Source organism: Tumebacillus lipolyticus (genome assembly GCF_042682745.1).
GTDB lineage: Bacteria > Bacillota > Bacilli > Tumebacillales > Tumebacillaceae > Tumebacillus_A > Tumebacillus_A lipolyticus.
Map to the genome: position 1 here is coordinate 378,516 of NZ_JBHUIO010000005.1, position 55,954 is coordinate 434,469.

At 50.6% G+C, this 55,954-nt stretch carries 61 protein-coding genes and 1 tRNA gene (2 of these 62 only partly in view); 20 read left to right on the forward strand and 42 right to left on the reverse strand.

All coding sequences use genetic code 11. The features are described 5' to 3' along the window. Positions 1–106, forward strand: the final stretch of a protein-coding gene (locus tag ACFSOY_RS07115) for a BlaI/MecI/CopY family transcriptional regulator (RefSeq protein ID WP_386045166.1). It extends 284 nt beyond the left edge of the window; the window shows 106 of its 390 coding nt (coding positions 285–390); the start codon falls outside the window, past its left edge; it ends in the stop codon at positions 104–106. Beyond that, positions 103–1,827: a M56 family metallopeptidase gene (locus ACFSOY_RS07120; RefSeq protein WP_386045168.1), complete on the forward strand. Its 1,725-nt coding sequence runs from the start codon at positions 103–105 to the stop codon at positions 1,825–1,827. The genes ACFSOY_RS07115 and ACFSOY_RS07120 overlap by 4 nt, the downstream gene beginning before the upstream one ends. Before the next feature lie 192 nt (positions 1,828–2,019). On the opposite strand, the gene ACFSOY_RS07125 is transcribed toward ACFSOY_RS07120, so the two are convergent. The 3 genes from ACFSOY_RS07125 to ACFSOY_RS07135 form a co-directional block, all read right to left on the reverse strand. Beyond that, positions 2,020–2,889: an RNA polymerase sigma-70 factor gene (locus ACFSOY_RS07125; RefSeq protein WP_386045170.1), complete on the reverse strand. Its 870-nt coding sequence runs from the start codon at positions 2,887–2,889 to the stop codon at positions 2,020–2,022. A 42-nt stretch (positions 2,890–2,931) separates the two neighbouring features. Beyond that, the gene (locus ACFSOY_RS07130) at positions 2,932–4,116 is read right to left on the reverse strand and encodes an NAD(P)/FAD-dependent oxidoreductase (RefSeq protein ID WP_386045172.1); all 1,185 of its coding nucleotides are present in this window, start codon (positions 4,114–4,116) and stop codon (positions 2,932–2,934) included. A 143-nt stretch (positions 4,117–4,259) separates the two neighbouring features. Then, positions 4,260–4,832, reverse strand: coding sequence for an NAD(P)/FAD-dependent oxidoreductase (locus tag ACFSOY_RS07135; RefSeq protein WP_386045174.1), 573 nt, complete (start codon positions 4,830–4,832; stop codon positions 4,260–4,262). Between the two features lie 255 nt (positions 4,833–5,087). Here ACFSOY_RS07135 and wrbA point away from each other — a divergent pair, with 255 nt between their 5' ends. After that, entirely contained in the window at positions 5,088–5,702 is a 615-nt protein-coding gene (gene wrbA / locus ACFSOY_RS07140; protein WP_386045176.1) for an NAD(P)H:quinone oxidoreductase type IV, read from the forward strand. A gap of 274 nt (positions 5,703–5,976) precedes the next feature. Here wrbA and ACFSOY_RS07145 read toward each other — a convergent pair whose 3' ends face one another. Next, complete coding sequence (locus tag ACFSOY_RS07145; RefSeq protein ID WP_386045178.1) at positions 5,977–6,807, reverse strand: class I SAM-dependent methyltransferase; 831 nt, start codon at positions 6,805–6,807, stop codon at positions 5,977–5,979. A 151-nt stretch (positions 6,808–6,958) separates the two neighbouring features. Here ACFSOY_RS07145 and ACFSOY_RS07150 point away from each other — a divergent pair, with 151 nt between their 5' ends. After that, on the forward strand, positions 6,959–7,477 hold the full coding sequence (locus ACFSOY_RS07150; RefSeq protein WP_386045180.1) for an AAA family ATPase: 519 nt from the start codon (positions 6,959–6,961) through the stop codon (positions 7,475–7,477). Positions 7,478–7,577: 100 nt separating this feature from the next. Here the strand turns inward: ACFSOY_RS07150 and ACFSOY_RS07155 are convergent, their stop codons facing one another. From ACFSOY_RS07155 to ACFSOY_RS07240, 18 genes are all read right to left on the reverse strand, one after another. Beyond that, positions 7,578–7,982 carry a VOC family protein gene (locus tag ACFSOY_RS07155; RefSeq protein WP_386045181.1) on the reverse strand — a complete coding sequence of 135 codons (405 nt, stop codon included), beginning with the start codon at positions 7,980–7,982 and terminating at the stop codon, positions 7,578–7,580. 110 nt (positions 7,983–8,092) lie between these two features. After that, entirely contained in the window at positions 8,093–8,686 is a 594-nt protein-coding gene (locus ACFSOY_RS07160) for a GNAT family N-acetyltransferase (protein WP_386045182.1), read from the reverse strand. Beyond that, positions 8,683–11,463 carry an AAA domain-containing protein gene (locus tag ACFSOY_RS07165; RefSeq protein WP_386045184.1) on the reverse strand — a complete coding sequence of 927 codons (2,781 nt, stop codon included), beginning with the start codon at positions 11,461–11,463 and terminating at the stop codon, positions 8,683–8,685. Before ACFSOY_RS07165 ends, ACFSOY_RS07160 begins: the two co-directional genes overlap by 4 nt. Before the next feature lie 212 nt (positions 11,464–11,675). Beyond that, entirely contained in the window at positions 11,676–12,062 is a 387-nt protein-coding gene (locus ACFSOY_RS07170) for a VOC family protein (RefSeq protein WP_386045186.1), read from the reverse strand. Positions 12,063–12,420: 358 nt separating this feature from the next. After that, entirely contained in the window at positions 12,421–12,645 is a 225-nt protein-coding gene (locus tag ACFSOY_RS07175; RefSeq protein ID WP_386045188.1) for a helix-turn-helix transcriptional regulator, read from the reverse strand. After that, positions 12,645–13,937, reverse strand: a complete 1,293-nt coding sequence (locus ACFSOY_RS07180) for a helix-turn-helix domain-containing protein (protein WP_386045190.1) — start codon at positions 13,935–13,937, stop codon at positions 12,645–12,647. The genes ACFSOY_RS07175 and ACFSOY_RS07180 overlap by 1 nt, the downstream gene beginning before the upstream one ends. Before the next feature lie 315 nt (positions 13,938–14,252). Beyond that, the gene (locus tag ACFSOY_RS07185) at positions 14,253–14,483 is read right to left on the reverse strand and encodes a hypothetical protein (RefSeq protein WP_386045192.1); all 231 of its coding nucleotides are present in this window, start codon (positions 14,481–14,483) and stop codon (positions 14,253–14,255) included. After that, on the reverse strand, positions 14,483–15,811 hold the full coding sequence (locus ACFSOY_RS07190; protein WP_386045194.1) for a helix-turn-helix domain-containing protein: 1,329 nt from the start codon (positions 15,809–15,811) through the stop codon (positions 14,483–14,485). The genes ACFSOY_RS07185 and ACFSOY_RS07190 overlap by 1 nt, the downstream gene beginning before the upstream one ends. 228 nt (positions 15,812–16,039) lie before the next feature. Beyond that, entirely contained in the window at positions 16,040–16,657 is a 618-nt protein-coding gene (locus tag ACFSOY_RS07195; protein WP_386045196.1) for a hypothetical protein, read from the reverse strand. A gap of 554 nt (positions 16,658–17,211) precedes the next feature. Then, a complete protein-coding gene (locus ACFSOY_RS07200; protein ID WP_386045198.1) occupies positions 17,212–17,811 on the reverse strand; it encodes a response regulator in 600 nt (199 codons plus the stop codon). Further along, complete coding sequence (locus ACFSOY_RS07205) at positions 17,808–18,944, reverse strand: sensor histidine kinase (protein WP_386045200.1); 1,137 nt, start codon at positions 18,942–18,944, stop codon at positions 17,808–17,810. The genes ACFSOY_RS07200 and ACFSOY_RS07205 overlap by 4 nt, the downstream gene beginning before the upstream one ends. Before the next feature lie 54 nt (positions 18,945–18,998). Beyond that, positions 18,999–20,069 carry a Delta(5) desaturase DesA gene (gene desA / locus ACFSOY_RS07210; RefSeq protein WP_386045201.1) on the reverse strand — a complete coding sequence of 357 codons (1,071 nt, stop codon included), beginning with the start codon at positions 20,067–20,069 and terminating at the stop codon, positions 18,999–19,001. Positions 20,070–20,254: 185 nt separating this feature from the next. After that, positions 20,255–20,782 carry a GNAT family N-acetyltransferase gene (locus tag ACFSOY_RS07215; protein ID WP_386045203.1) on the reverse strand — a complete coding sequence of 176 codons (528 nt, stop codon included), beginning with the start codon at positions 20,780–20,782 and terminating at the stop codon, positions 20,255–20,257. A 36-nt stretch (positions 20,783–20,818) separates the two neighbouring features. After that, a complete protein-coding gene (locus tag ACFSOY_RS07220) occupies positions 20,819–21,172 on the reverse strand; it encodes a hypothetical protein (protein ID WP_386045205.1) in 354 nt (117 codons plus the stop codon). A gap of 305 nt (positions 21,173–21,477) precedes the next feature. Beyond that, positions 21,478–23,319, reverse strand: coding sequence for an alpha/beta fold hydrolase (locus tag ACFSOY_RS07225; protein ID WP_386045207.1), 1,842 nt, complete (start codon positions 23,317–23,319; stop codon positions 21,478–21,480). A 70-nt stretch (positions 23,320–23,389) separates the two neighbouring features. Continuing rightward, the gene (locus tag ACFSOY_RS07230) at positions 23,390–23,977 is read right to left on the reverse strand and encodes a TetR/AcrR family transcriptional regulator (protein WP_386045209.1); all 588 of its coding nucleotides are present in this window, start codon (positions 23,975–23,977) and stop codon (positions 23,390–23,392) included. Positions 23,978–24,321: 344 nt separating this feature from the next. Further along, positions 24,322–24,392 (reverse strand) — tRNA-Ala (locus ACFSOY_RS07235). A gap of 231 nt (positions 24,393–24,623) precedes the next feature. After that, positions 24,624–25,268, reverse strand: coding sequence for a formylglycine-generating enzyme family protein (locus tag ACFSOY_RS07240; protein WP_386046770.1), 645 nt, complete (start codon positions 25,266–25,268; stop codon positions 24,624–24,626). A 267-nt stretch (positions 25,269–25,535) separates the two neighbouring features. Here ACFSOY_RS07240 and ACFSOY_RS07245 point away from each other — a divergent pair, with 267 nt between their 5' ends. Further along, complete coding sequence (locus ACFSOY_RS07245) at positions 25,536–26,093, forward strand: GNAT family N-acetyltransferase (protein WP_386045211.1); 558 nt, start codon at positions 25,536–25,538, stop codon at positions 26,091–26,093. A 106-nt stretch (positions 26,094–26,199) separates the two neighbouring features. Here ACFSOY_RS07245 and ACFSOY_RS07250 read toward each other — a convergent pair whose 3' ends face one another. Beyond that, on the reverse strand, positions 26,200–26,409 hold the full coding sequence (locus ACFSOY_RS07250) for a hypothetical protein (protein WP_386045213.1): 210 nt from the start codon (positions 26,407–26,409) through the stop codon (positions 26,200–26,202). A gap of 155 nt (positions 26,410–26,564) precedes the next feature. Between ACFSOY_RS07250 and ACFSOY_RS07255 the strand changes: the two genes are divergently transcribed. The 3 genes from ACFSOY_RS07255 (at position 26,565) to ACFSOY_RS07265 (ending at position 28,388) form a co-directional block, all read left to right on the forward strand. Next, a complete protein-coding gene (locus ACFSOY_RS07255; RefSeq protein ID WP_386045215.1) occupies positions 26,565–27,080 on the forward strand; it encodes a CcdC protein domain-containing protein in 516 nt (171 codons plus the stop codon). Positions 27,081–27,337: 257 nt separating this feature from the next. Beyond that, positions 27,338–28,144, forward strand: a complete 807-nt coding sequence (locus ACFSOY_RS07260; protein WP_386045217.1) for an alpha/beta fold hydrolase — start codon at positions 27,338–27,340, stop codon at positions 28,142–28,144. Positions 28,145–28,259: 115 nt separating this feature from the next. Further along, the gene (locus ACFSOY_RS07265; RefSeq protein WP_386045219.1) at positions 28,260–28,388 is read left to right on the forward strand and encodes a hypothetical protein; all 129 of its coding nucleotides are present in this window, start codon (positions 28,260–28,262) and stop codon (positions 28,386–28,388) included. Between the two features lie 43 nt (positions 28,389–28,431). Here the strand turns inward: ACFSOY_RS07265 and ACFSOY_RS07270 are convergent, their stop codons facing one another. The 10 genes from ACFSOY_RS07270 to cobA form a co-directional block, all read right to left on the reverse strand. Continuing rightward, positions 28,432–29,463: a Cfr family 23S rRNA (adenine(2503)-C(8))-methyltransferase gene (locus tag ACFSOY_RS07270; protein ID WP_386045221.1), complete on the reverse strand. Its 1,032-nt coding sequence runs from the start codon at positions 29,461–29,463 to the stop codon at positions 28,432–28,434. Between the two features lie 243 nt (positions 29,464–29,706). After that, positions 29,707–31,191 (reverse strand): Lsa family ABC-F type ribosomal protection protein, encoded by a 1,485-nt coding sequence (locus ACFSOY_RS07275; RefSeq protein WP_386045223.1) that lies wholly within the window; start codon positions 31,189–31,191, stop codon positions 29,707–29,709. Positions 31,192–31,487: 296 nt separating this feature from the next. After that, positions 31,488–32,876 (reverse strand): 23S rRNA (uracil(1939)-C(5))-methyltransferase RlmD, encoded by a 1,389-nt coding sequence (gene rlmD, locus ACFSOY_RS07280; protein ID WP_386045225.1) that lies wholly within the window; start codon positions 32,874–32,876, stop codon positions 31,488–31,490. A gap of 14 nt (positions 32,877–32,890) precedes the next feature. Next, positions 32,891–33,478, reverse strand: coding sequence for a cyclodeaminase/cyclohydrolase family protein (locus tag ACFSOY_RS07285; RefSeq protein WP_386045227.1), 588 nt, complete (start codon positions 33,476–33,478; stop codon positions 32,891–32,893). Positions 33,479–33,510: 32 nt separating this feature from the next. Further along, a complete protein-coding gene (locus ACFSOY_RS07290) occupies positions 33,511–34,431 on the reverse strand; it encodes a diacylglycerol kinase (protein ID WP_386045229.1) in 921 nt (306 codons plus the stop codon). An 89-nt stretch (positions 34,432–34,520) separates the two neighbouring features. After that, positions 34,521–35,966, reverse strand: coding sequence for an Asp-tRNA(Asn)/Glu-tRNA(Gln) amidotransferase subunit GatB (gatB, locus tag ACFSOY_RS07295; protein WP_386045230.1), 1,446 nt, complete (start codon positions 35,964–35,966; stop codon positions 34,521–34,523). A 14-nt stretch (positions 35,967–35,980) separates the two neighbouring features. Further along, complete coding sequence (gene gatA, locus ACFSOY_RS07300; RefSeq protein WP_386045232.1) at positions 35,981–37,426, reverse strand: Asp-tRNA(Asn)/Glu-tRNA(Gln) amidotransferase subunit GatA; 1,446 nt, start codon at positions 37,424–37,426, stop codon at positions 35,981–35,983. Between the two features lie 6 nt (positions 37,427–37,432). Beyond that, positions 37,433–37,726: an Asp-tRNA(Asn)/Glu-tRNA(Gln) amidotransferase subunit GatC gene (gene gatC, locus ACFSOY_RS07305; protein WP_386045234.1), complete on the reverse strand. Its 294-nt coding sequence runs from the start codon at positions 37,724–37,726 to the stop codon at positions 37,433–37,435. A gap of 216 nt (positions 37,727–37,942) precedes the next feature. Continuing rightward, positions 37,943–39,019, reverse strand: a complete 1,077-nt coding sequence (locus ACFSOY_RS07310) for an FG-GAP repeat domain-containing protein (RefSeq protein WP_386045236.1) — start codon at positions 39,017–39,019, stop codon at positions 37,943–37,945. Between the two features lie 234 nt (positions 39,020–39,253). Next, complete coding sequence (gene cobA, locus ACFSOY_RS07315) at positions 39,254–40,012, reverse strand: uroporphyrinogen-III C-methyltransferase (RefSeq protein WP_386045238.1); 759 nt, start codon at positions 40,010–40,012, stop codon at positions 39,254–39,256. Between the two features lie 142 nt (positions 40,013–40,154). Here cobA and bluB point away from each other — a divergent pair, with 142 nt between their 5' ends. Further along, on the forward strand, positions 40,155–40,814 hold the full coding sequence (gene bluB, locus ACFSOY_RS07320; RefSeq protein WP_386045239.1) for a 5,6-dimethylbenzimidazole synthase: 660 nt from the start codon (positions 40,155–40,157) through the stop codon (positions 40,812–40,814). Between the two features lie 84 nt (positions 40,815–40,898). Then, entirely contained in the window at positions 40,899–41,396 is a 498-nt protein-coding gene (locus tag ACFSOY_RS07325) for a hypothetical protein (RefSeq protein ID WP_386045241.1), read from the forward strand. Positions 41,397–41,467: 71 nt separating this feature from the next. Here the strand turns inward: ACFSOY_RS07325 and ACFSOY_RS07330 are convergent, their stop codons facing one another. Further along, entirely contained in the window at positions 41,468–41,914 is a 447-nt protein-coding gene (locus ACFSOY_RS07330; protein WP_386045243.1) for a peptidase M56, read from the reverse strand. A 128-nt stretch (positions 41,915–42,042) separates the two neighbouring features. Here ACFSOY_RS07330 and ACFSOY_RS07335 point away from each other — a divergent pair, with 128 nt between their 5' ends. Further along, positions 42,043–42,357, forward strand: coding sequence for a YciI family protein (locus tag ACFSOY_RS07335; RefSeq protein ID WP_386045245.1), 315 nt, complete (start codon positions 42,043–42,045; stop codon positions 42,355–42,357). A gap of 97 nt (positions 42,358–42,454) precedes the next feature. After that, the gene (locus tag ACFSOY_RS07340) at positions 42,455–43,288 is read left to right on the forward strand and encodes an alpha/beta fold hydrolase (protein ID WP_386045247.1); all 834 of its coding nucleotides are present in this window, start codon (positions 42,455–42,457) and stop codon (positions 43,286–43,288) included. Positions 43,289–43,337: 49 nt separating this feature from the next. Here the strand turns inward: ACFSOY_RS07340 and ACFSOY_RS07345 are convergent, their stop codons facing one another. Then, complete coding sequence (locus ACFSOY_RS07345) at positions 43,338–43,898, reverse strand: GNAT family N-acetyltransferase (protein WP_386045248.1); 561 nt, start codon at positions 43,896–43,898, stop codon at positions 43,338–43,340. Positions 43,899–44,056: 158 nt separating this feature from the next. Here ACFSOY_RS07345 and ACFSOY_RS07350 point away from each other — a divergent pair, with 158 nt between their 5' ends. Next, a complete protein-coding gene (locus ACFSOY_RS07350; RefSeq protein WP_386045250.1) occupies positions 44,057–44,815 on the forward strand; it encodes a DUF3298 and DUF4163 domain-containing protein in 759 nt (252 codons plus the stop codon). 13 nt (positions 44,816–44,828) lie between these two features. Here the strand turns inward: ACFSOY_RS07350 and ACFSOY_RS07355 are convergent, their stop codons facing one another. Then, complete coding sequence (locus ACFSOY_RS07355; protein ID WP_386045252.1) at positions 44,829–45,329, reverse strand: GyrI-like domain-containing protein; 501 nt, start codon at positions 45,327–45,329, stop codon at positions 44,829–44,831. Between the two features lie 136 nt (positions 45,330–45,465). Here ACFSOY_RS07355 and ACFSOY_RS07360 point away from each other — a divergent pair, with 136 nt between their 5' ends. Then, positions 45,466–45,867, forward strand: a complete 402-nt coding sequence (locus ACFSOY_RS07360) for a DUF1761 domain-containing protein (protein WP_386045253.1) — start codon at positions 45,466–45,468, stop codon at positions 45,865–45,867. Between the two features lie 172 nt (positions 45,868–46,039). Beyond that, on the forward strand, positions 46,040–46,459 hold the full coding sequence (locus ACFSOY_RS07365) for an SRPBCC domain-containing protein (protein ID WP_386045255.1): 420 nt from the start codon (positions 46,040–46,042) through the stop codon (positions 46,457–46,459). Between the two features lie 363 nt (positions 46,460–46,822). On the opposite strand, the gene ACFSOY_RS07370 is transcribed toward ACFSOY_RS07365, so the two are convergent. The 5 genes from ACFSOY_RS07370 to ACFSOY_RS07390 form a co-directional block, all read right to left on the reverse strand. Beyond that, the gene (locus ACFSOY_RS07370; RefSeq protein ID WP_386045257.1) at positions 46,823–47,176 is read right to left on the reverse strand and encodes a YmaF family protein; all 354 of its coding nucleotides are present in this window, start codon (positions 47,174–47,176) and stop codon (positions 46,823–46,825) included. Between the two features lie 229 nt (positions 47,177–47,405). Beyond that, on the reverse strand, positions 47,406–47,768 hold the full coding sequence (locus tag ACFSOY_RS07375) for a VOC family protein (RefSeq protein WP_386045259.1): 363 nt from the start codon (positions 47,766–47,768) through the stop codon (positions 47,406–47,408). Positions 47,769–47,890: 122 nt separating this feature from the next. Next, the gene (locus ACFSOY_RS07380; RefSeq protein WP_386045260.1) at positions 47,891–48,316 is read right to left on the reverse strand and encodes a hypothetical protein; all 426 of its coding nucleotides are present in this window, start codon (positions 48,314–48,316) and stop codon (positions 47,891–47,893) included. Between the two features lie 961 nt (positions 48,317–49,277). Then, positions 49,278–49,472: a helix-turn-helix transcriptional regulator gene (locus ACFSOY_RS07385; protein WP_386045262.1), complete on the reverse strand. Its 195-nt coding sequence runs from the start codon at positions 49,470–49,472 to the stop codon at positions 49,278–49,280. A gap of 22 nt (positions 49,473–49,494) precedes the next feature. Further along, positions 49,495–49,995: a DUF6773 family protein gene (locus tag ACFSOY_RS07390; RefSeq protein ID WP_386045264.1), complete on the reverse strand. Its 501-nt coding sequence runs from the start codon at positions 49,993–49,995 to the stop codon at positions 49,495–49,497. 704 nt (positions 49,996–50,699) lie between these two features. On the opposite strand from ACFSOY_RS07390, the gene ACFSOY_RS07395 reads away from it, so the two are divergent. The 4 genes from ACFSOY_RS07395 to ACFSOY_RS07410 all read left to right on the forward strand — a co-directional run bounded on the left by ACFSOY_RS07395 (position 50,700) and on the right by ACFSOY_RS07410 (position 54,067). Next, positions 50,700–51,899 (forward strand): MFS transporter, encoded by a 1,200-nt coding sequence (locus tag ACFSOY_RS07395; protein WP_386045266.1) that lies wholly within the window; start codon positions 50,700–50,702, stop codon positions 51,897–51,899. A gap of 203 nt (positions 51,900–52,102) precedes the next feature. Next, on the forward strand, positions 52,103–52,654 hold the full coding sequence (locus ACFSOY_RS07400; RefSeq protein WP_386045268.1) for a DUF1697 domain-containing protein: 552 nt from the start codon (positions 52,103–52,105) through the stop codon (positions 52,652–52,654). 18 nt (positions 52,655–52,672) lie between these two features. After that, the gene (locus ACFSOY_RS07405) at positions 52,673–53,500 is read left to right on the forward strand and encodes an HNH endonuclease (protein WP_386045269.1); all 828 of its coding nucleotides are present in this window, start codon (positions 52,673–52,675) and stop codon (positions 53,498–53,500) included. 48 nt (positions 53,501–53,548) lie between these two features. Beyond that, the gene (locus ACFSOY_RS07410; RefSeq protein ID WP_386045270.1) at positions 53,549–54,067 is read left to right on the forward strand and encodes a GNAT family N-acetyltransferase; all 519 of its coding nucleotides are present in this window, start codon (positions 53,549–53,551) and stop codon (positions 54,065–54,067) included. A 393-nt stretch (positions 54,068–54,460) separates the two neighbouring features. On the opposite strand, the gene ACFSOY_RS07415 is transcribed toward ACFSOY_RS07410, so the two are convergent. Continuing rightward, on the reverse strand, positions 54,461–55,375 hold the full coding sequence (locus ACFSOY_RS07415) for a DMT family transporter (RefSeq protein WP_386045272.1): 915 nt from the start codon (positions 55,373–55,375) through the stop codon (positions 54,461–54,463). A 112-nt stretch (positions 55,376–55,487) separates the two neighbouring features. On the opposite strand from ACFSOY_RS07415, the gene ACFSOY_RS07420 reads away from it, so the two are divergent. After that, positions 55,488–55,954: the beginning of an aminotransferase-like domain-containing protein gene (locus tag ACFSOY_RS07420; protein WP_386045274.1), read on the forward strand. 976 nt of this gene lie beyond the right edge of the window; 467 of the gene's 1,443 nt are visible here — the first part of the coding sequence; its start codon is at positions 55,488–55,490; its stop codon lies beyond the right edge, outside the window.

Genomic DNA, 55,954 nt, shown 5'->3' on the forward strand with positions numbered 1-55,954 from the left:
ACCGCTGATGGTCAATTTTCTCCAGAGCGAGAGCCTGTCAGAAAAAGAGATCGACGAGTTGAAACAGCTGTTAGATGAGCAAAAGCGGAGCGGTGGTTCGCGATGAATCATTGGATCGATTGGGTCATTCGGAGCGCTGGCGATCTGTTTCATCTGGTGATCAACATCTCGATTCTCACCACCGTCCTCGTCCTGATCATCCTGTTTGTCCAGAGAATCTTGCGCCAAAAGCTCACACCCGAGTGGCGCTATGCGCTATGGCTGTTGCTGTTGGTCAAGCTGCTCGTGCCGTGGGGGCCAGAAAGTGACTGGAGCGTCTACAACCTGCTTACGACAGGCAATTCCGGTTGGGTCGATCAGACACCGCTCTGGCAGAGCAGCGCAACAGTTCCTGACCTCCACCTTGAACAAAGCGGAAGCGCAGAAATGCCCGACAGCACTGCTGCTGTCACCCTAGCGACTGTGGCCGATCAGCATGCTTGGTCGCTGTACGATCTGCTGATCGGTGGCTGGCTCTTGGTCACCTGCTGCCTGCTGTTGCGAACCGTCTGGGGCAATCTCACCTTCTCCCGCCGGCTGGTCAAACATTCGATGCACCCAGAGGATCATGAGACTGCGCTGTTGCAAGCGGCCGCCGCCACCCTGTCGATCAAACGGTTGCCCGCCCTGCGCATCTCGCCTTGCGTATCCAGCCCGGCGCTCTACGGTCTGTTCCGCCCGACGATCGTCCTGCCGATCGATCATACGGCGGCAGATTTATCCGATGCGCAGCTGACGCACGTGTTTCTGCACGAGCTAGCCCATCTGAGGCGAAAGGACCTCCTCGTCAATTGGCTGTTCGACCTGCTCCTCGCCTTTCATTGGTTCAACCCGCTGCTGTGGTACGCATCCTTTAAGATGCGCGAAGATCAGGAGGTCGCTTGTGACGCGATCGTCTTGCGGCACCTCGATCCGAAAAACTTGCTGAACTATGGGCAGACGATCCTGTCCTTGCTGGAGCGGCAGGTTGCCGCTCCCCCCGCCACTTCCGGTGTTGTCCATCTTGCGGCAACCAAAAAACTACTGGAAAGAAGGATTCGCATGATCAAATCGTTTAAACAAAGATCGATCGGCTGGACGGCGATCGGGTTGACCGCTTTGGTGCTCGTCAGCGGCTGTTCCTTGACCAGCGGAAAATCGGATGCCGAAACACCACCGCCAACAACACCTCAATCAGCTTCGAACGATAAGCAGGATCAAAGCGCACCTGACAAACCGCAAAACGAGGCAAGACCGCCGGAGAGCAACCCGAACGGAGAGATCGTTGTCTCCCCGATCACCGATCAGGATCGGTCTGCAGAGAAAGCGCCAGTCGCTGACCACACGGTGCTTCTCAAACAGATCAGCCAGCTGGCGGAGCAAGGAAAAGTCCCTGGCATCCAGTTTATCTCAGGAAAAAGCTTGATCGAAGATGTGCACCGCGCTTGGGGCGCTCCCGACAAAGGGGTCACCGCCAACGATGTATACGAAGTCTACTGGCGCGGTGTCGGCGATGGCATCTATGCGTTTGGCGTCGGGCGTGGAAACGTGATCTACGATGTTCGTTCCTTCGGCTCGACGATCAATCCGAAGATCGATTACAGCCAAGTGACGTTCACCGAGATCAAAAAAACGTTGGGCAATCCGAACGAAACTCGCAAATACCAAAACGGAAATGTGAACGACGACATTCTCGTCTATTACCGGGGAAATTATCAGCTGCTCTTCGTCGGCCCGCACGACAAACAGACGCTCGATCACATCTCCGTCTTTTCACCCAAAGCTGCAAAGCCGATGGGCGCCGCTTGAGGTCGCTGCCAGCGACAGCCAAGCACCGGCGATTTGCACCTGCTCTGCAACAAGAAGAGGCTGTCCGCAAGGTTTCACACCTTGCCGGACAGCCTCTCTGTGATTTTTGCGAACGGTGCCAGAAGATGAACGCATCCTGCCGAATCTTCTGCGCAAACGACTCTATCCCTCGCTCAAATTTGCGATCATAGCTTACGATAGAGCTTCCACATGATTGAGCTTCTCTGGATTGCGAATGAAGTAAAGGCGCTGAACGACCTCTTGCTCGAAGTGCAAGAACACCACCATCTCGACTTGCTCGCCTCGGCGAAACACGAACGCAGTCTGCCCGTTCAGCGACTGAAACTCCACCTGAAAGCTCCCTTCCTCCTTCGCTGCTTTGCGAACCAGCCCGAGCAAAAACTGAGCAACGCGGTCGCGCGAGACGATCGGATGAATGGCGGCCGACACTTTGCCCCCGCCGTCAGATACGAGCACCGCATCTTCGGCGAGCAAAGATAAGAGAACGTCCACATTGCCCTGTTCGAGTGCAGCAAAGAACCGACCGATCCACTCTCCGCCCATCTCTTTGGCGTAGATCGAATCATCAGCAGCAATCCCCATCTTGCCACGTGCTCGGCTGATCAGCTTGCGACAGTTCGCTTCGCTTTTTCCGACCAATTCGGCAATGTCAGCATATTCAAAGCAGAGCGCTTCTCGCAGTACGAACACAGCTCGCTCTGCCGGAGTCAGCCGCTCCAAAAGGACGAGCATCGCATACGAGAGCAGATCTTTGTGCACGACCGATTCGAACTGGTCATCATCTGGAGTGGGGATCGGCTCAGGCAGCCACGGCCCGGTGTAGCGCTCACGCTTTTTGCTCGCCGACTTCAGAAAATCTAAACAGCGGTTCGTCGTCATCTTGCACAGATAAGCTTTCGGCTCTGACAATCGATCGAAGCTTACATCATGCGCTTTCACGAACACGTCCTGCACGATATCCTCCGCATCGGTGGCCGAACTGGTCAACTGGTAGGCCAGCCTGAACAGCAGCCCCTTATACTTTTCGTACAGATCTTCCATCACCGATCCACTTCCTTTTTCGCCCCAGCATCTTCAACAACCTTATTTTAACAAACTTGCGACATCCCAGGTGAACTGCCTGAGCTTCCAACCGAGTTTGCCTGTCATGATGATATCCAGCCCCCATTGTCTGGTCCAGACCATTCCGCGCTCCGGGCCAAGCCCGACGCAATAAAAATCCATAAAGCTTTTATGGGCAGGGGCTGGCTTCCCTTCCAGATCGGCCAAGATGATTTTGCCCAGTCTGACCGCCTGACCTCCCGCCTCCTTGCAGGTCATTCGATCCGCTTGACCGCTGGTCGCATCGACGATGCGGGCGCAGTCCCCGATGCTGTATACGCCCGGTGCACCTGCAACCCGATACGAAGCATCGACCACGATCTGCCCCTCATCCGAGACGGGCAAACCGATCTGGCGCAAAATCGGATTGGGCAGCAGCCCGAGCGTCCAGACGCACAGTCCGACCGACAGCGTGCTACCGCTGGAGAGCGTAAGCTCTCCCCCTCGTTCTCGCAGCACCTTCTGGCCATGCAGGACGGTGACGCCGCCCTCTTGCAGCGCTCGCTCCAGCTTGCGTCCCATCTTGGCCGGCCCTTCAGCAAACAACCGCTGCTGCGCGTTTAGCAAGTAGACGTTCACCTCATTCGGATCGATGCCGAGCCCCTTCGCCTCTTTCCTCATCGCAGCGGCGAGCTCTGCAGATGTCTCGATGCCGCTGATGCCCGCTCCGGCGACAGACAGCGCAAGCAAGCGCTGTCGCTCTTCTGCCCGCTTTTCCTGCACAGCTTGGCGCAAGTTGGCGCGCCATGCCTCGCGGATCGACTGCGCCGCCTCCACGCCGGTCAAAGAAATTCCACCTTGCTCTGGATCTGCTCGCCGCACGACGCTGCCGAGCGCCAAGACGAGAACGTCATAGCGGATCACCTGCTCAGCGCCTGCTTCATCCAGATAGAGCAAACTGCGATCATTTCCGCGCACTTCCTGCACCGCGCCTTGGACAAATTGAACGCCTTCAGGAAACAAGTGGGTCAAGGGCACCGCGAGATTCGCCTCTTCCGCTGCCGGTTTGAACAGCAACACTTTGCGAAGATGATGCGACTGTTGATCGATCAAGATCAGCCGAACCTTTTTTCCGACCGCTCGATCACCTAACGTTTTGCGGATCGATTTGACAGCGTTGATCCCCGCATATCCCCCTCCGACGACGATACATGTTAGCTCTTTCATCCTCACTCATCTCCTCGTTGTGGTTTGCCCATAAAACGAGGAGCGGCTCGATTTTGTGACAACGCGCAAGTCCGCGTGAACAATTTTTGCAGAAAAAACAAAGGTGAGCTCCGAGGGAAGCTCACCTTTGTGCGAGGCCGGTCTTATTTCGGCGCTTGAAGAACATCATGATCCACATAGCGCTCGCCATTCAGTTCGCTGATCACGTTGATCGCAACTTTCGCACCGTCGCCCGCTGTGATCGTCGCATGCACGCTGACGCCTGCACACGTTCCGGCCGCCCAGACACGGTCGATCTTGGTCTTTCCATCTTGATCCACTTGCAGGACCGTTTTAATTCGCGGTTCTGTGCCAGGCTTTGTTTCCACGCCGATCTGCTCGGCAAGTTCGACGATCACGCCAGTCGCTAAAATCACATGCTTCGCTTCGAAAGAACCCTTCGCTTCCGTCTCAATCGTCAAGCTGTCCGTTCCTTTGACGATGTTCACCGCTTTATCCTCGACCAGTTCAGCGCCAAATTTTGCTGCCTGTTTTCTGCCGATCTCCAGCAAGTCTGGACCGCTGATCTCTAAGACTCCGTAAAAATTTTCGAACCAAGCCCGCTTGGTCATCCCTTTGTCATTGTCGATCAACAGCGTTTTCTTCCCCGCTTTGGCAGCAAAGAGCGCCGCGCTCAACCCTGCTGGTCCTGCTCCAACAATCGCGATATCATACATGTGCAACGAGCCTCCCACAGATTTAGTATGTATACCCATCCACGCACACAGCTCGATCATCATTCCGTATGATCTCCTCTAGTGTACGCCAAATCGCTCGATTTATACGGCTCTTCCCAAACGCCCGCCGCCGCTCCTGTGCTCATTCGCTCTGTGCAAGGCGCTTCAGCGGAGCGATGCGTATATTCGTCAGATCGAACGGCTATATTTACAGTGGTACGCCATTTGACCAATACGATTCATGGAGGGGCTTAGATGTCGAACGTAAAGCTGGCTGTGATCTACTACAGTTCAACAGGAACCAACTATAAACTCGCCCAAACTGCGGTCGAAGCTGGGAAAGAGGCCGGCGCAGAGGTGCAGCTGTTTAAAGTGCAAGAGTTGGCACCCGAGTCGGTGATCGCCACCAACCCAGCGTGGAAAGCGCATTATGATCAGACAAAAGATGTGCCGGTCGCAACGGCTGAGGCGATCGAATGGGCAGATGCGATCATCTTCTCCACACCTACGAGATTCGGCAACGTCGCTTCACAGATGAAGCAGTTCTTAGATACGACCGGAGGAATCTGGTTCCACGGAAAAACGGTGAACAAAGTGGTCAGCGCGATGACCAGCGCACAAAATCCACACGGCGGTCAAGAACAGACGGTGCTCGCCCTCTACACGTCGATGTACCATTGGGGAGCGATCGTCGCCACGCCTGGCTACACCGACCAGTCGATCTTCGCAGCTGGTGGAAATCCATACGGCACAAGCGTCACCGTCGATCAGGATGGGAACATCCAAGAGGACTACACAGCTGCGGTTAAGCATCAGACGAAACGAACGGTGACCGTTGCCCAGTGGGTGAAAAACGGGCAGCAGGGATAGCCGTCATCCGACCGCATTTTTAAAAATCCGCCGAAAAGGTAACTTGCTACCGTTCGGCGGATTTTTCTGTTCGAGCGTGTATCGCTATGAATGATTGCCACATGGTCAAAAGCGATCGTGTTTCCCACCCACCCGTTCCTCTCAAAAAGGAAAAGGCTCTCGGTAACTTCCCCTCATGAAAAAACCTTTCTTCAGAACAAAAGTAGACGACTAGCTTTGCTACAGAATAGCGCACGATTTGACGAAGTGAGCATTGCATTCTACTGCTTAGATGTCAGCCTGCACGATATACCGTCCAAACGCTGTGAGCAATTTTTTGCCTAGACCTCCGCACGCACGATGTACTGCTCAAACGCTGTGGGCAATCCGTCTTCCGTAGCATGCCTTTCAAAGATCTGGAGGATCTCCGGCAAGCATCGCTCTTTAACCGCCTCGAAAACAGATCGCTTTTGGCCGAAACAACGCATGTTGATGATGTCGATCGGCTCCTGCAAATATTGGATGCTGGACACCGGATCTCCGCGTGAACGAGACCTCCTTGAGCAAGCCTTTGTTTCAGAATATCCAGCACTGGAGTCCCTGCTGGACGCGGTTCGAACAGTGTGAGGAACCAATGGGACAGCTCTTCACCCAAGCGATCACCAGGATGAAGACCTAGCAAACGCCCGCCGCTTTTGATCACGCGCTTCACATCGAGATATGCGGACGTTGGCCCTCTGCGATTGTAGGCACAATCGAACGCTGCCGTCGCAAACGGAAGGCTGTTTTTGGTGTTCGCGACCACGAACGAAACATTTTGCCGGGCGTCTGTACGTCCCACCTGCACAAAGTCGTCCGTCCCATCCAACCCGACGATCTTTTTGACAACTCCGCTCCATCGCTTCGTGAACTCACCATGCCCACATCCGATATCCAACACCGTTTTGTTCGTCACCATCGCCATCACTTCTTGCTCAAACATCGTCTCCCCGTTCGGCTCGGTCGTCATCCTGTTCCACGGGTACGAATACTGTCTGGCCGCTTCTCCCAAGTGGGCGTACCACTCGATCGAATGTGGGGACAACCAGTCGCTGTGCGTTCTGGGGTCGTACAATCGATCGCTCATCTGACACCTCCGCATCGTTTGCTTGAAGATCGAATCTCACAAAGAAGCCTTAGTATAAAATTTCCCACTCGGCCGGTCAATGGAAGGGATTTCGGAAAGGGGTCACGAAACCAAAAGTTCACACTTGGTAGTAAGGGAAGTGGATGTGCAGATGGAGCGATCGGCACCGAACAAGATTCAGATCATCGGATCGGTTGGAAGTGGAAAATCAACTTTGGCGCGGCGGTTATCAACCTTATTGGGCATCCCCTATCATGAGCTGGACAATGTGGTCTGGAAGCGAAGCGATCAGGGAGATATCCGCAACAGCGACGAAGAACGAGATGCGATCTTGCAGGAGATCCTCGCTTCCGATCGCTGGATTATCGAAGGCGTGCATTACAAATGGGTGCTCGATGGCTTTGAACAAGCTGAGCTGATCATCTATCTGGATACAGGGATTCGGAAGCGGAACTATCGCATCTTAAAGCGGTTTCTCGTACAGAAACTGGGGTTGGAAAAGGGAAATTATAAGCAGACGTTCAGCATGCTCAGGCGGATGTACAGATGGAATTATGACCATCAGCATCGAGAAAAGGCGGAGATTTTTAAAATCCTAGAGAATTATCGGGACAAACTGCTCATCTTGAACGACAACACCGATGTGGAGAAGCACATCTTCCGAACATGAAAAAGAGGGGATCGCTCCCCTCTTTGCTAGATCTATCTGCCTGAATTGTCGGGTCGTACCGTCACGATTCAGGGAAGTCTGTACTTCTGTTCACTTTGCCTCAGGAATTTTCACCGTCTCGGTTAACCTGAAAGAGCTGGATCAGGTTGCCGCAGGTGTCATCAAATATTGCGATCATCGTCGGGCCAGCAGCTGTCGGCTCCGTGCGGAATTGGACGCCCAACCCCTTCATTCTTTCAAACTCTTGCTGAATATCATCGACCATAAAGGCTGTGGCAGGGATGCCCTGCTCAACAAGGCCCTGTTGGTACGTTTTTGCCACTGGGTTGCTGTTCGGTTCAAGCACCAATTCCACCTCGTCTGGCGCTTCCGGAGATACGACGGTCAGCCACTTCACTTCGCCCATCGGAACCTCGTGCTTCTTCACAAACCCCAAGACTTCTGTGTAAAACTTCAATGCCTTGTCCTGGTCGTCCACAAAAACGCTGGTCAGTTTTATCTTCATCTTGATCCTCCCGTTCTACGATCCTCTACTCCATCTATCCACCCTCATCGTTCGCATGACCCACCGCCCTGATGCACGATGTTGGTCAGCAAACACAGAAGCGATTGCTGCTACAGATCGCGATCAACTCCAGCTTCCATCAAAGGCAGCATTCTCCCTGCAAAAACGGTGGACTTGATCTCTCCGATCCGCTTCGCTCCCATCGACAGATAAAACGGTTCCGCATAGGGATCGCTATGAATTTGAACTGTACGAACCCCAAGCTCTTTCGCCACTTCCATCATTTTGCACCACAACGCTCTCCCATATCCTTGACCGATCGCCGCTGGCAAAACGAACAGGTAGTTGAGCAAGCATCTATCCTCTTCTCGTTCCAGACCGAAAAAACCTTTTATCTCGCCCTCATCCTCTGCAACAAATACATGCACTTCGGAAAGATAGGCGGGCGTGATCGTCAAATCCTGACGACAAGCCTCCATAAACTCCTCGCTATAACCCCAGTGTGCTTTCGAACGAAAGGAAAGGTCGCTAAGCTGGCTCGCTTCCTCAAGGCGCGCTTTTCGGATGTTCAATTGTAGTTCTCCTTTCTTACGATGAAACTCTTGCGATGCGTAGAGCGATTGGTGCAAATCGGTGATAAAATCGAACCCGCTGGCACCCCTTCGTTTCAACAGCGAAAGCAGCTTCCCTTTGCTTCCCCTCAAGTTCCCCGGTTTAGAATGATGTCTAGCTTTCCTCTGATTTTCTCATCTTCCCTACTTCCTGTCGTAGGAAGTCGAAGAATCGGGAGTCCATACACATCCAGGATGTGATCTTTCATTCGGTCGCGCTCCAACTGATGAGGATCGTTCTCGTGATAGGAAAATCCATCCACTTCGATCGCTAAGACTGGGAATTTATCGAGCCGATGGAAAATGACGAAATCGACAGACGCTCCATTGTTTACGTATTGCCGCTCACGTTCGTCGAGCTTTTTCAGCTCTTTATCCCTCAACAGATTTCGAATGTACACCTGCTCGCTACATTCAAGCTGCTCATACGCTTCGTCCTGTAAAATCTCACTGAGCAATGTCCAAACTATGTTCTCCGACTTATTCTTCGAGCGGTGTATGATCTTCTCCTTAAAAGATCTCAATTTATCCGAATACTCCTTATATAAGAGATCGAATACAGATACGATCTCACTCTCCACAACGTTGTCATCCAGCGTGCTGTACTCCATGTACCGAATCAGATCGCCGATCTCACTGCTATAGTCGCGGAAAAGCGATTTATCGGTCACGAGAATAAACCGCTGCTGAGCTCTGGAGACCGCCACGTTGATCATGCGCGGATCGTTCACAAACTTCAGCCCCGTAACGCCCGGTCGCGTGCGGTCAAGCACTGTGGACAGAATCATCGTTGGCTTTTCGCGACCTTGATACTTGTGGATTGTATCGCTTTCAATCTCCTCTACCAATTGATCAGATGCTTTTTCAACCTGTATTCGATAAGGTGTTGCAAACCCGATATCGGAGTGGCTTTTGATGGCTGCCTCTAAGTCAACCAGAACCTCATGTTGAATGACATCCAATTCTCTTTGGTTGAACCTCCCTTTCCTGCCATGTGTCACTTCTCGCATATGATTGCCATCCACCGTATGATAGATCAGCAGTGGCTGATCTTCCGCGCTCTCCGTTGTGAAAGCGACAAGTTCACCTCTGTAATATTTTTGATTGCAAAACTCGATGATACGCGGAGGACAGCGATAATGCTCTTTCAGCATCACTTTTGGAACGGTATCTCCGTACAGGGCAAGCATGGAGGATAAAAGGTTATGTTTAAAATAATCGTATGGCTCGTCCACATCAACACCAACATCACCCAATCGCTTTGCAATCTTCTGATCAACAATATGTGGCAACTGTTTCATATCCCCAACAATGATCGCGTTTTTACAACAGGAGAGCGCTAGTGCACCGGTCAACAGGTCGACTTGAGAGGATTCATCGAGAATGACGTAATCGAACATAAAATGTTCCGGTACGCAGTTGCGAAGGGAATGCGTTGTGCTGAGCATGATCGGAAAATGTGTCACGAATTTGGTAAAGTTCCTTTTGTAAGTGCTTGCAGTTGCCTTAACGGAGGCTCTCTGATCATACTTTTTGAATAGTTTATGTCGAAATAGTTGCTCTGAGATTTGCTGATAGTTCTGTTGCAACGACCTGAAGGAGCCTTGATCTAGCTCATGTTGCAATGAATCTATCTGTTCACCCAACTGCTCAACCTTCAAGTCGTAATACTCTCGCTGAAAGTTCAGAATCACTTCGATTTCGTTCTTGCGCAACCGAGTGAAATCAGTAAACCCATAGAGGAAAAGAGCTCTAGCTTTGTAGATCAGCTGACCGAGTCTCCCGCGTTCTGCCTTCAGCTGATGTTCCGCTATGAATGAGATGATTTTCTCAGGTGTCTGGCGATAGAATGACAGCCTTCGTATCTGATCTATTTCCTGTTGCTCGTAGTAGGCCGCAAAATGCTCTCGCTCCAACCGATAAGCTGATAACTTCTGCTGAAGCTTTGCCTTCATCTTCTCGACTTCCATCAGGCGATGAAGGTCACCGTTCATCTTGTTGATTTGAGCCATCAACTCTCCCTCCGCTATGTCGCTCTGCCATGCGGATACATCTTGTTGAGGAGGATTCTCGAAGAACTGCTTTTTATTTTTATCATTTCCAAGCGCAGCAACAAAAAAGTGATACCCTTGCGCTTCCAACTTATCTTTCACATTTTGCACGGCTGCATTGTTTCCAGAAACGACAGCCACCGTTTTATTTTGCATGATCGCAAGATTGGCCAGTATGTTTAAGATCGTTTGCGTCTTGCCAGTGCCAGGCGGACCCTCAATGATTGATATCTGGCTGCTTAATGCTCGATCGAGCGCTTCCTTCTGGCTCAGATTGAACCGAAAGGGAAAGATCGTATCCGATTCGACCGATCGATTCACTCGAATTGGATCCCCTTTGAGATAACAGCTTAAAACACTTCTCGGGCTTACAAACGTAAGCCCGTCAAACTGCTTCTTTAGGAAGGACTTCTCTTTGTTTCGCTCTTCATCCTTGCTGCTCGTATATCTCGATATCACTTTCCAATAGTCAAGAGTGCTTATGGCCTTTCCTTTGGATATGCCGGTACACTCCACTCGAATTGATATGCTGTCGTAAACATCGCTTTTTCCATCTTTTGAAACCACCCTCATCTTTGAGCCAAAGTTTTGGATGTGCGCGATATTATGAAGCGGTATATCATTCGCATAGACTGCCATCTCTTCAGTCAGCTCAGTCACCGATGGATTTTTAAAAATTTCAAAATTAGTCAGTCGATACCGATATGTCTTCGAGTTTGAAAAGGTGATCCATACATGCTCTCCTTCAACCTTGTAAGTTTGAACCATTTCCGTTTTGTCCTCACCCTTGAGCAGGATCATAATTCTGTTCACGTCCATTGAAATTTCCCTTTCACAACAGCAGCCAAATCTAGTTTTTCATTGTTATCAATTACGATTACTACACATTTGAGTGGAACTCCTTTCTTTATCATTGATTGAAAGGAGTCCAAGCGTTCGTCCGCTTAATGATGCTCGATTCTGAACCACTCAATTTGATCGCTCATCGTTCAAGCAATTTTGACAGCAAACGAGCATGCCTTAGCTGCCGATCAACAAGGCATCGAGCAGATCGTGAGATAGTAGCCGTCCAGATCGCGCAAGGTGAATTCGTGGTGTCCGGCGAACGGATTGAAATGCGGCTCTTCTTCAATTTTTGCCTGAAGCGCTTGCGCCCGTTCCCACGCCTTGTCAAACTGATCGACGCGAAAGAAGAGCAAGAGACCATTGCCCGCTTTTCCCCGATCGGGACTTAACAAGGACGGATGCTCATGATCGCCCCAACGATGCAAGCAGAGCAGGATCGTTCCATCCGCATCGATGAGTTGGTCGAACACCTCCGCATTTTCGTGCGTGTTTTCGCATTGCAAGAGCATTCGATACCACTTCGAACTAGCTTCTACATTTTCCACTGCGAGGATCGGTTCTGTACGGATCATGATAGGTAGCACATCCTTTCAACGAATCGTGGGTCAGGATTCTTTTTCTTGCGCGTACATCGATTCGGTGCTGAACACAAGCTGGTTCAAGCCCAGCCCCCTTGCTCAGTGATCAAATGTCTACTCATCTGAAAAGGGCGGATGAGGAGTTTGATCGACGACGCGGTAGGTGCACGACTAAGCTTTTCGCTATAATTTTCCAAATCCCTTCCTGCCTTCCTCTGACCTCGAAAGAGGTCTTTTTTGTGCTCAAATTTGTGCAAATACTGGCGGTAAAAGCAAAAGCCCCCAATTTTCATGATGGGGGCTCGTCGATCTGACTCGATTTGATCTTGTTTTTGACAAGTGTGCTGCTCCATTACGCTTTACTATTGCATCCGTGACTGTTCTGCGGGAAGAACAATATCTCTAATGAATAACCCAGATGAGTCGAGAGTTTGAAAGCAACTTCAAGCGAGGGATCGTTCTTGCCGTTTTCAATGTTTGTGAGATAAGCCCGAGTGATTCCAACTTCGTCGGCCAATTGTTGCTGTGTCAGCTTCTTTTCCTTTCTCGCCTTCTTTAGAGAGTCGCGGCGTTTCACTACAACATAATTCCACGCTGTTCTAGCGTTTGTCTCATGAAGGACTGCAACTTCTCCATCCGATCAAAAGCTGCATTGTGTTCTCCTTTGGCCATTAGATGCTGACAGTAATACCGAGTCACTTCTTCCAACTCTGACAATTTGCCGTGCTGTTTAAAAATCATGATGGCATTGCGGAGATGCTTTTCTCCTTTTTCGGCATCGCTTTGATTCAAATGAACCTTGGCTAGAACTTGATGAACATTTCCCATCGATGGATGTAGATCGGGAAGCGTCAACCGTGCTTTCTCAGCGTATGCCCAGGCTTCCTCAAATTCTCCATATTCCTCACAGATCAGAGCGATATCTGTGTAAACGGCACCAGCCTTTTCTTTTTTCGCAGCCGCCTCAAAGGTTTCGGCAAGTTGCAACAAATCTGAAACCGACTTCTTCCAGTCACCCTGTTTACTTTTCAGCAAGATGAGACGGTGCTTGCAGTCTTGTCGGTGCCCGATACTGTTTAATTCGTCCAAGATTACAGAAGCTCTCGTTGCGTACTCCTCTGCTTTCACAAAGCTCTTCGCTTTGTGAAACGTTTCAGCCATTCGGAGAAATGCCGTACCACATTCTTCGATACTTTCCTGATTGAGTGCCAATGCTTCTTCATAAAAGGTTGTCGCCTCTGCTACCTTACCGATCGCTTCATAGATGCTTGCCAGATGAGTGAGGACTTTTGCTCGAAGAGTTGGGCTCACCTCCGGTGCTTTACCTAACTCCTCTAATGCACGCTTTGTGTGAAACAATGCTAGAGTTGGTTCATTCTTTTTGTGATAGGCAATTCCTAAACGATGGAGTGTGGTAGCTTGCAATTCATGATCTTGCCGTAGGTTTGCCCACTCATGCACTTCGTTTAGATGCAAGATCGCTTCCGCTATGTCCCCTAATTCCAAATGACAGGAAGCTAATTCGAGATGAATCTCGCTGTTTCGAATCTGATGGTGAGAGCAGTTAAGAAGGTCTTGAAGAAGGGGGATTGCAGCTTTGTACTCTTTCGCGCGAACCAGCCCGATCGCTATCTTGTACTGGCTGATGTATTCCAGATCAAGGTTGATGTCAGACAGCAGTCTCTCAATCGGAATCTCCAAACGTTGAGCAACTCCCGTTAGAACTTTGAAGGAAGGCTTCGCTCGATTACTTTCGATCTGACTGATCATGGAGGGGGTGCAAAGTCCCATAGCAAGATCGACCTGTGTGACGCCCTTTTTCATGCGAATTTCACGAATACGTTGTCCGAGGGAAAGAGGATTATCCATTTCAATCATCACCTTTCGTAATTGAGATTTTGTAAGATAAATAGATTCCCAAGGTACAGCATCCAGTTCTATTACATAATTTATTTTATTGGAACAAAGAATGCTAAGAAACAAAAAAGAATATTAGAGATGAGGCACATTTATTAGCGCTTCTCAGAGAATAACAATCGTCGTGTAGAGTATTAATGTGATTCGGTAGGAATAAGAGATGAGGAGTAGCCCTGCTCTTTAGGGGTGAACAATTGCTGAAAATAAAAAAGCCCTCGGTTTCCCGAAGGTTTTTGTTTAGATTTATACTTTTCATGTAGGAATAATTTAGCACGAGAGTCGCTCTGCATCATTTCCTTGTTCTGCAACGATTGATGTAGGATGGCTCACTTTTTCAGATACAACAATCTTGACGGTCATTGGGCCAGGGCCAGCAATATAGGAAACATTTTTAGTGCTCATCGGGCCAGGGCCTGGTTCATAAGCAAAATGATGCTCGGAATTGATACTTCCGTGTATCCCCAATACAAGCAGGGCTACAAGAATCCACTCTTTCATTAGAAATACGCCTCCACTTTTGAAATAGAGTCTTTTGACCGAACTAAGAAATCAATAATTTTTTGTGACACTGCGTCAGCCTCTTTATATTCTCTTTGCCTGCGATATGCTTCAGCAGAAAGTTTCAAAGACTCTGCCGCTTCAGTTACAAGACCTATTGTATCAAAAATTTCTGACGACAGGTTAGAGAACTCTATGCATTTGACAAAATTATTAATTTCAAGATAATGCATTGATTTTACCCGTAATACATATGCAAGCCGTGGATTGCCAAATGCCTCTTCTTTAGTAAACAAATCAGTTGACTTCTGAAGAAAAAACTCTGCTCCCTTAATATCACGTTGCTTGAGCCTAATGTATGCGATTCGTGCATAGGTAAACGACACAAGTAGCAGATTACCGTCCTTTTCAAACTCCTTTATACATTCCAGCAACTCTTCAATCGCTTGCTCAGGTTGATGTCTTGACATGACTGTGAAAGCATATGACTCTCTCACCATATAGGCCATATTAACAAAATTCAATTGTTTGTATAGAACTAACGATTCTTGGAGATATTTATCAGCACGTACTAAATCTCCACCGAAACGGTAGGCAATTCCAAGTTCAAACAAAACTTGAGCTAGCCTTTTCGAATCAGAAATGACCTTAAAAAACGATTCTGCCTTTCTCAGATACTCAATTGAATCTATCTGCCGATTTAGTTGTCGGCACACCATTCCTAGATTATATGAGATTCGAGCGGCAGTTAGGTCAAGCATGGGAAATCTAAGTGTAAGCTGATACGCCCTCATATAATAAGCATGGGCATTAGCGATGTTCGACAAGAAGTAGCTTGCTGTTCCTAACCTATCATACAATATTGCCATGAAATGGTCGTCTGCATCACGTTCCAATTCAAGACGTTGTTGTAGATCGGTGAGAAGTTTGATCGCTTCCGCTGACTTCCCCGTCCGGGTCAAGCACTCTGCCTTTAACAAAACAAGCTCACGCCGCTGAAATTCAAGCAGGTCTTCACGATCTTCACATTCCTCGATCAATGGTAAAGCATTAGCGTAATCTGCCGTCTCGACATAAACTTTGATGATATCGAGTTGGACTTTCGCTTCCAAGTTATTGACTTGATCGACCATGATCTCATGAAATGAAATACCCAGTTTCACAGCGATCTTCTTCATGAACTCTGCCGAAGGGAGATGCTGACCGTTTTCAAGAAGACTAATAGTTTGACGTGAGCAGATACCCTCTGCTAGTTCGTCCTGAGACAGACCACGGTTTAATCTATATGTTTTTACCCTTTGTCCTATGTCCATATACGAGTGATTCAAGTTGACCACCACCATTTATCTATTATCACACAATAACAATATCATATTTGTTACTATTTTCATATGAGAAATAAATATTTTGTTATTAATAGAAACACTTCTATCATCTTCTTCCTCCTCCGCATACAAAAAGCACCAAAAGATCAGCATATCATTCATTCTGATTATTATTCCCCAAATGCCCCTCTAGTTCGAAAAAAAGAGGACTCCCTTACGGAAGTCCAATCCCTATTTATCCTTATACTTTTTGATCACTTCACCTTTTAGCCTGTAGAATTTGTCAAACTCTTGATCGTGACCAAGATATTCATAGTCTGAGGAGGCAAACGCTTTCTTAGCACCTTCCAGACTTTCCTCGTACTTTTCAGGTTTTTTGGTAATACGAAGATCATACTTACCCTGATGCATTCCGACCATCGAGTAGGTATCCATATCCTTGTTTTTGCGGAGGAAAAGGATATACTCTCCCTTCTCATCCATCAATTTGTATCCTTCAACGTTGTGATACTTCCCGCTTTTGATCGCACCCTGTTCGAAAACGGTTGTCTTTCCTTCTTTCAAATCTCCTACATATGCTTTCTTTACATCAATCGTGGATTTAGAAAGCGTGTCAACGAGCACATCACCTTGTTTTACCTCGTAGTTTTCACGTTCCCCTGTAAATTTCACCAAGACGATGGCATCTGAATCTTTCTCAAGTTCTGAAAGGTTTTCATAGACTTTGTAGTTCGCTTGAGAAGTTACAACTTCAACAGTAGCTACTTCTCTGTTGATGAAGTAATAACCGACACCTAGACCGCCGAGACACAACACTATTACCAAAACGCCAATTGCAGATTTTTTCATATACAAGACCCCTCTCTTTTTAGTAATAGTAGTTCAAATTGCGGTAGTCAACCGCCGTAGGCGTGGTAAGGCTTCGTTTGTCTTGAACCATCACCGACTGAGAATCTTGATGCCGCATGCTCAACGTACTGGATTTTGTATCACAATCTGCTGCCTTCCTTGTCATATCCCAAGCGATCATATCAAGTCTCCCTCCCATGCTCGCTGAGTTTGAACATTCAGAGCGGTAACGAGGGAGAGAGTTTACCAACTTGAAACATGATGATCGACTTCAATTCAAGAAAAGAAAAGAACCTGCCGCCATCTGACGACAGGTTGCCTGTACCGTTCGTGATCCTTCTACTCTGCTGCTATCAACAACTGCCACCTGAAGATCGGGTACTCCCCTCTTCCGTGACCCGGTTGCCATCAACGTTGATCGACCACCAGTTGAGAACATAGTTGCTCCGCCCTTAAAAAAACGCGCAACAAAAGAGCCCATCCATATCGGATAGGCTCCTCCTGCAAATGCCTCACGATCACCGATCATCAGCGACCGCCGCACTGCGCGAATCTTATCTGAACCAACCTTTCTCTTTGAACCGTGTGATCGCTTCCACTCGATTGCTGACACCGAGCTTATCGAGAATGATCGAGACATAATTTCGTACCGTTCCGTTGGTCAGATGCAGTTCGCTGGCGATGTCCTTCGTGTTCTTCCCATCGGCGATCAGCAGCAAGACTTCCTTTTCTCGCTCGGTCAACGGGTTCTCACGTCCATAGGCGTCATCGACCAACTCGGCCGCATAGATTCGGCGGCCCGCCATGATGCTGCGGATCGAGTCGGCCAGCTCTTCGCTCGGGCTGTCCTTCAACAGATAGCCGCTCGCCCCCGACTTGATCGCCCGTTCAAAATATCCGGTTCTGGCAAACGTGGTCAGAATCAACACCTTGCAGCCTGTACCTTTGATCTCCTCAGCCGCCTCAAGCCCGTTTTTCCCCGGCATCTCGATGTCCATGATGCACACATCCGGCTTGTGCAGGTGAACCAGCCGCACCGCATCCTCACCATTTGTGGCTTTGCCGACAACCTGCATATCTTCTTCCAAGTCGAGCACAGAAGCGAGTGCGCCGAGAAGCATCCGCTGGTCCTCCGCGATCACGATGCGAATCATATCTCCACCTCCATCTCCGGCTGCTTGGACATGATCGGCACTCGAAACACGATCATCGTCCCCGCTTTGCGCACAACTTCCATCACGCCGTTCACAAATTCGAGACGCTCTTTGATGCCACGAAGTCCGTTTCCATTGAAACAGGCAGTTCCCTCGGCGATCCCGATGCCATCGTCTTGCACTTTGATCACCAGTTCGGTGGAAGACGGCTCGATTCTGATCCAACAGGTTGTCGCCCCGCTGTGCTTCACTATGTTGGTGACCGCTTCCTTCAAGCACATGCTCAGCACGTTTTCGGTCATCAAAGAAGTGTTGGTCAAGCTCGGATCTCCTTCTAGCACCAGCTCGATTTCGGCAGCTTTCAATATCTGCGTGATCCGAAACATCTCATCCTCCAACCGAGTGCCGCGCATCTCCTTCACCAGATCGCGGACTTCCTTCAACACGATTCTCGCCGTCTGGCGCACATCGTGAATCTCAGCCTGTGCCCGCGCTGGATTTTTATTGATCAGCTTGCTCGCCAGATCGCTTTTCAAACCGATCAACGTCAGCTTCTGCCCGAGCGTATCGTGAAGATCGCGGGCGATGCGCTGGCGTTCCTCCAGCTTGACCAATTCGGAGATCCTTTTGTTCGCATCCTCCAGCTGGTCTTGTAGCTTCTCTCGCTTGTTCCGGTTATACGTCGTGACAGGAAGCAAGATCACGCCAAACAGGCTGACCAGGACAAACGGAAGCTGGGTCAGGAACATCGGGTCCCAGTTGACCAACCCAAAGTTGATCGCCACGATCGTGGTGAGCAGATGCACCGTATACAGCGTGAAAAAACCGATCCGATTCTGAATGTTGCCGATAAAAAACGCCAAAAACAAAGCGAAATAGACGTACCCGAACAGCAGGGTCATCGTGATGGATATCAAGATTTGGACGCCGGTCCAGAAGTAGACCAACCATCCCTTAGAAATAAAAGAAAGCACGTAGCAGATGAAGAACACCAGAATCATGATGATGCCGATGACCACTTCGTACGTGGAAGAGGAGCGGAAGATGAAGTAGAACGGGAGAATGAGAAAGACGACCCAGACATAGGGACTCAGCCCCGTGCTTTTATGAAAAATATGATGCCATTTCTTCATTGGTCGTCCACCCTCATTCGTATTCTATGAAGTTTTATTATACCAGATTGCGCCTTAGCCCGCGCTTCTCGACGCTTTCAGACGGCCGACCTTAGAGGCAGCTTTCGGATCGATGCCTTCCGCGATCTGCTTCATCATCCGCTTCAGATCCTTGAAGCTGACAAACGTTTTGTTGTGCTCATCCCACAGGCGGAAGCGGAGCGACTTCAAGCTTTGACCGATCGTGATCGTGGTTGCCTTCTGGAGCAAAACGGATGCATTATGCGCCTTCTCCAGATTGTAGTTCGGCACTTTCGAGCTCAGGTGATGCACATGATGGAACCCGATATTGCCGGTGATCCATTGCAAGACTTTGGGCAGCTTGTAATAGGAGCTTCCTTCGACTGCCGCGTTTACATAGCTCCACTCGTCCTCATTCTCAAAGTACGAATCCTCGAACTGATGCTGGACATAAAACAGCCAAATGCCCAAACTGCCGGAGAGGAAGAAAATCGGCCCTTGAATCATCAGAAACGCCTGCCATCCGATCGCCCAGATCAGCAATGAGTAGATGCCCGCGATCAGAGCGTTCGTTACATACACATTCGTCCGTTCCTTTCCCTTCGCAGCTCGACGGTTGAAACGGTAGGTGATGAGAAACACGCCGATCGGCCCGAGTCCGAACATGACGAGCGGGTTGCGATACACCCGGTAACCGAGGCGGCGCCATGTCGAAGAAGCCATATACTCCTCGACTGTCATCACCCACATATCACCGACCCCGCGTTTATCAAGGTTGCCGCTCGTCGCATGATGGATCGAGTGCGATCGCTTCCACTGCTGATACGGAACCAGGGTAACAGCACCTAAGATGGTGCCGAGAATATCATTTGCCAAACTGCTCTTGAAGAACGACTGGTGACAGCAATCATGGAACAGGATAAAAGCCCGCACCATAAATCCGGCAGCGATGATCAGAATCGGAAGTGTCAGCCAATAGGACACCGAAAGACTCAGATAAGCGCCATACCAGAGCGCCATGAATGGCACCAGCGTGTTTATGATCTGCCTGATGCTCGCTTTCTCATCGATCTGCTCGAAGGGGGCGACATTCTTTTTCAATTGCGAGATGTTGGGATGTTCCATCCGATGTATCCTCCTCCACTAGACGCGCATAGGGCAATGTGGTCTACGTTTGCAATCCTTATTACTGCTTAGTATAGGGAGATCGGGAGGAGAGGGATAGTTATAAACGTCAATACCCCATATGACAAATGTCATATAGGGCGGGGGGAGTTGGGAGTTTATGGAGTACAAGTCCGCAGCTGTTCCTAAACCAATTTGTACATCAGGACATCATCTATATACTCGTTGTCGCCTAGCTTGAATTCTCTAACCTTACGCCCTTCCTCAACAAACCCCATCTTTTTGTACAAAGCGATCGCGCGGTGATTTGTTGAAAATACGCCTAAGCAAACTTTTTCTAGGAGTGGATGTTGTTCAGCCCAAGCTAACAACTTGAGTAACAACAACTTGCCCACCCCCATATTTCGGTATTCCTTTTTGATCATCATCGAGATCGAACCAGTATGCGATAATCGCTTTCGATTTTGAGACGAGAACACGATCAATCCGACAATCTGACCATCAATGTCTGCTACATACATCGTTTCCCTTTCATTCTCGATGATGCTACGTATCTGATCTCGTTGCTCTTCTATCGTTTTGTGGTACTCTGCTGCAACTGCAATAAAAAATTCTCCTTCGCCAACAACTTCGCGTTGCAAGGATAAAACTGCTGCAGCGTCCTCAAAACGAACGTCGCGAATCGTGATTTTGTCATTGTTTTGCAGATTCATCGATCTCACCCCTCCACGAAATAAATTCAATCTGCATTACCATTTCCCTCTTTTTTGGCATACTTGATCGATCATTCTCCGAACGGAAAGTGAGAGACATCCGTTTGCCCCGCGCCGAATCATCATGCGCTGTTTGACAACACTTGAGAACTGTAACCGGCCCGGTGCGTAACAAAAAGAGGTGGAGCTATTTACTAATTCATCGTATACAGTATGTACTACGCCAAGTAATTTAGCTGACTCAAAAGTGTATTGGATAACACTTCTGGCAGCGCTCGCAAATGCACTCATTGCATACTGTAGCTCTGTGATCTTTCTTTCATTACTCCATTTAACCATCTCACTGAATTGATACCTAGCTTCGTTTAGCTTAATCTCTTGATTCGTCATTTGCTGTACCTCCTCCAATTATTTTATCTAATTTCTTTACACTTACCCCGTAGTACTAAAACTAGACTAAGGCTAGCATAAACTATCGCGTTCCGCAAAATAGCCAACAATTAAAGCTGATCTTGTCATCAAAAAAAACGGCATCTCTGCCGTTTTGAAGGTTAAGTATGGTGGAAATAGGGGGATCGAACCCCTGACCTCATCGCTGCCAGCGATGCGCTCTCCCGCATTGGTCGGTTTCACTGCCCCAAATTTCAATGGAATTTATACTTGACATATTGAATGGCCATCCGAAGAATATGCTTCTATGACAACTCAAGATCCAAAACTTGACGAAGCCACTCAGCCACCTGATGCGGAGCTTCCAAAGGGTATTGATGACCATAGGGGATGAAGGTTGTATCAATGTGCTTGAATCGTTCCGGAATATGATGTGCTGCATCCCGGTCACCCCAATGGATTCGTACTTTTTGGGCGTTCCATAATTCAGGTTTTAGCTGGAAAGACTGGACTTGCGTTAACGCTGACATGACCATTGCGTTGGTAGAACGAATGCGGACCGACTGCAGATCATGAATGACGTAGTTCGAGTAGTGATCCAGTCGTTCGCTGTCCGCGATAAAGTCATTGGCTTTCAGCAGTGTTTTTCTGAACGCGGAGCGAGATATAAGTTTCATAATCGACCTGGTAACACCTGCATATTTATATTTGGCATGAATGGGATGCAGTACGGGCTGCAATAGCAAGAGTTGCCTGATCTGCTGCTCAATTCTTTCCATGACCTTAGCAGCGATAAGTCCGCCGAACGAATGACCAATCAAAATAACAGGGCGATTCAGCTCGTGAATCATTTCGATCACAGCCTCTACATAGCCGTCCATCAGAGAAGGATGATGATGACGCGGTGAATGACCGAATCCGGGAAGGTCCACCAGCCAAGTATTGACATCATTCAATTGTTTCGCTATTGGAACGAAACAATCGGCCCCGCTGAATGTTCCGTGCAGAAAAATAACCGGTGTACCGTGATTCTCTTTTTCCAACGAAATCAGTTTGGATCTTCTGCGTTGCACGAACCCTTCGGGGTGCTCGGATGAGGGGTGGCTTAACCGGAAATCAAGATCGGCGATTACGTAGGGAAGCGTGGTCGGAACAACGGATGTCCGTACCCCGTTCTTGCGCTCAAGTTCAAACTTCGAGGTAACCGGGAATTCCGATTTCACGAGAAAATTCATCGATTCTTTGGGAATTCCCAATCGCTTGCCGATGCCAAGTCTTAATAAAGACTTCAACAAAGCAAGCGGAATTGTGCCGAAAGGCGGCGCCGCTCGCATCTCTATCGCAATTTGCCTGATCAATGAACGGATCGACGGACTATCCTGCTTGGGATCCAATAAAAAATACGTATTACTCGCAAGCTCCTTTGTTTGCACTAAGTTAACAATGAATGATGCGACATGATCAATATGTACCATCGGCAGCCAGTAGTCCTTGCCTCCTGGAACGAGTGGCATAAGATTCTTTCTCACAGAATCTACCAGTATACTAAGACCGCCAATCTGCTCCGTAATTCCCGAGTAAGAATGGCCGATGACGGTACTGGGATTAACCGTGGACAGCGGAATGCCTAACGGTTTTAGTGCTTTTCGTATATAGGAGTCCGCTTGAAATTTCATCTTCTCATACGGGGGAGCTTTCTCAAGAACGGCATCCAGATTGTGAATAGCATTTTGCTCGTTATATGGACTCATATAGCCAACAACATGTATGAATTGCTTCAATCCTTTCTTCATATGGATTTTTTCGGAAAGTTCGGCCAATTCGATGGCAGGATTAAGAAAAGCTTGCTCTGCCTCAGTCTGGCTTAACTCAATATTCATGGGACCGCCCGCATGAACGATGATATCGGAATTTTGTATTCGTTTGTAATCGTTCGCGGATAGCCCTAATTTCGGTTTCGACAAATCTCCTATTACTGCAGTAACGTGTTGCGCCTTAAGCAAATGTAACCGCCCGAGGGTATGTTGAAAGCGGTCAAGACTTCGCACGAGTACAATAATGTCGTGATGTTTGGATATTAACTCGGCAAGAATATGGCTACCGATATAACCCGTCCCGCCAGTCAGGAATATTTTCAATTGAATCATCTGCCTTTCGATTCATTTAATAGTACTGAGTAGTGCTAGTCGGTGCAAAAAAAATGCCTTAAGTAACTAATCACTTAAGCATCGAAGCAAAAGCTTGAATAAGATTCTGAGCTAGCATTGGATTGTTGGTGGCCTTGGTTAGGAATAGAGCTCCTTCGATGGAGGTGACAATCAATGCCGCTGTCTCATGGACGGGCAGATTCCGGCTCAATTCTTTCTTTTCCATGCCTTCTTCCAGCAGCTTCTCAACAACTTGTAGTTGTTTATCGAAGAATGCTTTTATTTTAGCTCTCGCTTCCGAAGAGGAATGGGAAGTCTGCGTATAAAGTGTCAGGAACGGACATCCACCAACATAATCGATTTGTTCATTATCCTCCATGAGGATTCGAAATAATCGCTCCATTTTTGCAGGAATGGACATGTCTTGCGTCAAGGTACGGGATATTCGTTCTTCATACCGCGAGATCAATTGGTCGACAATTGCTAACAAAAGCTCCTCCTTACTTTTATAGTGGTAATAAATGTTGGTTTTTGAAACTTTGCTGAGGGCAACAATTTCGTCCATGCTTGTCACTTGAAACCCTTTTGTTAGAAATAAGGTCGATGCGGTCTGCAGGACGATATCTTTGTTTGAAATGCTTGATCTTTTGTTTGTCATATTACTACTATATAGTACTATAATATGTATGTCAAACACTGGATGTGATTGGAAATGATGCTCGAACATTATGGGGTTCGCTCTTTCGCCAACAACATTGCCAAATCAAAAAACACGCCGGATTGGCGTGTTTGAAGTTTATGTATGGTGGAGCCAAGGGGGATGTTTCAATCTCTGATTGAACTTGCTGACGAAGCCTATTCGACGAGGACAACCTTAGCGGTAGATTGAAACGCCGTGCTCGTCGCTGACGATCCTGCGCGCGGACTGAACCCCGAGGTTCGCCCCTTATGGGGCTCCAAATGCGAAAAGCCGACCCTATTGGATCGGCTTTTCTTGCATTATGGAGCCTAGGGGGATCGAACCCCTGACCTCATCGCTGCCATCGATGCGCTCTCCCAACTGAGCTAATTCCCGCGATAATCTGATCCATATCAGCGAACCTGCCACATCTCATTTTCGAACCATCAATATGACCGACTCCACATGAGTGGTGTACGTACTAAAGCATTTGAAAGTACCCCGAACAACTTCCTGTGCAATGATGGCTTACCGATCTATCGAGTTCAGCCTTTCGAGATTAAAGCGATTTGGGATAGCGAATCAAGACTCCTTATGAGCCTCCCGACAATTTCTCTTTGCCATTTCACAGAGACCTCGCAAGACGGAAGCCGAGATCATCAATTCGAAACGTGGGGTGACTGCGGCGGCGGCATGTCGCCCCACAGCCCCTCTCCTCTTCCGCCCAGCTCCCACCGCGGAAGATTCTGTAGGTACCGTATACTTCCTCATCGTACAAGTCCCAGCACCACTCCCAAACATTGCCCAACATATCATAAAGCCCCCAAGCATTCGGCAGCTTTTTCCCTACTTCATGTGCCATTCCCTCAGAGTTTTCTTGATACCAAGCGATATCATCCAACTCGCCGTACCGATATCCGCCCGTTCCCGCTTTACATGCATATTGCCACTCCGCTTCTGTAGGAAGACGATATCCATCCGCCTCCCAGTCGCAGATTACACTTTCTCCATCATCGCTGATCGAGTAGCACTCCTTTAAACCTGAGCGCTGCGAAAGCAAATTACAAAATGAGATCGCATCCTTCCACGAGACTTCCACAGCCGGAACATGCGGATTGTCAATCAGCCCGTTCGTCTGTTGCATGATTGACTCGTATAACCCCTTCGTAACAGGAACTGGTGCAAGCAAAAAAGCATTCACTTCAACCGCCCATGTCCTCTTGATTCGATCGTCTCTCAATTCAACTTTACCTGCGGGGATTTTCACCATTGGATAGTCATCAATGCTATGCTTTGCTGTCGCCACCTATCTTCCTCCTGTTCCGTCTTCCATTTCAATATGCTTTGTTTTCCGATCGCTTGATTTTTGCACAGCAAGAAAGGAAATCTACTATTTTTTTCTGAACGGTTAGATTGGAAAATTATAGACATTAACTGCCGATGGTGTCAAATGCAGTGCTGCAAAGGATTCATTATGTTCTAAAATGAATAGTATTCGCAGGAATGATATGACATTTGAAACGAGGGGTAAGCGATAGTGTCGAACAATAGTATCATTGAGTTTCCTTCCTTAGAAACGGAAAGATTGAGCCTCAAGATTTTGACTCTTCACGACTCAGAAGCGGTCTTCAAACACTTCTCTGATGAAGAGATCACAAGATTTATGGATATTGATCCCTGCAAAGATTTACAGGAGGCTAAGGAGATCATCAGATTTCATTTAGAGGATTCTGGTTGTCGGTGGGGGCTGTTTGACAAGAGCAACAATAACTTCGTAGGCACATGTGGATACCACTGTTTAAGAAAGACGAATGATGACTTTCTTGCAGAGGTCGGATTTGATCTAGCGAAGCAGTACTGGGGCAAAGGGTTCATGTTTGAAGCAATGAAAGCGGCAATCGATTATGGCTTCACAAAAATGGGATTGACGATGATCGATGCAACTGTCGAACCGGATAATGAGCGGTCGATCAGTCTGATGAGGAAATTAGGATTTGAAAGGGAGTCTGAGCTTCAAGACAATTTACTATACTATTATTTGAATCGAAAACGTTTTGAGGAATGCACGAGAGAAACTGATTTTTACAATCGATAACTTTTCCGAAAAAAGAGGGGTACGTCACCCCTCTTTACTATTTTCGGTCACTACAACTCAGATTTCATGTCCTTCCGCCAATCAGCGATCAATTCTGCACATGAAATCAGTTTTGAAACATATTGACTGGCTGCTCTATGATCCTGTGCTCCTCTAGATACTGTAAGTCCCTTATCGGTGTCCTAGAGCTGTAGGTCACATACACGATTCGCCCCGCTTCATCTCGGAAATCGTCGCCGATAGCTGTTACACGCTGCTTCTGCTCACTCTTTCCGCTATTCAAACTCCCTCTCATTTGCTCCAGCGTCTCTTTCATCGTCACCCCTCCGTGAGTCAAAGATCTATCTTAAGATAGAGTTCCTCTTATACAAGTTCTATCTTTCGATAGTCGAGCCCGAACGGTCGGCAGCGTAAAATAGAAAGTGTTCAAAGGAAAATTTACGGAGATATACAAAACGGGGGAATCAATACATGAGCGTGAATATAACGGTAATTATCATCGTCGTCCTTGTCGTCTTTCGAATGATGAGACGCGCACAACGGATGTTCAGTTGGCAACGATTGAAAGCGAGGAGATTGTGGATCGTTTCAGCGATCATGGGCACGATCGGCAGTCTCTTGTTTATCGGCGGGGCTTCCCATGTAGAGAGCTTGATTTCAAACACGCTCGGAATCGGTTTGGGGGTTTTGCTCGCCTATTTCGGAGCGCTCTATACTCGTTACGAGCAACAAGAGGGGATCTGGAAATATCGGTCGAACGAATGGATCGGCGGTGCGGTCACCGCTCTGTTCTTCGGTCGGGTGGCCTACCGCGTGTACCAGATGATCGACCAGGGTCTTCTTCAGGACGATGCCCGTTTTGCTGAGAGCATGCAAAGCTTTGGCGGCTCTTGGACATCTGGTCTCACGCTGATCATGTTCGCCTATTATCTTGCTTACAATCTATATTTGTTGCGCAAGAATAGAATGCTCGTTTCGTCACGCTAAGGCGAGGGTCGATTTGCATTGCGGTAGGGTTGGCAGATACGCGGAAAGGAAGGATCGCCGCATTATTCGGCTTCGATTTGGTGTGCATTTGAAGATGATTCGCTACGAACTTCACTTGTTAACTACTTGACTTTGATTGCCGCCAATCTAAGTCTTGCAATGGAGTTCAATATTTCTCCATTTTTCGCTAACACGATTCCTATCAGTAATAGTTGGCAACATGGTATAATTAGGAAAAATTTAAAGGAGGTATTCCGATGCCCCGCGAATCGATCAATGGCACCAACCTGTATTACGAAGTCCATGGCACTTCCTCCGAGAACCTACTTTTCATCCATAGCGGACTCGTCGACAGCAGGGTCTGGCGTGAACAGATTGCGCCTTTGTCCAAAGCGTATCGCGTCATCGTGTATGACATCCGCGGCTTCGGCCGATCAGACTTGCCAACCGCTGCTTTTCGCAATGTTGACGATGTTAAACTGCTGATGGATCACCTCGAAATTCCCCGAGCACATCTTGTCGGTTGTTCGATGGGAGGTGCCATCGCTCTCGACTTCGCTGCCACCTATCCAGAGCTCGTTCAATCTTTGACGCTTTCTGGTCCCTCACTCAATGGCTATACCGCTACACGCACCGACGAAACCTCCGAGATACGTAATCTGAACACCCACTCCTATATTTTGCGAGACGAACGATTTGAGGAAGCTGTTGACGGATTGTTGAATGATCCGATTTGGCGGCAGAGCAGTCCCGAAAAACAAGAGTTTCTCCGCACCCTCTCCCTCGCGCAAGACATGCGGTGGCTCTTCCAGCCCTACTGGATACCGCATTCTCCGTCAACTGCCGAACGCCTTTCGGAGATATCACAGCCCGTACTGCTCCTGCTCGGCGACCGAGAACCAGGCACGGTCTATGAAGTTGCTGATATTTTGATGGAAAAGCTGCCACAAGTGACGCGCGTCGATATACCTAATGCTGGCCACCTACCTTGTCTAGAACAACCAGAAGCGTTTAACCAAGCGTTGTTCACCTTTTTGGAGCCTCTCTCTCATGCAATGAAATAAGAGACAGGAAAAACTGTGAGACTATCTGGCGACTCATGTCATAAGAGGACCGTCTTCTCAACTTGAAGGGCGGTCCTCGATTCGCATCTCGAAGCAGAACTGGGGCAAATGGTTCATGTTTGAAGCGATGAAAGCGGGCATCGATTATGGCTATACGAAAATGGGACTGACGATGATCGATGCAACTCTACGCGCAAATCAAAACGGCTGCCCTTTTCATGGCAGCCGTTTTGATTTCAAGTGACGAACCGCTTGGTCCGACGTAACAAAATAATTTCCAACATCGATTATTCGGAGCGGTATAGCTGACCGCATGCCGCGTTAATGTCCGATCCGAATTGAGTTCGGACCGTGATGCTGATACCCTTTGACTTCAAGATCCGAACAAACGCTTTAATCCGATTCGGATCAGATTGACGATAGCTGTCGGGCATAACTTCGGTCGAATTGAATGGAATCAGGTTAACGTGGTAGAGATGTTCCCCAGGTCCCCTTCCTCTTAACAACTCGGCAACCGCTTCCGCATGCGCCGTCGAGTCGTTGATTCCTTGAAGAAGAAGATACGCAATATACACCTTTCTCCCTGTATGCCGGATGTGACGATCCAATGCCTTCAGCACGTCGCGGATTGGATATCGGTCATTGATCGGCATCAGCTCGCTTCGCTGATCGTCGAACGGCGAATGCAGTGAGTAGGTTAAATTGACCTGCGGAAACTCCCGTGTCAGCTTCTCGATCCCCGGCAACAGGCCGATGGTGGAAATCGTAATTCTTCGATGTCCTAAACCAAAAAGATGCGGGTCGGTCAAAATCGTCATTGCATCAAAAATATGCGGGTTGGCGAGCGCCTCCCCCATGCCCATGAATGAGACGCTGTCCAAGGCGTGACCGTTCAAGCGAAAGTGCAGCAATTGGTCGGTAATTTCGTCGGCGGTCAGATTTCGTTTTAGACCGATGGTACCGGTGGCGCAGAACTTGCATCCGAATCCGCAGCCGCACTGCGTGGAAATACAATACGACTTCCACCCCCGCTCATAAGTAAGACGTACTGCCTCCACGCGTTCGTCGCCCGCAATGGCAAACAGCACCTTGCTGACCTGTTTCGACGTGAGTTCCTTTACCGGAACGATACTGCAGACGTTCGGACCAAGCAGCTGGGTCAACTCGTCGCGCAAAAATTTGGGCAGAAAGGACATCCGCCCGTATTCGCCGACGTTTTGCTTGAAAATCGCGTCCATAATCTGAACATACCGATACTCGGGCTGCTTGAAGTCGGACAACATTCGCCGAATCGTTTCATATTTCGAGGTTGGTCTCATGTCTTCTCCTTACTGCCGGAGAAAACGTAAAAAAGCAACCGTCAGTTGGCGCTTTGACACGTCAAACCAACTATACAGAAAGAGGCATACGTTTGCAGACGGATCGCTACGTGCACCTGTCGATAGATTGGTAAACCTCCGGCAACCGATTTGTTTTTTCGTGAACCGCTTCAGCTAACAGGAACCGGTTCACCCAATCATCTACAACCTCATCCAACACCGTTTTCACCCTCCTAAAAATCGTTAGTCTTTCAGTTCCACAATCTTTGTCGCGATATGCTTGCAAAACTCGCTGTCATGCTCCACAAAAAGGATGGTTGGAGAATGCTCCAGCAGCAGCTCTTCGATTTGCATCCGGGAAATGACGTCGACAAAATTGAGCGGTTCGTCCCACACATGCAAATGAACCCGCTCGGAGAGGCTTTTCGCGATCAGCACCTTCTTCTTCTGACCGCCGCTAAAAGAAGCGATGTCCTTTTCGAATTGCACGCGCGAAAAATCGAGTTTACTCAAATTCGCTTTAAACAGGCTTTCGTCAATCCCGCAGTTTCTGGCGAAGTCCGACAAATTGCCCCGCAAGTGCGAGGTGTCCTGCGAAACGTATGATATTTTCAACTGGCTCCCTATTCGCAACGTGCCGGAATAAGGAATTTCCTCGCCGCAAATCAGTTTGAGCAAGCTTGATTTACCTGAACCGTTCGGACCGGAAAGCACAATGCGATCCCCTTGCTCCACCGTAAAGCTGACGTCGCGGCAAACCTCCTTCGTGCCGTACTGAATCGAAACGCGGTCAAACTCGACTAATTGCTGTTTGTGATACGATATCTGAGATATTTTCAGGCTTTCCGAGTTTTCAACGTTTTTAAGCAACTGGGATCTTTCCTCGATCGCGGATTGTTGTCTTTTCTCGATCGATTTGGACCTCTTCATCATTTTGGCGGCCTTGTGACCGATGTACCCTTTATCGACCTTGGAGCCGGAGTTGCGGGTGCCGTTTTTTGTTTTCTCCACTTCGTGCGACCAGCTGCTCGTCCGCTTGGACGCTTCGGACAGCCGCTTGATGTCCTTCCTCAGCTTGTCGTTCTCGGCCATCTCAAAGTTGTCCTGTCGTTGTTTGTTCTCCCACCAGTCGGAAAAATTCCCTTTCTGGATTTCGATATTCGTTTTGTTGATCGAAAGAACGTGGTCCACGCAGTTGTCGAGAAACGCCCGGTCGTGCGACACCAAAATAAACCCGCTCTTGTCGTTCAAATAATCGCTGACCAGCTTCCGAGCATGCAGGTCCAGATGGTTGGTCGGCTCGTCAATGAGCAAAAAACGGTTTTCCTTCAAAAACAGGGCCGCCAGCATCACCTTCGTTTGTTCTCCGTTGGACAACGATTCGAACGGTCGATATAACACGTCCTCCGACACATGCAGCAGCGAAAACTCGCGAAGCAGCTGCCAGTGCTCAAAGTCTGGATAGATGTCGGCGACGACGTCGATGGTATGGTTCTCTTTGTGTTCAACCTGGAATGGGAAGTACTCGAAGCTGACGTTGGCCGAAATCGTTCCGCTGTATTCGTACTTACCCAGCAGCAGATTGAGAAACGTGGTCTTGCCCCGGCCGTTTCTCCCCGTAAAGCCCAACTTCCAGTCGGTATCAATTTGAAAGCTTACATTCTCAAAGATGTTGTCATAACTGCCGTCATGAGCAAACGTCAGGTTCGTTACCTTGATCAATGACATGTGTCAGCAACCTCCTTTGTCAAAATAAAAAGAGCTACAAGAAAGTTACCTTTCTTGTAGCTCAAAAAATACGGCACACCCAAGCCACTGCAGGGTATGACAAGGATATATTTTTTGAGTGAAAAGAATAAGGTAACTTTCTTGCCCATGAAGAATAAAACAAATCCTGCTTTATTCTTCAAAAAAATGGCAAGAAAAATTACATAATCCTCTTCACTCCTATCGTTTAAGTGTCTGTACGATCTTAGCATAACCGCTTCTACATTGCAACACTACGATGGATTGCCTTCTCTATCTCATTCGTCCCCACTCCATTTTAGCAACACACAACACTCCACATGAAACGTATGCGGGAACATATCGACCGGCTGCACTTCAACCGTCTTGTACCCGTGATCCTCCAGATAGCGCAAATCCCTTGCCAGCGTCCCTGGGTTGCAGCTCACATAGACGACGCGCTCCGGCTTCATGTCGGCGATCGTCGCCAGCAGCCGTTCATCGCAGCCTTTGCGCGGCGGGTCGACGACGAGCACGTCTGCGCGGATGCCGTCATGATACCAAGCGGGAATCACCGTCTCCGCTTCGCCTGCGGTGAAGTGGGTGTTGGTGATCTCGTTGAGCTCAGCGTTGCGCTTCGCATCTTCGATCGCTTCCGGCACGATCTCCACCCCGTAGACTGCACGCGCTTTCTGCGCCAAGAACAGCGAGATCGTGCCGATGCCGCAATACGCGTCGATCACCGTCTCACTGCCGCTCAGCTGCGCGTACTCAAGCGCCTTGCCGTAGAGCACTTCGGTCTGCACCGGGTTGACTTGGAAAAACGATCGGGCGGAGATTTCGAACTTGATCGAGCCGATCGTGTCGGTGATCGCATCCTTCCCCCACAGCGTGAGCGTCTCTCTGCCGAAAATGACGTTCGTCCGCTCCGTGTTGATGTTCTGCACGATGCTCACCAAGTGCGGGATGCGCTGGCGCAGTCGCTCGATCAGAACGTCCTTCTGTGGGATCTTTCGCCCGTTGGTCACCAGCACCAGCATCGTCTCGTCGGTGTGCACAGCGGTGCGACCGATCAGATGGCGTACGATTCCCCGCCCTGTCGCTTCCTCATACTGCGAGATGCCCAGTTCCTGCAGGATCTCCTTCGTCGTATGCACGATCTGATCATTGTACATATGCTGGATGTCACAGCTCTGCATCTCGATCAGATCGTGCGAGCGCGGCGCGTAGAAGCCCACCGCCAGCCGACCGTCGATCTCGCCGAGCGGCACTTGCGCTTTGTTGCGATATCGCCACGGGTTGTCCATGCCGAGCGTCTCGTGCACGGTGACCCCCTCCAGCTTCCCGATCCGGGTCAGCGCGTCGACCACGCTCTGGCGCTTGTGTTGCAGTTGCGCCGGGTAGGACAGATGCTGAAGATGGCAACCGCCGCACCGATGGAAGATCGGACAGGCTGGCTCCGCTCGATCGGGTGTAGCCGCGATGATTTTGATCAGCCGCCCGTAGGCGTATGTTTTCTGCACTCGCACCACTTTAGCCTGAATCTGCTCGCCGGGCAGAGCGTTCGGCACGAAGATGGTGAACCCCTCATATTTGCCGACGCCTTCCCCTTCATGCCCCAGTCCGGTGATCGCAAGCTCGATATATTGGTTTTTGACGACAGGTGCTTGTAGTTTCGGTTTTGCCATAGGGACTACTCTCCTTACGTGGTGCGCGACAAGATTTGATCGCGCAGTTCGGTCGCCTCTTGCCGCCAGCGTTCGATCCTCGCCTGCAGCTCCTCATCCGCTCCTCCGGCATGAGAGATGTTCGCGTAGCAGATCTCGGTGATTCCCATCACCGCCGCCTGTGCGAGATAGGCGATCACCCGCACGTCGCTGTGCAATGCTTTGTTCGTCAGCGGTGCCAGCCGATCTGTCATCCGCAAAATTTTCACGATCGTACCTGCGATCTTCGCTGGACTGCCGATATCTTTACGCACACAGGCGGCGCGCTCGCCCTGAATGATCTTTTGCGCTTCATAGACATCGCCTTCGCCATAGTCGAGCAGGCGAGCTCGCAAGGCGGCCGCCTCCGACAGCAACAGGTCGATGCTCTCCGTCTCCGCGCCGTCTCTGTGCCGTCTATTTTTCGTCACTCGCATGATCAGCTCGGAGAGCGCGGTGATCAGGGCGCTGCAGACGGCGACGACGGTGCCTCCTGCCGGGCTCGGCACCTCTGGATGTGCGACCCAGTCGCAGAGACTTGGAAACGGTTCATCGACAAACCTTCCACTGCGCGTTCTCTCCATGCGTACAAGCCCCTTTCCCGCTCTGCTTCCGATCACCGATCGAGCAGCTTGGTTCCTTCCGGCTCAGCCACCAGCACTTTCATATGATGCTTCAGACAGTGAAACCGTTGCGGCAGATGACCGCCAAACTCCCCGTCCAAGTTCAGCTCGACCAGATCGGGAGAGGAGATCGTCAGCGTCTCCGTCTGAAAATAGACGACGCGATCCGAGTTGACATGCTGTCCTTTCAGCGCGAGGCGCGCCAACGTGACCAGCTCTGGCAAGCTGAGCTGCTTGACCAAGATCACGTCGAACAGGCCGTCATGCAACTTCGCGTTGGGAGCGAGCTTCTCAAATCCACCGACCGAGTTGGAGTTGGCGATCAGGCAGAGCATCGCTTTCCCTTCGTAGGCGAAATCGGGCGAGTCGATGTCCAGATGAATCGATTTCAGCCCGGGCAGCTTTTCCAAGCCCTTCACATAGTATGCCAACTGTCCGAGGTGAGTTTTCAGCTTGCTCGGCACTTCATAGGTCAATTCGGTCAATCGCCCGCATCCGGCGATGTTGATAAAGTATCCGTCGCCGATCCTGCCAACATCCATCGGCATCGCATGGCGACCGACGATGATCTCACACGCTTTTTTCAGGTCGCGCGGCAGGCACAGCGCTCGGGCGAGATCGTTGGTCGTCCCCGCTGGCAACACGCCGAGCGTCGGGCGATACTCCATGTCGGAGAGCCCGTTGACCACCTCGTTGATCGTGCCGTCGCCGCCTGCTGCGATCACATAATCGAAATGCTCAAGCGAAGCTTGGCGCGCCGCAACACTCGCATCATTTGCACCGCGAGTCATCGCGCAGGACACTTCCAATCCGCCACGTTCCAAAATATCGAGCAGGTCGGGCAATTGGTTCCGCAGCGCCTCTTTGCCAGCGCTCGGATTGTAGATCAGCCGGGCGCGTTGTCGTCTCGTCAAGGAGCGACACCTCCAATAGATGACTTGCTGTGAAAAACCCCAAGCTGTCGGCGCTTGGGGTTTCACTCTCGTCGTACATACAGATCAGACTATGAATTGATGCGCTCCAAGATGAGCTTGTTGACAACGCCAGGGTTGGCTTGGCCTTTGGTCGCTTTCATCACTTGACCGACCAGCGCGCCCAATGCGCGATCTTTGCCCGCCTTGTAATCTTCCACCGATTTCGGGTTGTTGGCGACCACTTCTTCGACGATCTTCGCCAGCGCACCTTCGTCGGAGATTTGCACCAGACCTTTTTCCTCGACGATCTTAGCCGGGTCTTTGCCCGTCTCCAACATGTCTTTAAACACATCTTTGGCAATCTTGGAGGAAATCTTACCCTCGGCGATCATCTTGATCAGCGCGCCAAGCTGGCTCGGGGTGATATTCGCCGCGCCGATCTCCAAGTTGTTTTGGTTGAGGAAACCGAGGAGATCGCCCATGATCCAGTTGGAAGCAGACTTGGCGTCCGCACCGGTTGCGACGGTCGCTTCGAAGAAGTCGGCGATCGACTTGGAGGCGGTCAGCACGTCCGCATCATAGGACGGCAGGCCAAGCTCGGTCAGATAGCGATTTCGCTTCGCGGTCGGCAGTTCTGGGATCGTCTGCATGATCGAATCGATCCACGCTTGGTCGATCTCCAGCTGCACCAGATCTGGCTCGGGGAAGTAGCGATAGTCGTGCGCATCCTCTTTCGAACGCATGATCAGCGTCTTCTTCGCCGCATCGTCCCAGCGCAAGGTGCTCTGGCGAATCTCTTCGCCCTTGACGATCATCTCTTCCTGCGCTGTTTGCTCATATTCGAGCGCTTTTTGCACGTTGGAGAAGGAGTTCATGTTTTTCAACTCGCGCTTGGTGCCAAACTTCTCCTGTCCCCACGGACGAAGCGAAATGTTCGCATCACAGCGGAGCGATCCTTCTTCCATCTTGCAGTCGGAGATGTCGCAGTATTGCATGATCGCTTTTAACTTCTCCAAGTACGCTTTCGCTTCCTCAGGCGTCCTGATGTCCGGCTCGGAGACGATCTCGATCAGCGGCACGCCGACGCGGTTGAAGTCGACGAGGGTGTGCGAGCCGTCTTCCGCATGGTTCGATTTGCCCGCATCCTCTTCGAGGTGGACGCGGGTGATGCCGATGCGCTTCGTCTCGCCGTTCACTTCGATCTCAATGTAGCCATGCTCGCCGATCGGCTTGTCAAACTGCGAGATCTGATACGCTTTCGGCAGATCGGGATAGAAATAGTTCTTCCGGTCAAACTTGCTCTCGGTCGCAATCTGACAGTTCAGCGCGAGCGCCGCTTTGATCGCCTTGTTCAGCGCCTCGCGGTTCAGCACCGGCAGCACGCCCGGGTGACCCAGACAGATCGGGCAGACGTTCGTATTCGGAGGCGCACCAAACTCGGTCGAGCAGCTGCAGAAAATTTTTGTGTTGGTGCTCATCTCGACGTGGACTTCCAGACCGATGATCGTTTCAAATTGGGACGTAGTCGTGGTCATAGTCTCCAGCCTCCTTACAGCGACGGACGCGCCGAAAAACCTGCCGCCTGTTCAAAGGCATGCGCGACGCGAAGCAGCGTGGATTCATCAAATGCTTTCCCGATCAGTTGCAGACCGACCGGCAGACCGTTCGCCAGACCGCAGGGAACGGAAAGCGCCGGAATGCCCGCCAAGTTGACCGGGATCGTGTAGATGTCGTTCAGGTACATGGTGATCGGATCGTCCGCTTTTTCGCCAAATTTAAAGGCGGTGGTCGGAACGGTCGGCGACAGGATGATGTCATAGTCGGCAAACACGTTGTCAAAATCTTGCTTGATCAGCGTGCGTGCCTGCTGTGCTTTCAGATAGTACGCATCATAATAGCCGGAAGACAGCGCATAGGTGCCGAGCATGATGCGGCGTTTGACCTCTTCGCCAAACCCTTCGCCGCGCGTCTTTTTGTACATTTCCACCAGGTTGTCCGCCTCTGCGCGCACGCCGTAGCGCACGCCGTCAAAGCGCGCCAAGTTGGAGGATGCTTCAGCAGGCGCGATCAGGTAGTAGGTCGCCACCGCATATTTCGAATGCGGCAGGGAGACTTCGCCAAACACAGCGCCGAGCCCTTCCAGCGTCTTGATCGCCTTTTCCACCTGCTCGCGAACGGCCGGATCGAGCCCTTCGTCAAAATACTCTTTCGGAAGCCCGATGCGCAGCCCTTTGACATCGCCAGTCAGCGCTTCGAGATAGTTCGGGATGCTGACGTTTGCCGAAGTGGAATCGTACGGATCGTGGCCGGCGATCGCCTGCAGCACGATCGCGTTGTCTTCTACCGTGCGGGTGAACGGACCGATCTGATCGAGCGACGAGGCGAATGCGACGAGGCCGAAGCGCGAGACGAGCCCATAGGTCGGCTTCAGGCCGACCACCCCGGTGAACGCAGCCGGCTGACGGATCGAGCCGCCCGTGTCGGAGCCGAGGGAGAACAGGACTTGTCCTGCCGCCACCGTCGCAGCCGAACCTGCGGAGGAGCCGCCTGGCACGCGCTCCAGATCCCACGGGTTGCGCGTCGGGAAGAAGGCGGAGTTCTCGCCGGAAGAGCCCATCGCGAACTCGTCCATGTTGGTTTTCCCAACCGAGATCGCTCCTGCTGCTCTGACCTTCTGGACGACCGTCCCGTCATAGGCGGACACATAGTTTTGCAAGATCTTCGAGGCACATGTCGTCGGGATGCCCTTGGTGTTCATGTTGTCTTTCAGCGCACCGGGGATGCCGAACAGAAGCCCTGCATCGCTCGGGATGTTGTCATCCATCTCCTGCGCCGCCTGCAGCGCTTGCTCACCGTTTACGTGCAGGTACGCTTTCACTTTGTCATCGGTCGCAGAGATTCGTTCGAGCGACGCGCTGACCAGTTCGGAAGGCTTGACTTCCTTGTTTTGAATCTTCGTATGTAATTCGCGAATCGACGCGTTCAAAAGCGACATAATCTGTTATCCCTCCATGACCGCTGGCACGCGGAATTGTCCGTTCTCTTTGTCAGGAGCGTGCGAAAGCGCTTCTTCCTGCGAGAGCCACTCGCGCGACACATCTTCGCGGAGCACGTTTTTCAGCGGCAGTGAATGGGTGGTCGGGGCAACGTTTTGTACATCCAACTCTTGCAACTCGCCCGCAAATTCGAGGATCTTGCCGAGCTGGTCGGCCATCTTAACCTTTTCTTCCTCTGTCAGCGTAAGCCGCGACAGATTGGCGATATGTTCAACATCTTTCAATGTGATGCTCACCATGCACACCTCCGAAGCCGTATCATACTTGGAAACCATTTAGAAATTATAGCACACTCCCATTTTTTCCAGCAACTTTGTGCCTTGGCGGGCAGTTTTTGATTCCTACAACCTATCGTTGACTTGCACTCTTTTTGACAAGTTGCAGGAATCACCCCTTTGCTTCAAAACACGAATTTCATTTTATCCAACATCGCTGCTCCTCGTCGGTCACACCCATCACGTCAACGCTCGAATCTTCCATTCACTGACCTGATCAGGCTGGCGAACGAGCTCGAAGCTGATCTTTTTCTCCAGGTCATAAAAACCTGGATCGATCCACTCATACACGCTGACCGTCGCCCGCGGGCTGTGAATCGACTCGATCTCATGCCCGTAAAATGGCGATAAGCTTCCTAAGAGAACAGCAGACTCACTCCCTTTGGCGAGATACAGCTCCGCCCCCTCGCTATCGCGCATCTCCCAGGCCAGAAGAAATGCTTCCAGCGTCTCCGCTTCATCATCTGCCCGCTGAAGCATCTTTGCTTCCCGCTTTACCGCTTGAAACTGTGCCGATTCACCGGGCGTGCGCTGATAGCGAAACAGCTGCACCACCTGCCGAAACGGGCTTTGTTCACGCTTCTCCACGAGCACCTCGCCGCGTCCGGTTCGGCGGATGCCGGTGAATCCAGCATGGGTGCTCAGCGCTCCGTCCGCACCATCCCACAGCTGCATGTACGGTTCATCGATCCCCTCTTCGCCCCGCCCGCGCCAAAAGATCAGCAGATCAGGTCGACCATCCTTCGTCAGATCGGCCGCTTCGATGTGCAGCGCATTGTCTGGATAGACTTCCTGCAACAAGATCTTCCCGCTTGCTGACCGCACCCGCACATGTCCGCGCAGGTTGGTCGCAAAGCTCTCCGCCACATCGAGCCGTCCATCATGGTCAAAATCGGCCGTCTCCGTCTGCAGCGGCATCAACAGCGTCTCCAGCCCTTCGCCGATCGCTTCGATTTTCGGATAGACGAAATGCACATGATGCTCTGCGCCCACCTTCCGCAGGTGAAGCGCTCCGTCCGCCTCCACGACTGGTGAGACGATCTTCCCCTGTTTCACCTTGACCAGCCGAGCGAACGGGACGGCGGTCACATCGCCTGCCGGGTCGCTTGCGAGCGGCATCAGCTCGAACAGCAGGCTGAACGCACCATCTGCTCGCACTTGAAAGGACAGCGGTCGCTCCTCCACCGCTCCCAACCACTTTCCATTGATCCTTACAGACGCGCCGTACAGATGATCGGGCATCACCACAAACTCCATGCCGCACCCCTCCCTTTCCTCCATCGTATGCGGAAGTGCGGGCGAATGCCTACGGTGCAAAAAAGCCGAATTGCTACTCCGGCCACTGAAGCTGCCACACTTTTATCACCACCGAGTGTCAGCACTCCGCAGATACATACCCCCACATGCAAAAAAAGCGCGATGAGCCTTTTCCAGCTCATGCGCTTTTCACGTATCGGTGCGACTTACTTTGAGACTTTGCAATGCTTGACACTACACGCAGACGCTTTCCTCAAACCACTGGATCTCTTCACGCAAGCCCACCACGTCGCCGACTAAGATGATCGACGGGTTGGCGATCTGCTGCTGGCGCGCAACCTCGACGATCGTATCGAGCGTCCCTTGCACCGTCTTTTGCTCAGGAAGCGTCCCCCAGTGGATGATCGCAACGGGCGTCTTCGGATCGCGCCCATTTTCGATCAGCTGCTCACAGATCAGCGGGAGGTTTTTCACCCCGAGATAAAAGGCGATCGTATCGACAGCTGTGGCCAGCTTATCCCAGCGCAGGCTGGACTGCTCTTTGGTCGGGCACTCATGCCCCGTCACCACCGCAAAGGAGGAGGAGACGAAGCGATGCGTGACCGGAATGCCCGCATAAGCAGGTGCGGCGATGCCAGCTGTGATCCCCGGTACGACTTCAAAAGGAATTTTGTGTCTGCTCAGTTCGAGCGCCTCTTCGCCCCCGCGCCCAAACACGAACGGGTCTCCCCCTTTCAAGCGAGTGACAACTTTGCCCGCTTGCGCCTTTTCCACCAGCAGTGCGTTGATCTCCTCTTGTTGCAGAAGATGGCGGTCTGGCAGCTTGCCGACGAAGATCAACTCCGCCCCCGCTTTTGCGTAGTCGAGCAGCTTGGGATTTGCCAAGCGATCATAGGCGATCACATCCGCCTCTTGGATGCATTCCACGCCACGCAGTGTGATCAATTTCGGATCGCCCGGACCCGCACCTACCAAATAGACTTTGCCTGCCATTCCGATGTCTCCCTTCCCGCTCTAAACCAAGTTTTCACACCATTATACTCGGTATTATACAGATTGTCAGCACCAAACTTTGCGCAATATAGTAAACTGGAAGACACTACGGAGCGACAGCCATACTTGGAGGTGCCGTCTGATGAACTTTTCGAACGAACAGCGCGACGCGGTCTATGAAGCGATCCACAACCGGCGCGACATCCGTCGCTTCCTCTCCACACCGCTTGACGAAACGGCGATCAAACGCATTTTGCTCGCAGGACACCACGCCCCTTCGGTCGGCTTCATGCAGCCGTGGGATTTCATTCTCGTCTCCTCAGATTCGATCAAAAATGAGCTGGCTGCAGCTGCCGACAAGGAGCGCCGCGCTCTGGCGATTCACTTTGCGGCAGAAGGAAGGGATAGCAAGTTTCTCTCCTTAAAAGTCGAAGGCCTTCGCGAAGCCCCGCTGACCGTCTGCATCACCTGTGACCCGACGCGCGGAGGAGACCATGTGCTCGGGCGCAACTCGATCCCGGAGACGGATATCCTCTCCGTCGCCTGCGCCATTCAAAACATGTGGTTGGCCGCCTATGCGGAAGGCATCGCGATGGGCTGGGTCTCCTTTTACAAAAAGGCGGACGTTCGGCGCATCTTAAACATCCCGCCGCACATCGATCCGACCGCCCTGCTCTCTTTCGGCTACACGGACGAATACCCCGACCAACCGCTGCTCGAAAAGGCGGGCTGGGCGAAGCGCAACTCGTTTGACAGCCTGTTGCACTATGACACGTGGAACAACAAGGACGGCTCTCGCTAAGAGGGTCGCTTTTTTTACTTCGGAACGGATCGCCCATGTGCTGAATAGGCTGGAAAGCAGTGAGCGAGAGGAGCTGAACCAAACGTGACGAGACGAAAAAAGAGAGCGCAGTATGAGGATGATTATCGCGAAATCCCTGCTGTGTTTTACTACGATCCGCGATTTTTCCCCGGCATGCCCGGACCGATGCCAGGCCCCGGTGGTGGCACCCCTTTTCCACCGCCTCGGCCACCCGTCTTTCCTACGCCCGGGCCGTTTCCAGGTTTTCCAGCAACGCCAGGTCCGGGTGGAGTTCCCGGTGGCGGACCGGCAGGTGTGCCCAATCCACCGACCACGCCGCCGCCCAACTACACGCCCAAAAAGCCGTTCACCGCACCTGGCGCAGTAAAAGCGATCGATCCGGGAGCGATCCAGCGCTGCAGGTTCCGGTTTGTCTACCTCTGGCTGGACAACGGCCAGCAGTTTTGGGCTTTCCCGACCTTTATCGGGCCGCGCTCCTTGGCCGGCTATCGCTGGAACGGCTTCCGCTGGATCTACTTTGGGGTGGATCTCCGACATATCGATTCTTTCATCTGCACCTGACCTGTGCGCCGGACGCTCGATCCGGCGCACTTTTTTGCAGAAAAAAACCTGAAACGGCTGCGTTTCAGGCTTTACAAAAACTTGAGTTTCCGCACGATGTTGCGGATATGCCCTTCGTCAGACCAGAAGACCAAATAGCGGTACGTCTCGCCATGCAGATGCAACGGGACTGGATACTCGACGTAAAACGCCGCCTGTGCTTTCATCTCCTTCGGCTGATCTTCTGACGGGAAGATATAGCATGCATCGCGCGCATCGTATTTCAGGAATTTGATCGTGGGATCGGTACCGTACGGTTGGAATCTGTGATAGGCTTCCTGACGGCATACATCCTCCAACCCACCCGCACCTGCTGCGGCAGACAGCTCGAAAAAACCGTCTCGCCCCTGATAGCGATCCTTTTCAATCTCGATCCAATTCGGTGGATGCTCAAAAGCCACCCCGTATTGTGAGCTGACATACCGCTTCCACTTTCGGCGCGCCAGAGCGCCTAACATCAAACCAACATAATTTCGCATTCGCGTCGACTCCTCTGCAAACATCCTGATTCAGACATAGGCAGGATATGTGCAAACGCTTCAGAAGGTTCTGCTATAATGAAAAGCGGATACAGCTTTCAATCGGTTGACAGAGGAGATGTTTTCCCTTGAGCGAATCCCGCGAATACTTATATCAACTGAAGCCTTGCCGTCCTGACCTGCCCGACACGCTGACCGAGCGAGAACAGGCGATCATCGGCGAGCATTTTGCCTATCTGCAACAATTGCTGGCAGCAGGTCAATTGATTCTCGCCGGCCGCACGCTCGACTACGACCCGCTCGGACTGGTCATCTTCCGCGCCGACTCGTTGGAACAGGCGCAAAAAATCGCCAGCGATGACCCTGCGGTCGTCCACGGCGTGATGACCGCGACTGTCAGACCTTACGCGGTCGCCCTGATCGAACAGGCGCACGACCGCTAGCCGCTCCTGCTGTTCAACTGCGCAAAAATGAACGTCCACTCGATCGGAAACGAAACGATCCACCTCGCCTGTCCCTGAAATGAAAGGAGCGATTCGGATGGAATGCGTTCTCGACAACATCACGTTTCACTACGAGGTCTGTGGTGAAGGCACACCGATCTTGATCATGCACAGCTACAGCCTCGACCATCGCTCGACGATGGCCTACATGGAACCTGTCTTCGCCGATAAGCCAGGCTATCGGCGCATCTATCTCGACTTGCCCGGCATGGGTGCGACGAAAGGCGAGGCATGGATGCAAAGCTCTGACGATATGCTGCAGACTGTCTGCCAATTTATCGACCGCGTGATCCCAGAAGGGCAATTTCTGCTGGTGGGAGAATCGTACGGCGGATATATGGCGCAAGGCATCATTTATCAAAAGCCGGACAGAGTGGCCGGAGTTGCCCTCGTCTGCCCGATGGTGCAACCGGACATTGCGCAGCGCGAGCGCGCCGCACATGTGGTGCTTTCCCAAGATCAACCGTTCCTCGCCTCGATTCCGGAGGGAGAGGACAAAGATACATTTATGCGGCTTTGTGTTGTGCAAGATCGGCCCACCTGGGAGCGCTTCGAACGAGATATCCTTCCCGGTGCCCGCCTGTACGACTCCGCCTTCACCAACCGAATTCGCCAGCGATTCGGCTGTTCGTTCGACGTGCGCACACTGCCCACGCCTTTCGCTCAGCCTGCTCTCATTCTGCTCGGTCGCCAAGATAGCCTCGCAGGGTACCGTGACCAACTGCAGATTCTCGAACAGTACCCCCGATCTTCCTTTGCGATCCTCGATCGCGCCGGCCACCAGCTCGCACTCGAACAACAGCGGTTGCTCACCGAGCTGATGAGCGAATGGTTGCGCCGCGTGGAAGAAAACAGAGAGAGCCGCAGTTGACCACCGCGGCTCTCCTCCCTGTGCACTCCATACGTCTTCCGATGCCTCGCTACAGCCGCTTTTGCACGACATAGCAGTGCTCAAGCTCGCGCACGACTTCAAACCCCTGCGCTTCATACATGCCGAGCGGGCCATGATAGTGATCTTGGACCGTCTCACCCTGTTTGGATGGGTACCCTTCTGCCAACGAATAGCCTGTCGCGCGAAACCCTTCGCAGGCAGCGCGCAACAAAGCGGTGGCGATCCCTTTTCCGCGATGGTCGGGCGCAACGATGAAGCAGGCGAACACGCCCATTTTCGCCGCAGGGTCGCGCGGCTGATCAGCACCTTTTACCACATGGTTCGCATCGTTCGCGTGGCACCACCCGACAGGCTCCCCATCCGAAAAGGCCAGATACCCGTTGAGCCCGCCCGCTTCGATCCACTTGGCAGCCGCTTGGCGGTTCTCCTCTCTGCTCCGCTGCCCCCACTCGCCTTCTCCCCACGAACTGCGGTAGTAATGGCAGTAGCAAGATGCCCACCGCTCATTATCCTGAAAAGCAATATGATCAAAAAAGTGCAAAAACGATTCGGCCAACTCGGGTGTCAGCTTCTTTACCGCGATCTCCATGAACCTACCTCCATGAACTCATTTTTATTCGGTTGCGAGCCCGACCCCCTACTGCTCGACCGGTTCGCCCGCACGTTGCTCGATCGATCTCGATATCATCTCTGCCGATTGGGGAAAGCTAACCTCTGCCGAAACGATTCTCATCAGGAGGGGTCGAGATGAAACACCTGAAAGGTAGCCTGCTCGCGTTCACAATATGTGGTGCTCTGTTCCACAGTATCGATGCGGAGGTGAAAGCAGAACCGCCCGAACTTTGCGGAACAACCTCAACAGCAACTGACGCGTTTCAGTGGGAGCAAATCAAAATCATCCACAAAGAATTCACCGAAAAAAAGCCGGAACAAAAAGTTGCCTACCCGCAGTTGTCCGGTCTGCCGAACGCTGGCGTCCAACAGCGCATCAACGCACTGCTTCGAGAAAAGGCTGCCTATCAGGCGGAAGCGGATAGCCGACCGCTGATCTCCTACGCCAACGAGTACAGAGTGACGTTGCAGAGCGGCCCGATTCTAAACATCCTCTACAAAAACTACGCCTTTACCGGCGGAGCGCACGGCATGCCACACCAGACATCGCTCCTGCTCGATCTGACAGATGGCAACCGGTATGCGCTAAAAGATCTGTTTCAGCCGGGTGCTGACTATCAGCAGAAGATCAGCCAGATCATCAAACAGCAGGACAAAGATCATCAGCTCGACACCTTTCAGCCGTTCGTCAAGATCGACCCGGACGAAAGCTTCTATCTGACACCAGATTCGCTGGTGATCTTCTTCCCACCATACAAATACACACCCTACTACTTCGGCTTCCCAGAGTTTAAGATCCCGTACCGCCAGCTGTCAGGCATTCTGAAGGCGGACAGCAAGGTCTGGAAACAGGTGCTAAAGCGGCCAAAACGCTCGCCCAATCCCTCTCAGTGAGAGCGAGCGCTCGTCACTCGCCTTGCGCTGGTTCGAGCGCGATGTAGAGATCGATCTGATTGTCGGCGCTTTCCGGCTGATAGCGCTCGTCCCACACTTCATAATCGAATCTTTGGATTTTGCGACCCGATTGGGGAATCCATTCTCCATAGACGGAGGAGTAGGTCTGGTGGAGATCTGCCTCCAACCCATGATGGGTGACCTTTACATATTCTCCCTGCGGCATGACATGCGAGCTCATGCCCTCCGGAACATCTGCGATGCTTTCAACCTGTGCACCGATAAACACTGTATAAGGCGTTTCATTGTCGAACGCTTGCCCTTGCGGATACTGCTGCACGAGATATGCTTCCGTACCGATTCGATTTGCAATCTCTCCGATTCGAGAGTGGAAACGAGCTTCCATCTGCTTGACTGTAAACTGTTCGAACGCAGCTTTGAGCGTCGTGACGATCGAAAGACCGACCAGAAACAGCCGATCCTGCTTCACAATCTCCGGTGTGCTATGCGACACGATAGATACCGCCCTTCTTAATTCAAATAATTTGAACTATTTCCTTCAAAAGTATATAATACGAAAGTACGTTCGGTCAACGCGCCGAACTTGTTGATCTGGATGATCATACAGGTACGAATGGGAGGTGAGTTTGATGGATTTTTCCGAATTGAACTGGCTGGCGATCTTGGTCTCAGGTCTCTGTTACTATGCGATCGGCGGGCTGTGGTATTCCCCGCTGCTCTTCGGCAACGCGTGGATCAGATTGCGCAAGATCAATCAGTGGGAGATGACGGGAAGCATGGCACCGATGATCGGAGCCGTGTTCGTGAACCTCGGGAGCGCGTTCATTTTGGCCTTGCTCTTACAGGCGACAGGAGTGCAGGGAATTGCAGACGGACTGCAGACAGCGATCTTAGCTGGCATCACGATCTCGCTTGCGATCGGTCTCAACCATCTTTTTGAAAACGCGAAGTTTAAACTGTTCTTGCTCACGATCGGGTATCATCTGCTCGCATATGTTGCGATGGGTATCATTTTGTCCGCTTGGACATAACCAATCTTCCCCCCAGACGAACTGCATCGTCTGGGGTTTATTATGGGGAACGACCGAATCCCTTTGAGTTTTACATGTTGACAATCGATTGAAATCGTTCTATTCTGATTGCAACAAAAGGAGATCGTACGTTCGATTTTAGAAATGGATCTAATGGACAGGAGCGATGACAATGGAGAAAACGGTCGGTCAAACCGCCTCGGTGGGCTTTCAAATCGGGGTCAGAAGAACTTTGCCCATCACCCAAGAGCAGGCGTGGGAATTGCTCACCTCATCGGACGGAGTCAAAATGTGGCTTGGCGATGTCCCAGACCTCGCCTTTTCAGCCGGTAGCACCTATCTGTCCGAAGAGGGAACATCTGGTGAGTTGCGCATTGTAAAGCCGCACGAACAGCTGCGATTGACCTGGCAGAAAAGCGGTTGGGCGACACCTTCCACAGTTCAGATTCGTCTGCTGCCCAAGTCTCCCGAGAAGACGACGATCAGCTTTCATCAAGAGAAGCTTGCGAGCGCAGTTGAGCGAGAAGAGATGAAGCTGCGCTGGGAAGCTGTGCTCTCCATGATCGGCGAGAGGTTCGCTCCTCTGGAGTAGCAGTACGGCCCACTCGCTCGATCGGCCGGATATTACCGCTCCACTGCGCGTGCCATGCGACAGCCCTCAATTTACATATATTGTAATTATTAGTTATCCACACTATATGCCATCGTATCTCACTTATCAATTCCGATTTGGTGCGGCATGATCAGAAAAACCCTATTGCAACTCTCTCTCCTCTCCAGATGACATCATGTTCACAAAAAGCACAGCCGAGGAAAAATCCTATTGCAATAGATTCAGATTTACTCTCTCCTCCCCAAATGACATCAGGTTCACAAAAAGCACAACCGAGGAAAAACCCCAGTTGTGCTCGCTTCAGTCGCACCGCTTGACAGGCACCGACCTTCGATATAGGCCTTACACGAGAGGCTTTTCGATAAGCGTACCAAAATTAAAGACATGCACATGACCGTCGTTAAACGTCGTCTTTCCTTTGACAAAATGTATGTGTTTCCCGTTTCCAACCGGAATTGCAGGTCCCGTTACAATCCGAACTTGATGGTGATGGTCAAAAAAGTCTGTATTCGTCTTGATGACATGTACGTGACTGTTGCCTTTCGGTATCACTTCGCCAGTCACTCCTGCGAACCGATGATTATGTCGCTCATCCCCCGCCTCAGCTAGCTTCGTACTGCCCAGAAATTCATGGACATGTGTCTGGACGCGAAACCTCCCTCTAAGTCGAACTCTTCTCAGCCGTCTTCTTCGCATCGCATCGAATCCCCCTCACTTGAAATGACTACCATCTTATTAGTACATGTGAGGGGATGTGTTACGCACTTGCCTAACTTCGTACAGCTCGCACCTGATCAGAATGCTCAGCAGCTTGTCGATACGCTAATCTGCTCCACACAGCACCTGCAATGAAGAGGCAAAGCGAGCTTGGTGTGTATAAAAAATTTGGTGACCGAATCGCACTCGGTCACCTGATCGCCTACTCTTATTTCGCTTCCGGATCGGTTTGGCTTACCCCGAAGATCGTTCCTTCCGGATCTATACAATACGCTAGGTAGCCCATTCCGGGCATCGTCATCTTCGGCACGACGACCTGCCCCCCGCGTTCCTCAATCTTCGCCAAGAATTGATCGACAGAGGGCACTGCGATCGAATTGACCGTTCTTGCCACACCGTCTGGCGATTTCATGATCGCACCGTCGATTCCCTCGCCGCTCTCGCCAGTCGAAACGAACCAATAATCGTGTCCTTCCAACTGATGAAACTTCCAGCCGAACACATCCGCATAAAAATCGATCGCCGCTTGCGGGTTGTCCACTTGCAATTCAAAACGCATAACTCTTTGCATGATCGACACGCCTCCATTTTTGTATGTTTACTCAGAGTGTATCCAGTTCGCTCATCGCCTGCATGCAAAGGCTGCTCTCCCCCTCCATGCTACCGGCAAATTAACGACTCCAGCCATGCGATCTAAGCTCCGGTCGCTCGTTTTGAGCTAAGCAATGATACCAAGCCAAATCCGAGACCAAACAGGAATCCGGAAGTAGCAAAAAATGCGTGAAACAACTGCGCTTCTGGCGAAAGTAGACTTCCTCCACCCCAAACGAGCAAAATAAATGTGGTCGGAACGACAAACGTAAGCGCACAGGTTACCGGGTAGAGCAAGAACCTCGATAATCTATGCTTTACTTTCGACTTGATGATAAAGCAGACGATCAAATAGAGCGGGCCGAGGATGATGATATAGGCGACTGCCGACCAAAACACGGTCGCTTTTAAATCCCCGTCAAGCGTCTGCTCCCAGACGAGCCAAAGAGTGCCTTCGTATGCTAGAAAACCGCCCCAATACGAGACGGCAAAGACGGCCAGCATCAGAATAAATCTGATCAATTGCATCTCCCGCACCTCCGTTTATTTCCTGCCTGCCCGACCGAGCAATCGCCAGACGATTCCGCAAAGCGTTTCGCTCACTTCCTGTGTTTGCGCTGAATATCGCCCGACTTGAACGATCCTTTTTGCTCTGCAATGCTTTAAGCTCGCTATCTGTTTTGCGAGGATTCTTTTGCTACACCAAATAAACAGCCCGTCATATCGGTAGAGCTGCGTATACCAGATGCTTTTTCTCCACGATCTAGCTGATGTTCATCTCATTGTATAGGTGAAGATCATTTCATTGTCGCTTACAAACAGTTAAGCATATTACCCTGTAGGTTCTCCTTATGCCGCTCCGATTCCTCCGGTGTTCTAGCCAACGGCGAAAGTTTCGTGCTGATAGGAATGTTGCAACACAACCAACGAGTGATTCTCCATGTTGCTGCACCATCATCCAGCAGCTCTTCTACCACGACACGCTACATTTAAAAGATTCGATTCAACCAATACGTTTGACCACGACCCCGAGATCTTATTTCGGGGTCTATATTGTGATCCACAAATATTCTGATCCTAGCAAAACCCTTGCTCGCCAATTCGGAAGCAGGGGTTCTTTCATCGAAGGAAACATCAAATTGTGACGCGCAAATCGAAAGGCTCCGAACGTAAGATGCGATCGCTGATCCACTCCCTCATCATTTGGAGCTCACCGATTTTTTCGCTGGTTCTTTAGCAGATTGCTATAACTCTTGTATTGAGACATCGGTGCATGTCGCCGCTTTCTTCAATCGATCAACGCATCTCCAACAATAATCGGCAGGAAAAAAGCTGCCTACCTGAGCCGACAGCCACAAAACTTTTCCATCGCAAGATTTGAACGTCCAATCCTATAGCTGACCAACGAGCTGCCCCAACGCGAAACGCGCAGCAATCGGGGAGATTCACGCCTTCACCGCAGTCCTCTTCACGATAAAGGTCGGAGTGGTCATTCCTCCCAAAACAGATCATCCAACGTCTTGGAAAGCGCCCGACAGATCGCAATGCATAGATTTAAACTAGGATTGTACTTGCCAAGCTCAATCAATCCGATCGTCTGTCTGGATACCCCTACAAGTTGAGCGAGCTCCTCTTGCGACAAGTCCTTTTCCACCCTTGCCAATTTTAATCGCATATTTTTCATTCAGGCTCACCTCATACAATCCCTACGGTTCCATATCTTGCGTCTTGCTCCCCTTTTTGGCCAGTGCATGCCCGATGAGCAGCATGACAACAAACAGCGGGACATAGATCATAAACGCTCCCAAAAATACGATCACAAACGTCCAAAGCGAATGCAATCCGCCATCGCCATATTCGATTGTGCTTCGAATTCCCATGAAGACGGAGATCGCAATCCCTACCCCCAGTCCCCAAAAGACATTTTTTAAGCTCATCGGAAAGCGGCTTGACCGATCGTGCACCTCAACTTCGTCCGCATATAAGCCAAGATAGGCTGATCGAATGAGGAAGTAAAGTGAGGACACCAGCAAAATGGAAAGCTCTGACATGATATTCTCGGTGCCTTGACCGTAGACAAACCATTTCACAGCGATCGAGACAAAACAGAGCACTGCGATGACGATGTACGTTTCCTTGTAGAGCTTGTTGCGAAGGCTTACGATCCTTTCGTCCTCCACTTTCTTGTTGCGCTGAAACCATTTCATGCCCAACAGCCCCCTTCGAATAGGTAAACAATCCAAAGTTATCCTGCTCATATCATATTCCTCTTCATGTCTTTTTGTCAAATATATATTGCATTTAGGACTATATAGATGACTATACGTAATCTATTTCGATCAAGGATAGCGGATCGTTCTGTACCTGCTCACCACCGCCGTTCTTCTTGCACCTGCCCCAAAGGTTCTTGAGGTCATCAAGCATTACATCTCCAAGAGATGCACCCGCTCAAGGGGTATTCCACGCCTCTGCACCGATCAATCTCCCTACGTCGAGCAAACAAAAGCCGGAAATGTTTGAAACGAAAGAGCAAAACTCTTGATTATTTATAGACAACTGAATATAATGTCTATCTATAAGAGGACAAAATAAAACAAAGTGCACTCACCATAATCTTCATCGATTTTGACTCAGAATGATCTTGAACAGAATCGACTGCGACAGATGGTGCTGAAGCGAGGTGGATTTACCGAAAAGAAGTTGCAGCTGAATGAAAACAACATTGAAAATCTCATCGGGAGTATTGAAACACCCTCATGCGTCAAGAGACGATCGCACAACACTGTGTTGATCTCGACAGGTGAAACGAATCGTGTGAAGTCATCGGGAAAATGTGTGAAGAAAAAGACAGCCCGATGAAGAGCGAATCTAGGATCATCGCTCTTCAGGGAAAGGAAGGGGAGTCATTCCATTGTGGTCAAACCGCTATGTGCGCACCGTCATCATCTCCCGTGTGCTCTTGCAACTCGGGATCTGGATTCGAAATTTTGCTATTCTTTTGTATGTGACCGATCTGACGAACAACGATCCGCAATACGTATCGCTGATCTCTGTGGCTGAGTTTGCGCCGATCTTTCTGTTTGCCCTGATCGGCGGAACGTTTGCCGACAAATGGAGGCCGAAGCGCACGATGGTCTGGTGTGACCTGCTATCGGCGCTCTCGATCATCCTCGTGCTCGTTGTGCTCGCGTTCGGGTCCTGGTATGCGCTGCTTTTGGGCACGCTGATTTCTGCATCATTATCGCAATTCTCGCAGCCCTCTGCGTCGAAGCTGTTCAAACAGCACGTGCCTGCCGAGCAACTGCAGGGCGTCATGGCAATTTTCCAGTCGCTCAACGCAGGTTTCATGGTGATCGGCCCGATTTTCGGCGCATTTATCTATCAGCAATATGGGATCGAAGTTTCGCTCATCCTCACAGGCGTGATGTTCCTCGGCTCGGCTCTCGTCCTGTCATCCCTGCCCCGCGATGTATCGGCAGTGAATGCGACAGGGACAGGATCGTTTAAACAGGATCTGATGGAGGGCTTACGGTATATGTGGGCCAACCGCGCCTTGCGCACGGTTGGAACTACCTTTGCTGCCGCCGGACTTGGTGCCGGACTGATTCAGCCGATGTTTCTGTTCATCGCCATCGAAAATCTCGGTCAGGACAGCCAGTTTTTGCAGTGGTTGCTGATGGTCACCGGTGCCGCGATGTTCGTCGGGGGTGGTGTCATCTTAAGCATGGCCAACAAGATCAAGCCACATATCCTGCTTGCGATCGGCCTGCTGAGCAGCACCATTTGCACGATCGGGCTCGGCTGGTCGACCAGCATTGCGCTGACGTTCGCTTTGCAGATCGTGAACGGTTTCTTCACTCCCTGTATTCATGTCGGCATCCAAACGATGATCATGCAAAACACGGAAGCTGCGTTTATCGGCCGAGTTGGCGGTACGATCACACCGATCTTCATGGGGATGATGGTGGTCGGCATGTCGACTGCAGGCTATCTGAAAGCGGCCAGCTCATTGTTTACCGTTTTCACTTTGAGTGGTATCTTGTTTTTGCTCGGCATGTTGCTCTTGCTGCCGCTCTTTGAGAAAAAACGCAAAAGCGAGATCAGCTGTTGAGCAGATCAGATCGCCTCATACCGTCCTCTTCCCCACTTCCGATGCTGGAGTGGGGATTGTTTGCGATCCGCTTTGTTTTTGTTTGCGCTATGATAGAATTGATGTAAATGTGAACTGTATTTCCTTCTTGAATCCAATCGCAGGCAACCATATACCAAAGAGGTAACAGATATTTCGATCCAGAGCAGAGGGAGAGAGCGAAGATGACCATCTATCTTGCGTTGCTACGAGGCATTAATGTCGGTGGAAATAAAAAGATCAAAATGGCCGAGTTGAAACAGATGCTCGAAGAAATGGGACTCAGCCAGGTGAAAACGTATATTCAGAGCGGCAACGTTCTGTTCGTATCGGATGAGGAAGCCGACTCTCTACAAAAGCGAATCGAAGAGCGGATCGAACTCACTTTCGGTTTTTCAGCAGCCGTTCTGTTGCGAACTGCTGCCGAGCTGAAAAACGTTCTTGAGCATTGTCCGTTCTCCTTTGAATCGCTGGTAGAAGGAGAGAGCATTCACGTTTCCTTTTTATCAGCCGCCCTTTCGCAGGAAGAGATCGACACGCTATCTGCCAGTTCCTTTGCGCCGGACGAGTTCCAGATCATCGGCAAAGAGGCATACATGTTGCTGCGCCAAAGCATCCTCGACTCCAAGTTGCCGATTCAGCTTCAGAAGATCGTGGGGACGATGACAGCGCGCAACTGGAAGACTGTGTTGAAGCTCGGCGCATTGGCAGAAACAATTTCCCACTCGAACAAATGACGAAGAGGGGGGTTCTACATGTCAAGGAACCATCAGTTGAAGTCGGTTCGCCGCTCGGGAAGGCCGCCCGACCAGAAAAGCTCCGCGCCGAGAGAGGCGATGTCGCCGTCAACTCCGATCCACCCGCTGCTCCAGTTGCAGAAAGCGATCGGTAATCGCGCCGTGCTGCAATTGCTAGCAACACAGCGAATGTCCAAACAGCAACCACCCATTCAAATGAGAAAAATTTCAAAACAGGTGGCCTATACCTATTCTGAGCTTCTATTAGACATCATGGATGAGATCATGGAGAGCGAGGGAGAAGTGACAGATTTACATTCAGACCTCTATACATTTTACAATGCGCTAGATGATCAGATGGACGAGAAGGATTTCAGCCTATGGGTGCGAGAAATCCTGAATTACTATCCGCTTGCGAATTATCCTGTCTTGGCCCAATTGAGTGGCGTGGGCAGCCTGACGCATCCATCAGGAATCGCAGATGGCAGAGGGGTTCTCGCCGAAAACATTACGAAGATTCGCCAACATATGTATCCTTCCGGTTATATTGTAGCGGCCAAACAGATCAAAACGGACACACTCAATCATCGAGCTGTCATCTATAGAAAATTTTGGAATTGTCCGAGTTGCGGATATAACCGCAGCTGGGATGATATCACGATCGATCACATCATGCCTGTTGCCGAGCATTGGAACCGATATGGACACGATCAGACCAAACAGGATCGGCATGACTGGTTTAACGATACGGACAACCATCAGTGCATGTGCCGGAGTTGCAATTCGAGCTTCGGTTCCGGCGGTATCTACTACAGCAGAGTCGTAGGGCCAAACTTCAGGAATTAGTTGGAATCTTCTTAATCAGTTCTTGATTCCGAAAGAGGAGTGAAGGAAATGTCGGAGAGAGCGACCGCCGCACAGGTTCGCATCGAACCTTGGGCAGAGAAGAATCTTGGCTTGTTGAGTCTGATGAATGCTCCTGAGATGATGGAACATCTTGGCGGACCGGAAACGGAGGAACAGCTCCGCGAGCGTCACCAGCTTTATCTTGAAATCGGAAGTCGGGGGACTGGTCAAATGTTCACCATCACCCTGCTTCCCGAGCAGGAAACGGTAGGCAGTGTCGGATATTGGGAAAGCGTTTGGCAAGAAGAGACTGTATACGAGATCGGCTGGAGTGTACTGCCGCAGTTCCAGGGCAGAGGAATCGCGACCTTAGCTGTCGCAGCAGCGATCGATCGCGCCAGAGAAGAGCGGAAGCATAAGCGCCTTCACGCCTTCCCTTCCATCGACAACCCCGCATCGAACGCGATCTGTCGGAAGCTCGACTTCTCGTTTGTCACCGAATGCGACTTCGAGTACCCGCCGGGGAGCATCATGCGGTGTAATAATTGGTGCCTTGAGCTCAGTTAAACCTTGTCGGTCGGATATAAGCGTTTCTGGAAATCGAATTCTGGATTACAGCTGTTTCGAAACGATAGTCTATCATGGAGCGAATCGGCATGACAAGGGAAGATATCTTCAAGGAAGAACTCTATTGGCAAAACTGCTGGACTGACCAATTCTATTTTTCAATTCTCGAAAAGGAGTTCTTTCAAAAAAACTCCACCTCCGTGAGAGCGTACTCATCATTCACAGAAAAATGCCCCCAGATTTATCTAGGGGCATTCACTCGTTGTCGAACAATCGGTGATTTGGCTTATCCTCACTTCATATTCCATCTCCTTCAGACCTTTCGCATCCGACTCTGGTGTAAATCGACCATCCACTTGCTCATCGTTTTCCGAAACAACAACTCGCTTGACTTCACTGTTGTAGGGTTGTCTTTTTCCCCGCCAATTGTCGCAAGCTATTCATGTTGACCAAGATGATCCCGAAGATAATCAAGATGCCCCCGATCACCGACAAGAAGGAAAGCGGCTCATCGTAAAGCATCATTCCTAATATCAGGGCAATCAATGGTGAAATATAGAGCCAAGTAGTCGGAAACACAGGGTTGGTTTTCGCGACCAGCCAGTAGAAGATCGTATGTCCCATCATCGAGCCGACGACCATCAGGTACAACAGCGATAGGATCGCATTAGGAGCCAGCAGGGATGTTAGTTGAACGTCTTCCGTAAGCAGCGACAAAATGAGCAACATTCCTCCGCCATACATCATCTGCACGGCGTTTAAAGCGATGGGAGATGTATCTTCAAATCGTTGGATGACACGTCGTGAATATATAGCACCAGCAGAATATCCAACTAGGCCGATCAAGATCGCAATGCAGCCGAGTATCCAAAGCGTGCTAATCGAGATGGTGATGCCGGGTAAGAGCAGCAAGATGACACCAACAGACCCGACGATGCAGCCGCTCCAATCGGTGATCGATAGCTTTTGACGAGAAATCCTAGACTGAATCAGCAAGATCATCAGCGGCGCTGGTGCCGATAGAACAGCTGCGACCCCTGAGCTCAAATACTGTTCTGCCCAATACAAAGTTGCAAACACGCCGAAAGTCATTCCCGCTCCAATCAAGAACATCTCTTTTCTGAACAGGAGCGATAGCCTCACCTTGCGCTTCCCTAGCATCATCCAGAAAAACAGGATGCTGCCGGCGAGAAGAAAGCGAATCCCCGCGGAGAACAAGGGTGGTGCCCCTGCATCGATCCCAATTTTGATCACCAAATAAGTCGTCCCGAAGATCAGACTCATCAGCAGATAATTGACTAGTACCATTTCGATTCCTCCTCGCCTCCATCGTAAGCGAGAAGCAATAGAACAGTTTGGAGCTGACAGAACAGATTTCGAACCGATCCGCTATACTAGTCGGTAAGGAGGCGGGGTCTACATGAAGCGAAATGCGCTCTCAAATGTGCATTCGGATAAGCTTTTTGAACAGGTGTACGACTATCTTTTGGAACGGATCACGCGCGGAGAATGGAGGGCGCACGAGAAGCTACCCTCGATTCGAACTCTGGCGATCGAACTAAATGTGCATCGGCTAACCGTCTTTAAAGCTTATCAAATGCTGAAACAGAATCGAAAAGTGTATGTGAAGGAAAAATCGGGATACTACGTCCTCCCCAACAACATGTTGCCGCTCGATTCCCAGCATGACCCGATCGTTTCAGCCTATGTACAGGAAAGCTCCCTCTCCGAAATTCATCAGGTGAAGGCTGTCTATCAATTTTCCATAGCGCTGCTCGATCCGCATCTATTGCCCAATCAATTTTTTTCCGAATACGTGAAGAGAGTGTTCGATCTGTATCCAAAAGTGCTGGGAACCTACTCGACCATTCAGGGAGATCGAGAACT

What these genes read in the sequence shown, in the direction of transcription:
- ACFSOY_RS07410 (WP_386045270.1), top strand. Translation starts at nt 53,549, where the DNA reads ATGTCGGAGAGAGCGACCGCCGCACAGGTTCGCATCGAACCTTGGGCA.
- gatA (WP_386045232.1), bottom strand. Translation starts at nt 37,426, where the DNA reads ATGTCGCTTTTGAACGCGTCGATTCGCGAATTACATACGAAGATTCAA.
- ACFSOY_RS07330 (WP_386045243.1), bottom strand. Translation starts at nt 41,914, where the DNA reads ATGCGAAATTATGTTGGTTTGATGTTAGGCGCTCTGGCGCGCCGAAAG.
- ACFSOY_RS07390 (WP_386045264.1), bottom strand. Translation starts at nt 49,995, where the DNA reads ATGAAATGGTTTCAGCGCAACAAGAAAGTGGAGGACGAAAGGATCGTA.
- ACFSOY_RS07275 (WP_386045223.1), bottom strand. Translation starts at nt 31,191, where the DNA reads ATGTCATTGATCAAGGTAACGAACCTGACGTTTGCTCATGACGGCAGT.
- ACFSOY_RS07180 (WP_386045190.1), bottom strand. Translation starts at nt 13,937, where the DNA reads ATGGATAATCCTCTTTCCCTCGGACAACGTATTCGTGAAATTCGCATG.
- ACFSOY_RS07225 (WP_386045207.1), bottom strand. Translation starts at nt 23,319, where the DNA reads ATGATTCAATTGAAAATATTCCTGACTGGCGGGACGGGTTATATCGGT.
- ACFSOY_RS07130 (WP_386045172.1), bottom strand. Translation starts at nt 4,116, where the DNA reads ATGAAAGAGCTAACATGTATCGTCGTCGGAGGGGGATATGCGGGGATC.
- ACFSOY_RS07250 (WP_386045213.1), bottom strand. Translation starts at nt 26,409, where the DNA reads ATGAAAGAGACGCTGGAGCAAATGAGAGGGAGTTTGAATAGCGGAAAG.
- ACFSOY_RS07215 (WP_386045203.1), bottom strand. Translation starts at nt 20,782, where the DNA reads ATGAATCTGCAAAACAATGACAAAATCACGATTCGCGACGTTCGTTTT.
- ACFSOY_RS07405 (WP_386045269.1), top strand. Translation starts at nt 52,673, where the DNA reads ATGTCAAGGAACCATCAGTTGAAGTCGGTTCGCCGCTCGGGAAGGCCG.
- ACFSOY_RS07205 (WP_386045200.1), bottom strand. Translation starts at nt 18,944, where the DNA reads ATGAAGAAATGGCATCATATTTTTCATAAAAGCACGGGGCTGAGTCCC.
- ACFSOY_RS07120 (WP_386045168.1), top strand. Translation starts at nt 103, where the DNA reads ATGAATCATTGGATCGATTGGGTCATTCGGAGCGCTGGCGATCTGTTT.
- ACFSOY_RS07285 (WP_386045227.1), bottom strand. Translation starts at nt 33,478, where the DNA reads ATGGAGAGAACGCGCAGTGGAAGGTTTGTCGATGAACCGTTTCCAAGT.
- ACFSOY_RS07230 (WP_386045209.1), bottom strand. Translation starts at nt 23,977, where the DNA reads ATGACAAACAAAAGATCAAGCATTTCAAACAAAGATATCGTCCTGCAG.
- gatB (WP_386045230.1), bottom strand. Translation starts at nt 35,966, where the DNA reads ATGACCACGACTACGTCCCAATTTGAAACGATCATCGGTCTGGAAGTC.
- gatC (WP_386045234.1), bottom strand. Translation starts at nt 37,726, where the DNA reads ATGGTGAGCATCACATTGAAAGATGTTGAACATATCGCCAATCTGTCG.
- ACFSOY_RS07240 (WP_386046770.1), bottom strand. Translation starts at nt 25,268, where the DNA reads ATGGTGAAAATCCCCGCAGGTAAAGTTGAATTGAGAGACGATCGAATC.
- ACFSOY_RS07270 (WP_386045221.1), bottom strand. Translation starts at nt 29,463, where the DNA reads ATGAGACCAACCTCGAAATATGAAACGATTCGGCGAATGTTGTCCGAC.
- cobA (WP_386045238.1), bottom strand. Translation starts at nt 40,012, where the DNA reads ATGGCAGGCAAAGTCTATTTGGTAGGTGCGGGTCCGGGCGATCCGAAA.
- ACFSOY_RS07125 (WP_386045170.1), bottom strand. Translation starts at nt 2,889, where the DNA reads ATGGAAGATCTGTACGAAAAGTATAAGGGGCTGCTGTTCAGGCTGGCC.
- ACFSOY_RS07165 (WP_386045184.1), bottom strand. Translation starts at nt 11,463, where the DNA reads ATGGACGTGAACAGAATTATGATCCTGCTCAAGGGTGAGGACAAAACG.
- ACFSOY_RS07155 (WP_386045181.1), bottom strand. Translation starts at nt 7,982, where the DNA reads ATGAAGATAAAACTGACCAGCGTTTTTGTGGACGACCAGGACAAGGCA.
- ACFSOY_RS07170 (WP_386045186.1), bottom strand. Translation starts at nt 12,062, where the DNA reads ATGATCCGTACAGAACCGATCCTCGCAGTGGAAAATGTAGAAGCTAGT.
- ACFSOY_RS07400 (WP_386045268.1), top strand. Translation starts at nt 52,103, where the DNA reads ATGACCATCTATCTTGCGTTGCTACGAGGCATTAATGTCGGTGGAAAT.
- ACFSOY_RS07255 (WP_386045215.1), top strand. Translation starts at nt 26,565, where the DNA reads ATGAGCGTGAATATAACGGTAATTATCATCGTCGTCCTTGTCGTCTTT.
- ACFSOY_RS07220 (WP_386045205.1), bottom strand. Translation starts at nt 21,172, where the DNA reads ATGACGAATCAAGAGATTAAGCTAAACGAAGCTAGGTATCAATTCAGT.
- ACFSOY_RS07200 (WP_386045198.1), bottom strand. Translation starts at nt 17,811, where the DNA reads ATGATTCGCATCGTGATCGCGGAGGACCAGCGGATGCTTCTCGGCGCA.
- ACFSOY_RS07310 (WP_386045236.1), bottom strand. Translation starts at nt 39,019, where the DNA reads ATGGAGTTTGTGGTGATGCCCGATCATCTGTACGGCGCGTCTGTAAGG.
- ACFSOY_RS07345 (WP_386045248.1), bottom strand. Translation starts at nt 43,898, where the DNA reads ATGGAGATCGCGGTAAAGAAGCTGACACCCGAGTTGGCCGAATCGTTT.
- wrbA (WP_386045176.1), top strand. Translation starts at nt 5,088, where the DNA reads ATGTCGAACGTAAAGCTGGCTGTGATCTACTACAGTTCAACAGGAACC.
- ACFSOY_RS07375 (WP_386045259.1), bottom strand. Translation starts at nt 47,768, where the DNA reads ATGCAAAGAGTTATGCGTTTTGAATTGCAAGTGGACAACCCGCAAGCG.
- rlmD (WP_386045225.1), bottom strand. Translation starts at nt 32,876, where the DNA reads ATGGCAAAACCGAAACTACAAGCACCTGTCGTCAAAAACCAATATATC.
- ACFSOY_RS07185 (WP_386045192.1), bottom strand. Translation starts at nt 14,483, where the DNA reads ATGAAAGAGTGGATTCTTGTAGCCCTGCTTGTATTGGGGATACACGGA.
- ACFSOY_RS07385 (WP_386045262.1), bottom strand. Translation starts at nt 49,472, where the DNA reads ATGAAAAATATGCGATTAAAATTGGCAAGGGTGGAAAAGGACTTGTCG.
- ACFSOY_RS07135 (WP_386045174.1), bottom strand. Translation starts at nt 4,832, where the DNA reads ATGTATGATATCGCGATTGTTGGAGCAGGACCAGCAGGGTTGAGCGCG.
- ACFSOY_RS07260 (WP_386045217.1), top strand. Translation starts at nt 27,338, where the DNA reads ATGCCCCGCGAATCGATCAATGGCACCAACCTGTATTACGAAGTCCAT.
- ACFSOY_RS07145 (WP_386045178.1), bottom strand. Translation starts at nt 6,807, where the DNA reads ATGAGCGATCGATTGTACGACCCCAGAACGCACAGCGACTGGTTGTCC.
- ACFSOY_RS07360 (WP_386045253.1), top strand. Translation starts at nt 45,466, where the DNA reads ATGGATTTTTCCGAATTGAACTGGCTGGCGATCTTGGTCTCAGGTCTC.
- ACFSOY_RS07380 (WP_386045260.1), bottom strand. Translation starts at nt 48,316, where the DNA reads ATGCAATTGATCAGATTTATTCTGATGCTGGCCGTCTTTGCCGTCTCG.
- ACFSOY_RS07415 (WP_386045272.1), bottom strand. Translation starts at nt 55,375, where the DNA reads ATGGTACTAGTCAATTATCTGCTGATGAGTCTGATCTTCGGGACGACT.
- bluB (WP_386045239.1), top strand. Translation starts at nt 40,155, where the DNA reads ATGAACTTTTCGAACGAACAGCGCGACGCGGTCTATGAAGCGATCCAC.
- ACFSOY_RS07350 (WP_386045250.1), top strand. Translation starts at nt 44,057, where the DNA reads ATGAAACACCTGAAAGGTAGCCTGCTCGCGTTCACAATATGTGGTGCT.
- ACFSOY_RS07195 (WP_386045196.1), bottom strand. Translation starts at nt 16,657, where the DNA reads ATGAAAAAATCTGCAATTGGCGTTTTGGTAATAGTGTTGTGTCTCGGC.
- desA (WP_386045201.1), bottom strand. Translation starts at nt 20,069, where the DNA reads ATGGAACATCCCAACATCTCGCAATTGAAAAAGAATGTCGCCCCCTTC.
- ACFSOY_RS07365 (WP_386045255.1), top strand. Translation starts at nt 46,040, where the DNA reads ATGGAGAAAACGGTCGGTCAAACCGCCTCGGTGGGCTTTCAAATCGGG.
- ACFSOY_RS07265 (WP_386045219.1), top strand. Translation starts at nt 28,260, where the DNA reads ATGTTTGAAGCGATGAAAGCGGGCATCGATTATGGCTATACGAAAATG.
- ACFSOY_RS07340 (WP_386045247.1), top strand. Translation starts at nt 42,455, where the DNA reads ATGGAATGCGTTCTCGACAACATCACGTTTCACTACGAGGTCTGTGGT.
- ACFSOY_RS07370 (WP_386045257.1), bottom strand. Translation starts at nt 47,176, where the DNA reads ATGCGAAGAAGACGGCTGAGAAGAGTTCGACTTAGAGGGAGGTTTCGC.
- ACFSOY_RS07150 (WP_386045180.1), top strand. Translation starts at nt 6,959, where the DNA reads ATGGAGCGATCGGCACCGAACAAGATTCAGATCATCGGATCGGTTGGA.